Source organism: Gordonia sp. UBA5067 (genome assembly GCF_002414845.1).
Taxonomy (GTDB): domain Bacteria; phylum Actinomycetota; class Actinomycetes; order Mycobacteriales; family Mycobacteriaceae; genus Gordonia; species Gordonia defluvii.
Genome location: NZ_DIAX01000066.1, coordinates 1 through 56,756 on the forward strand (window position 1 = coordinate 1; position 56,756 = coordinate 56,756).

The 56,756-nt window shown below is 68.4% G+C and carries 56 protein-coding genes (1 of these 56 running past the window's edge); 43 read left to right on the forward strand and 13 right to left on the reverse strand.

Annotation, left to right across the window (positions count from 1 at the left end; genetic code table 11):
- Positions 1–1,286, forward strand: a 1,286-nt coding sequence (locus B4M62_RS11265) for a putative PEP-binding protein (protein WP_290707732.1), incomplete at its 5' end; no start/stop codon positions are given.
- A 14-nt stretch (positions 1,287–1,300) separates the two neighbouring features.
- Here B4M62_RS11265 and B4M62_RS11270 read toward each other — a convergent pair.
- Positions 1,301–2,245 (reverse strand): NAD(P)-dependent alcohol dehydrogenase, encoded by a 945-nt coding sequence (locus B4M62_RS11270; protein WP_290707735.1) that lies wholly within the window; start codon positions 2,243–2,245, stop codon positions 1,301–1,303.
- An 80-nt stretch (positions 2,246–2,325) separates the two neighbouring features.
- Here B4M62_RS11270 and B4M62_RS11275 point away from each other — a divergent pair, with 80 nt between their 5' ends.
- Positions 2,326–2,979, forward strand: coding sequence for a TetR/AcrR family transcriptional regulator C-terminal domain-containing protein (locus tag B4M62_RS11275; protein ID WP_414651830.1), 654 nt, complete (start codon positions 2,326–2,328; stop codon positions 2,977–2,979).
- A 10-nt stretch (positions 2,980–2,989) separates the two neighbouring features.
- Here the strand turns inward: B4M62_RS11275 and B4M62_RS11280 are convergent, their stop codons facing one another.
- From B4M62_RS11280 to B4M62_RS11300, 5 genes are read right to left on the reverse strand one after another with little or no spacing between them, the layout of a single operon-like run.
- Complete coding sequence (locus tag B4M62_RS11280; RefSeq protein ID WP_290707737.1) at positions 2,990–4,219, reverse strand: MFS transporter; 1,230 nt, start codon at positions 4,217–4,219, stop codon at positions 2,990–2,992.
- On the reverse strand, positions 4,216–4,968 hold the full coding sequence (narI, locus tag B4M62_RS11285) for a respiratory nitrate reductase subunit gamma (RefSeq protein WP_290707739.1): 753 nt from the start codon (positions 4,966–4,968) through the stop codon (positions 4,216–4,218). Before narI ends, B4M62_RS11280 begins: the two co-directional genes overlap by 4 nt.
- Positions 4,965–5,678, reverse strand: coding sequence for a nitrate reductase molybdenum cofactor assembly chaperone (gene narJ / locus B4M62_RS11290; RefSeq protein ID WP_290707741.1), 714 nt, complete (start codon positions 5,676–5,678; stop codon positions 4,965–4,967). The genes narI and narJ overlap by 4 nt, the downstream gene beginning before the upstream one ends.
- The gene (gene narH / locus B4M62_RS11295) at positions 5,678–7,333 is read right to left on the reverse strand and encodes a nitrate reductase subunit beta (protein ID WP_290707743.1); all 1,656 of its coding nucleotides are present in this window, start codon (positions 7,331–7,333) and stop codon (positions 5,678–5,680) included. Before narH ends, narJ begins: the two co-directional genes overlap by 1 nt.
- The gene (locus B4M62_RS11300; protein ID WP_290707745.1) at positions 7,333–11,070 is read right to left on the reverse strand and encodes a nitrate reductase subunit alpha; all 3,738 of its coding nucleotides are present in this window, start codon (positions 11,068–11,070) and stop codon (positions 7,333–7,335) included. Before B4M62_RS11300 ends, narH begins: the two co-directional genes overlap by 1 nt.
- A 360-nt stretch (positions 11,071–11,430) precedes the next feature.
- On the opposite strand from B4M62_RS11300, the gene rpsH reads away from it, so the two are divergent.
- From rpsH to map, 9 genes are all read left to right on the forward strand, one after another.
- The gene (rpsH, locus tag B4M62_RS11305) at positions 11,431–11,829 is read left to right on the forward strand and encodes a 30S ribosomal protein S8 (protein ID WP_290707747.1); all 399 of its coding nucleotides are present in this window, start codon (positions 11,431–11,433) and stop codon (positions 11,827–11,829) included.
- A gap of 9 nt (positions 11,830–11,838) precedes the next feature.
- Positions 11,839–12,375, forward strand: coding sequence for a 50S ribosomal protein L6 (gene rplF / locus B4M62_RS11310; RefSeq protein ID WP_290707749.1), 537 nt, complete (start codon positions 11,839–11,841; stop codon positions 12,373–12,375).
- A 3-nt stretch (positions 12,376–12,378) separates the two neighbouring features.
- Positions 12,379–12,789 (forward strand): 50S ribosomal protein L18, encoded by a 411-nt coding sequence (rplR, locus tag B4M62_RS11315; protein WP_290707751.1) that lies wholly within the window; start codon positions 12,379–12,381, stop codon positions 12,787–12,789.
- A gap of 46 nt (positions 12,790–12,835) precedes the next feature.
- Positions 12,836–13,501, forward strand: coding sequence for a 30S ribosomal protein S5 (gene rpsE / locus B4M62_RS11320; protein ID WP_290707753.1), 666 nt, complete (start codon positions 12,836–12,838; stop codon positions 13,499–13,501).
- Positions 13,502–13,527: 26 nt separating this feature from the next.
- A complete protein-coding gene (gene rpmD / locus B4M62_RS11325; RefSeq protein WP_040521523.1) occupies positions 13,528–13,707 on the forward strand; it encodes a 50S ribosomal protein L30 in 180 nt (59 codons plus the stop codon).
- A 3-nt stretch (positions 13,708–13,710) separates the two neighbouring features.
- On the forward strand, positions 13,711–14,151 hold the full coding sequence (rplO, locus tag B4M62_RS11330; protein WP_290707757.1) for a 50S ribosomal protein L15: 441 nt from the start codon (positions 13,711–13,713) through the stop codon (positions 14,149–14,151).
- 183 nt (positions 14,152–14,334) lie between these two features.
- A complete protein-coding gene (gene secY, locus B4M62_RS11335; protein ID WP_290707760.1) occupies positions 14,335–15,666 on the forward strand; it encodes a preprotein translocase subunit SecY in 1,332 nt (443 codons plus the stop codon).
- Complete coding sequence (locus B4M62_RS11340; RefSeq protein ID WP_290707762.1) at positions 15,663–16,205, forward strand: adenylate kinase; 543 nt, start codon at positions 15,663–15,665, stop codon at positions 16,203–16,205. Before secY ends, B4M62_RS11340 begins: the two co-directional genes overlap by 4 nt.
- Before the next feature lie 10 nt (positions 16,206–16,215).
- The gene (gene map / locus B4M62_RS11345) at positions 16,216–17,019 is read left to right on the forward strand and encodes a type I methionyl aminopeptidase (protein ID WP_290707764.1); all 804 of its coding nucleotides are present in this window, start codon (positions 16,216–16,218) and stop codon (positions 17,017–17,019) included.
- Here the strand turns inward: map and dtd are convergent.
- Genes dtd through B4M62_RS11370 form a run of 5 tightly spaced genes read right to left on the reverse strand, consistent with a single transcriptional unit; the run spans position 17,016 to position 20,447 of the window.
- Positions 17,016–17,465, reverse strand: a complete 450-nt coding sequence (gene dtd / locus B4M62_RS11350) for a D-aminoacyl-tRNA deacylase (RefSeq protein WP_290707766.1) — start codon at positions 17,463–17,465, stop codon at positions 17,016–17,018. The genes map and dtd overlap by 4 nt on opposite strands.
- Before the next feature lie 5 nt (positions 17,466–17,470).
- Positions 17,471–18,730, reverse strand: a complete 1,260-nt coding sequence (locus tag B4M62_RS11355) for an alpha/beta hydrolase family protein (RefSeq protein WP_290707769.1) — start codon at positions 18,728–18,730, stop codon at positions 17,471–17,473.
- Positions 18,731–18,763: 33 nt separating this feature from the next.
- Positions 18,764–19,285: a hypothetical protein gene (locus B4M62_RS11360; protein ID WP_290707770.1), complete on the reverse strand. Its 522-nt coding sequence runs from the start codon at positions 19,283–19,285 to the stop codon at positions 18,764–18,766.
- Between the two features lie 4 nt (positions 19,286–19,289).
- Complete coding sequence (locus B4M62_RS11365) at positions 19,290–20,033, reverse strand: SIMPL domain-containing protein (protein WP_290707771.1); 744 nt, start codon at positions 20,031–20,033, stop codon at positions 19,290–19,292.
- A 3-nt stretch (positions 20,034–20,036) separates the two neighbouring features.
- Positions 20,037–20,447, reverse strand: coding sequence for a phage holin family protein (locus tag B4M62_RS11370; RefSeq protein ID WP_290707773.1), 411 nt, complete (start codon positions 20,445–20,447; stop codon positions 20,037–20,039).
- A 251-nt stretch (positions 20,448–20,698) separates the two neighbouring features.
- On the opposite strand from B4M62_RS11370, the gene B4M62_RS11375 reads away from it, so the two are divergent.
- The 18 genes from B4M62_RS11375 to truA all read left to right on the forward strand — a co-directional run bounded on the left by B4M62_RS11375 (position 20,699) and on the right by truA (position 43,658).
- A complete protein-coding gene (locus B4M62_RS11375) occupies positions 20,699–21,187 on the forward strand; it encodes a hypothetical protein (protein WP_290707775.1) in 489 nt (162 codons plus the stop codon).
- Between the two features lie 20 nt (positions 21,188–21,207).
- Positions 21,208–24,012: a VWA domain-containing protein gene (locus tag B4M62_RS11380; protein WP_290707777.1), complete on the forward strand. Its 2,805-nt coding sequence runs from the start codon at positions 21,208–21,210 to the stop codon at positions 24,010–24,012.
- A 40-nt stretch (positions 24,013–24,052) separates the two neighbouring features.
- On the forward strand, positions 24,053–27,772 hold the full coding sequence (locus B4M62_RS11385) for a tubulin-like doman-containing protein (RefSeq protein WP_290707779.1): 3,720 nt from the start codon (positions 24,053–24,055) through the stop codon (positions 27,770–27,772).
- Positions 27,772–30,453, forward strand: coding sequence for a hypothetical protein (locus B4M62_RS11390; protein WP_290707781.1), 2,682 nt, complete (start codon positions 27,772–27,774; stop codon positions 30,451–30,453). Before B4M62_RS11385 ends, B4M62_RS11390 begins: the two co-directional genes overlap by 1 nt.
- A gap of 4 nt (positions 30,454–30,457) precedes the next feature.
- Entirely contained in the window at positions 30,458–32,797 is a 2,340-nt protein-coding gene (locus B4M62_RS11395) for a hypothetical protein (RefSeq protein WP_290707783.1), read from the forward strand.
- Between the two features lie 4 nt (positions 32,798–32,801).
- A complete protein-coding gene (locus B4M62_RS11400; protein WP_290707785.1) occupies positions 32,802–35,636 on the forward strand; it encodes a hypothetical protein in 2,835 nt (944 codons plus the stop codon).
- Positions 35,636–36,616, forward strand: a complete 981-nt coding sequence (locus B4M62_RS11405; protein ID WP_290707787.1) for a hypothetical protein — start codon at positions 35,636–35,638, stop codon at positions 36,614–36,616. The genes B4M62_RS11400 and B4M62_RS11405 overlap by 1 nt, the downstream gene beginning before the upstream one ends.
- Entirely contained in the window at positions 36,613–37,761 is a 1,149-nt protein-coding gene (locus B4M62_RS11410) for a hypothetical protein (protein WP_290707791.1), read from the forward strand. The genes B4M62_RS11405 and B4M62_RS11410 overlap by 4 nt, the downstream gene beginning before the upstream one ends.
- Complete coding sequence (locus B4M62_RS11415; protein ID WP_290707793.1) at positions 37,761–38,363, forward strand: hypothetical protein; 603 nt, start codon at positions 37,761–37,763, stop codon at positions 38,361–38,363. The genes B4M62_RS11410 and B4M62_RS11415 overlap by 1 nt, the downstream gene beginning before the upstream one ends.
- Positions 38,364–38,371: 8 nt before the next feature.
- Positions 38,372–38,878, forward strand: coding sequence for a TerD family protein (locus tag B4M62_RS11420; protein WP_290712962.1), 507 nt, complete (start codon positions 38,372–38,374; stop codon positions 38,876–38,878).
- A gap of 118 nt (positions 38,879–38,996) precedes the next feature.
- Positions 38,997–39,218: a translation initiation factor IF-1 gene (infA, locus tag B4M62_RS11425; RefSeq protein WP_003418601.1), complete on the forward strand. Its 222-nt coding sequence runs from the start codon at positions 38,997–38,999 to the stop codon at positions 39,216–39,218.
- 95 nt (positions 39,219–39,313) lie between these two features.
- Positions 39,314–39,427, forward strand: a complete 114-nt coding sequence (gene rpmJ, locus B4M62_RS11430; RefSeq protein ID WP_005207978.1) for a 50S ribosomal protein L36 — start codon at positions 39,314–39,316, stop codon at positions 39,425–39,427.
- 191 nt (positions 39,428–39,618) lie between these two features.
- Complete coding sequence (gene rpsM, locus B4M62_RS11435; RefSeq protein WP_290712799.1) at positions 39,619–39,987, forward strand: 30S ribosomal protein S13; 369 nt, start codon at positions 39,619–39,621, stop codon at positions 39,985–39,987.
- Positions 39,987–40,394: a 30S ribosomal protein S11 gene (gene rpsK / locus B4M62_RS11440; protein WP_161928745.1), complete on the forward strand. Its 408-nt coding sequence runs from the start codon at positions 39,987–39,989 to the stop codon at positions 40,392–40,394. Before rpsM ends, rpsK begins: the two co-directional genes overlap by 1 nt.
- A gap of 22 nt (positions 40,395–40,416) precedes the next feature.
- A complete protein-coding gene (gene rpsD / locus B4M62_RS11445; RefSeq protein WP_290712807.1) occupies positions 40,417–41,022 on the forward strand; it encodes a 30S ribosomal protein S4 in 606 nt (201 codons plus the stop codon).
- Positions 41,023–41,107: 85 nt separating this feature from the next.
- Entirely contained in the window at positions 41,108–42,157 is a 1,050-nt protein-coding gene (locus tag B4M62_RS11450; protein ID WP_290712810.1) for a DNA-directed RNA polymerase subunit alpha, read from the forward strand.
- A gap of 58 nt (positions 42,158–42,215) precedes the next feature.
- Complete coding sequence (rplQ, locus tag B4M62_RS11455) at positions 42,216–42,734, forward strand: 50S ribosomal protein L17 (RefSeq protein WP_290712813.1); 519 nt, start codon at positions 42,216–42,218, stop codon at positions 42,732–42,734.
- An 18-nt stretch (positions 42,735–42,752) separates the two neighbouring features.
- Positions 42,753–43,658 (forward strand): tRNA pseudouridine(38-40) synthase TruA, encoded by a 906-nt coding sequence (truA, locus tag B4M62_RS11460; protein ID WP_290712965.1) that lies wholly within the window; start codon positions 42,753–42,755, stop codon positions 43,656–43,658.
- On the opposite strand, the gene B4M62_RS11465 is transcribed toward truA, so the two are convergent.
- Positions 43,562–44,662 carry an alpha/beta fold hydrolase gene (locus B4M62_RS11465; RefSeq protein WP_290712816.1) on the reverse strand — a complete coding sequence of 367 codons (1,101 nt, stop codon included), beginning with the start codon at positions 44,660–44,662 and terminating at the stop codon, positions 43,562–43,564. The genes truA and B4M62_RS11465 overlap by 97 nt on opposite strands.
- A gap of 195 nt (positions 44,663–44,857) precedes the next feature.
- On the opposite strand from B4M62_RS11465, the gene B4M62_RS11470 reads away from it, so the two are divergent.
- From B4M62_RS11470 to B4M62_RS11525, 12 genes are all read left to right on the forward strand, one after another.
- The gene (locus tag B4M62_RS11470; protein WP_290712819.1) at positions 44,858–45,196 is read left to right on the forward strand and encodes a hypothetical protein; all 339 of its coding nucleotides are present in this window, start codon (positions 44,858–44,860) and stop codon (positions 45,194–45,196) included.
- Complete coding sequence (locus tag B4M62_RS11475; protein WP_290712822.1) at positions 45,169–45,519, forward strand: YbaB/EbfC family nucleoid-associated protein; 351 nt, start codon at positions 45,169–45,171, stop codon at positions 45,517–45,519. The genes B4M62_RS11470 and B4M62_RS11475 overlap by 28 nt, the downstream gene beginning before the upstream one ends.
- A gap of 15 nt (positions 45,520–45,534) precedes the next feature.
- The gene (locus B4M62_RS11480) at positions 45,535–45,837 is read left to right on the forward strand and encodes a hypothetical protein (RefSeq protein ID WP_290712825.1); all 303 of its coding nucleotides are present in this window, start codon (positions 45,535–45,537) and stop codon (positions 45,835–45,837) included.
- Entirely contained in the window at positions 45,834–47,240 is a 1,407-nt protein-coding gene (locus tag B4M62_RS11485) for a hypothetical protein (protein ID WP_290712828.1), read from the forward strand. Before B4M62_RS11480 ends, B4M62_RS11485 begins: the two co-directional genes overlap by 4 nt.
- A complete protein-coding gene (locus B4M62_RS11490; RefSeq protein WP_290712831.1) occupies positions 47,237–47,533 on the forward strand; it encodes a PE domain-containing protein in 297 nt (98 codons plus the stop codon). The genes B4M62_RS11485 and B4M62_RS11490 overlap by 4 nt, the downstream gene beginning before the upstream one ends.
- A 7-nt stretch (positions 47,534–47,540) precedes the next feature.
- Positions 47,541–48,509 carry a PPE domain-containing protein gene (locus B4M62_RS11495; protein WP_290712834.1) on the forward strand — a complete coding sequence of 323 codons (969 nt, stop codon included), beginning with the start codon at positions 47,541–47,543 and terminating at the stop codon, positions 48,507–48,509.
- Positions 48,510–48,538: 29 nt separating this feature from the next.
- Positions 48,539–48,847, forward strand: a complete 309-nt coding sequence (locus B4M62_RS11500; protein WP_290712837.1) for a WXG100 family type VII secretion target — start codon at positions 48,539–48,541, stop codon at positions 48,845–48,847.
- A 30-nt stretch (positions 48,848–48,877) separates the two neighbouring features.
- Positions 48,878–49,171, forward strand: a complete 294-nt coding sequence (locus tag B4M62_RS11505) for a WXG100 family type VII secretion target (RefSeq protein ID WP_290712840.1) — start codon at positions 48,878–48,880, stop codon at positions 49,169–49,171.
- A gap of 129 nt (positions 49,172–49,300) precedes the next feature.
- Positions 49,301–50,257 carry a cation diffusion facilitator family transporter gene (locus tag B4M62_RS11510; protein ID WP_290712843.1) on the forward strand — a complete coding sequence of 319 codons (957 nt, stop codon included), beginning with the start codon at positions 49,301–49,303 and terminating at the stop codon, positions 50,255–50,257.
- Positions 50,254–51,780 carry an APC family permease gene (locus tag B4M62_RS11515; RefSeq protein ID WP_290712846.1) on the forward strand — a complete coding sequence of 509 codons (1,527 nt, stop codon included), beginning with the start codon at positions 50,254–50,256 and terminating at the stop codon, positions 51,778–51,780. Before B4M62_RS11510 ends, B4M62_RS11515 begins: the two co-directional genes overlap by 4 nt.
- Positions 51,781–51,840: 60 nt before the next feature.
- Positions 51,841–53,334, forward strand: coding sequence for an adenosylhomocysteinase (ahcY, locus tag B4M62_RS11520; RefSeq protein ID WP_290712850.1), 1,494 nt, complete (start codon positions 51,841–51,843; stop codon positions 53,332–53,334).
- A 14-nt stretch (positions 53,335–53,348) separates the two neighbouring features.
- Complete coding sequence (locus B4M62_RS11525; protein ID WP_290712853.1) at positions 53,349–53,741, forward strand: VOC family protein; 393 nt, start codon at positions 53,349–53,351, stop codon at positions 53,739–53,741.
- A 56-nt stretch (positions 53,742–53,797) separates the two neighbouring features.
- Here B4M62_RS11525 and B4M62_RS11530 read toward each other — a convergent pair whose 3' ends face one another.
- Positions 53,798–54,439 (reverse strand): dTMP kinase, encoded by a 642-nt coding sequence (locus tag B4M62_RS11530; protein ID WP_290712855.1) that lies wholly within the window; start codon positions 54,437–54,439, stop codon positions 53,798–53,800.
- Positions 54,440–54,535: 96 nt separating this feature from the next.
- Here B4M62_RS11530 and mtrA point away from each other — a divergent pair, with 96 nt between their 5' ends.
- Entirely contained in the window at positions 54,536–55,222 is a 687-nt protein-coding gene (gene mtrA, locus B4M62_RS11535; RefSeq protein WP_290712858.1) for an MtrAB system response regulator MtrA, read from the forward strand.
- Positions 55,219–56,756 carry the 5' portion of an MtrAB system histidine kinase MtrB gene (gene mtrB / locus B4M62_RS11540; RefSeq protein WP_414651831.1) on the forward strand. 130 nt of this gene lie beyond the right edge of the window, so 1,538 of the gene's 1,668 nt are visible here — the first part of the coding sequence; it begins with the start codon at positions 55,219–55,221; its stop codon lies beyond the right edge, outside the window. Before mtrA ends, mtrB begins: the two co-directional genes overlap by 4 nt.

Below are 56,756 nucleotides of genomic sequence, written 5' to 3' on the forward strand. Positions count from 1 at the left end.
CCCGCGGCGAGGTCCTCGTCACCGGGCTCGGCGCCAGTCCCGGCGTCGCGTCGGGCCAGGTGCGCATCCTGCACGAGGTCGCCGACGCCGGTGCCCTGCGCGACGGCGACATCCTCGTCGCCCCCATGACCAGGCCCGACTGGTTGCCCGTGTTGCGCCGGGCATCGGCAATCGTCACCGACGGCGGCGGGATCACCTGTCATGCGGCGATCGTCGGCCGGGAACTGGGCAAGCCCGTGGTCGTCGGGGCGCGCGGCGCCACCAGCACGCTGGTGGAGGGAGCTGCGGTGACGGTGGATGGCAGCACCGGCACGATCACGGCGGGCACCAGCACCGTCGCACCGCCACCACCAGCGGCGGCGCCCACCGCGGCGGCCGGTCGGGAGATCACCGCCACCCGCGTCTACGTCAACCTGGCCACCCCCGACGCGGCCACGGCGGTCGCCGCCGGTGACGTCGACGGCGTCGGCCTGCTGCGCGCCGAGTTCATGATCACCACGGCGCTGGACGGTCTACACCCGGCGAAGCTGCTGGCGCAGGGCCGGCGCGACGAATATGTGGCGAAGATGGCTGACGGCGTGGCGGCGATCGCCGCGGCCTTCGGTGACCGGCCGGTCGTCTACCGGGCCATCGATCTGCGGTCCAACGAGTTCGCCGCCCTCGACGGCGGGGAGGTCGAACCAGACGAGGACAATCCGATGATCGGCTACCGCGGGTGCTTCCGCTACGTCCGCGAGCCCGAGCTGTTCCGGCTCGACCTCGACGTCCTGCACACCGTCCGCGCCCAGCACCCCAACGTGCACCTGATGATTCCGTTCGTGCGCACCAAATGGGAGTTGGCGCAATGCCTCGCGCTCCTCGACGAGCATCCGCTGGGCGCAGATTCGGCGATGAAGCGCTGGATCATGGCCGAGGTGCCGTCGGCGGCGTACTGGATCCCCGAGTATGCGCGCCTCGGCATCGACGGGGTGTCCATCGGCAGCAACGATCTCACCCAGTTGGTGTTGGGGGTCGACCGTGACTCAGAGACGTGCAAGGACCTGTTCAACACCATGGATCCCGCCGTCCTCGACACCATCGACACGATCATCGACCGGGCTACCGCAGCGGGACTGACGACGTCGCTGTGCGGGCAGGCGGTGTCGATCTATCCCGAACTCGCCGAGCACCTGGTCCGGCGCGGCATCACCTCGGTATCGGTGACGCCCGACGTTGCCGAACGCACGCGGCACAACGTCGCCGTCGCCGAGAAGGCGATCTTGCTCGACGCGGCGCGGCGCGGCTGACCGGTTCCGGCGCGTCAGCAGCGTACGACGAGGTTGCCGACTTTGTGCCCGGTGTCGACGCGGCGATGGGCCTGCTGAATGTCGTCGAGATCCATGACCTCGTCGACGATGACGCGGAGGTCACGGCTGGCGACGAGGCTGAGGAGGTAGGCGAAGGCTTCGGCGCGTTCGGGGGCGACGCCCGCCTTGACGTTGCCGCGTGCGACCAGGTTGTCGCCGAGGCTGGCGACGGCGAGTAGAGCGGTGCCGTTCTCGGTCAGCAGGCGACGTGCAGTGCGCCGGTCGAGACTGCCGACGTTGTCGAGGACGACATCGAAGCGCCGGCCGATGCCGGCGAGCGGGGTGCGGGTGTAGTCGATGACGTCGTCCGCGCCGAGAGCTTCGACGAGTTCGGCGTTGCGGCCGCTGGTCACCGCGGTGACGGTGGCACCCAGGTGCTTGGCGAGCTGAACCGCATTGGTGCCGATCGCGCCGGACGCACCGTTGACAAGAACCGTCGATCCGGGGCCGGTGCCGGCGACGCGGAGGAAATGTAGCGCCGCAGACCCGCCGAAGAGCAGTCCCGCTGCCTGGTCGTGGCTGACCGTGGCCGGCTTGGGGGCGAGTTTCGTGGCCGGCGCGACGACGTATTGCGCGTGGCAGCCCATCGATATCCCGGTCATGCCGCAGACCTCCTCGCCCACGGCGAAGCCGGTGACCTTGGCGCCGAGGGCCTCGATCGTTCCTGAGAAGACGCCCCCGAGGACGGTTCGGCGGGGACCGCGGAACCCTAAGGCCAACCGGGACAACGTCCCGAAGCCGTCGGGGAAGTTCGCGCCGCGGATCCGGGCGTCGCCGGAGGTGACCGCGGTGGCGGCGACCCGGACGAGGACCGATTTCGCGGCGACGCGCGGGAGGGGGAGGTCGCGTATCTGCACGACTTCGGGTGGTCCGTACTTCTCGACGACGGCTGCGCGCATGACCTTCTCCTTACAGGTGTAAGTCTTTGGTTGAATGCTAACCTTACACCTGTAAGTCCGCAATGGGGAGGATGAGAGGAGTGTCCGTGAACCGTGCCCGGCTGACCCGCGCGAGGGTCGTCGACGCGGCGGTCGCCGTCGCCGACTCGGGCGGGCTGACGGGGGTCAGTATGCGGACCGTCGGCCGTGAACTCGGTGTGGAGGCGATGTCGCTCTACCATCACGTGGCCGACAAGGGTGCACTGCTCGATGCGATGGTTGATTGGATTTTCACCCGGATCGATGTGCCCGCCGCGGGGGACGGCTGGCGTGCGGGCATGGTGCGGTGCGCCGATTCGGCGCGCGCAGTCCTCACGGAGCACCCCTGGGCCCTGGGTCTTATCGAGTCGCGACGGACCCCTGGCCCGGCCACGCTGCGCCACCACGACGCCATTCTTGGATGCTTGCGCCGCAATGGCTTTCCTATCGACCTCGCCTCGCACACGTTCTCGGCGATCGACTCCTATGTCTACGGCTTCGTGCTTACCGAAATGAACCTCCCCTTCAGTGACGGCGCCGACGAGTTCGTCGGCGAGTTCACCGAAGCGCTGCCGATGGATGAATACCCGCACCTCGGCGAGTTGGCCGCAGTGATCATGGCCAGCGGCTATCGATACGCCGACGAGTTCGGATACGGACTCGGCTTGATCCTCGACTCGATCGAGCACCGGTTGGGAAGGGCTGCCCGGGAGTGATCGCCAGAAGTCATTGCGCGGAAGCTGTCCGGCGGATGCCGAAGATCGTGAACAGACAGGCAGCTGTCGCGGCGATCACCAGCATGGTCAGCCCGATGGTGTACGACCTGGTGGCCTCGTTGTACGTGGCACCCATCAACAGCGGTGGAAAGAAGCCGCCCAGACCGCCGGCGGCGCCGACGAGGCCGGTGACGGCCCCCACGCGGGCGGGCGGGGAGGCCACCGCCACCCAGGCGAATACGGAGCCGGCTCCCATTCCCATCATCACGGCCATCAGAATGAAGTCGACTCCGGCCAGCCAGGGCATCACCGGCTTCGTGATCATCCACACCGCCAGCACTGCTGCACCGCCACACGAGATGGCGGTGATGACTCGCGGTCCGAAGCGGTCCGACAGGACACCACCCATCGGCCGGGCGATGACCGCGGCCAGGGCAAAGCCCGCGGTGCGGGCCCCGGCCGACTTCAGGTCGGTCATCTCGTACACGTCGTTGAGATACGTCGGCAGATAGGTGGAGAAGGCGACGAAACCGCCGAAGGCCGCCGCATAGAGCACCGCCATCTGCCAGGTGATCGGCAACGTGACGGCATCGCGGAGTTTTGGCAGTGCGGGCTCGGTATTCGGCGACCAGGAGGGGGCATCACGCATCCACAGCCAGCAGATGACCGCCACCACGACGAGCGCAACGGCGATAATGATGTGCGCCGGGAAGTAGCCGAACCACTCCTTAAACCGCGGGGTGAAAAACGCCGAGAGCGCGGTGCCACCCATACCGGCACCGAAGACCCCGGTCGCGAAACCGCGGCGGCTCGCCTCATACCAGTTGTTCAGAAACGGGATGCCCGCTGCAAAGCTGGTACCCGCGATGCCGAGGAAGAACCCGGCGACGATCATCAGCGGGTACGACTTCGCCTGACCCGCGATCGCGACCAAGATGACGAACGGCACCGACAACAGCAGCAGTGCGGTGAACATCACGCGTCCGCCGAACCGTGGTGTCAGCACGCCGACGACGATCCGGCCCAGCGAACCGACGAGGATCGGCACGGCGATAAGGATCGACTTCTGCGACGAGGTCAGATCCATCTCACCGTGCCCGGCATAGAAGACGCCGAGCGGCGCGATGAGGTTCCATGCCCAGAACGTGATCGCGAAGGCCAGGGTGGCCAGCGCCAGGTTCTTCTTCTGAGCCGTGCGCACCGCCGAAACCGGTTCGAACGAGGTGGTGTCCATGGTCATGAGCGCTCTCGATCTGATGTGCCGATGGGTGCCCAGGCGTCGGCAGTCTTGCCGGCGCCCGGTGTTGTCTTCGCGTCGCGACTGCGGTAGACGATGTAGGGGCGGAACAGGTAGTGCAACGGCGCGGTGAAGATGTGCACCAGTCGGGTGAACGGCACCAGGATGAACATCAGCATGCCGATGACCACGTGCACGTGGAAGCGCAGCGGAGCCGCCTCCATTGCGCCGATGTCGGGCTGGAGGAAGAAGATCGAGCGGAACCAGGGGGCGACGGTCTCGCGGTAGTTCACCCCGGGGCCGTGTGGATCGATCAGGCCGACAATCGTGAGGTAGGTGCCGGCCACCAGTGCCGAGACCAAGACCAGGTACATGAGCTTGTCGTTGGCGGTGGTCGCCGAGAACACCGGCCCGACGGTTCGCCGGCGATAGACCAGGATCGCGACGCCGATCAGCGTCGCCACGGCCGCAATCATGCCGCCGCCCGCGGCGACCCAGTGATAGGTCGTTTCGCTGATTCCGACGGCGCTGGTCCACGACTCCGGAATGATCAGGCCCATCGCATGGCCGGCGATCACCATCAAGATGCCATAGTGGAACAACGGGGATCCGATGCGCAGCAGCCGTGACTCGTAGACTTCCGACGACCTCGTCGTCCAGCCGAACTTGTCATAGCGGTAGCGCCAGATCGTTCCACCGATCACCGCGATGAGCGTCAAGTACGGAAGGACGCCCCACAAGACGATATTCATCGTCGCCCGCCTTTCCCCGCAGCCAATGGTGCGGTCATCTCCGCCGTCGTGAACAGCGGCATCAACCGGGGATCGCCGCTCTCAAGGCCGACCTGCTCGACGGTCTCGGACCCGGCGCGCATGGCCAGCGCACTCGCCTTGTCCGCGGGCGACTCCCCGGGCAGCGTCGCGCACAACGCAACCAGCACGTCGGCATAGGCCGAGTCCTTCTCGGCCAGTGCCAACCGGATGAGTTCGAGGGACGGGCGGTGCTCGATCAGTAGTTCACGACCGTTCCGCGGGTCCACCCGCGCGGCGAACTCCAGCACCATCGGCAGGTAGTCGGTCAACTCGCCGTGGGTGTCCACGAGGAATCCGGCGTCGCGGTAGCGACGCTTGATCGACGCGAGCGCCGCCCCGCGCCGCCGGGTGTCACCGTCGGACCAATAGGTCAGATACAGCGTCTGACGCCGGGAAAGGTCGAAGACGTCGACGTACTCGCGGCGCAGCTCCGCCGGATCGGACGACGCGACGTGGTTGACGAACTGTGCGAGCGCACGGTTGACCGGCGACGACGGCTGCTCGGCCAGTGCGGCGCGCAACAGGTCGATACGGGCGAGCACGCCGTCGTCGGGGTACTGCAGGCACCACGAGGCGACCTGGTAGGCGACGCGGTGATCGGCGTCCCCGCGGCCTTCTCGCGTGGCGGCGGACGCGAACGGGTTGCGCATCAGCGATCCTCGGGGAACATGCCGCCGGGGCTGCCGTTGCCGTCCCAGTTCAACAGATTCACCCGACCCCGCAGCGCCTCGGCGTCGGCCGCACGATCACTGGTCTGCCGCTGCCGCAGCGCCTGGAAGGTTTCCACCGACACCGGTGTCGGACGTCCGCTCGCCTCGCCGAACGGCCCGGACTCGTACATCCCCGGTCCGTCCTCGAAGTCCAATGAGCAGGCCATCTCCTCCAACTGGTGACCTTGTTCGACATGGGCGGTCGGGATGACGTAGCGGTCGGCGTACTTCGCGATGGCCATGAGGTGATACATCTCGACCATCGATTCCTCGTCCATCCCCACCGACGCAGGGATCAGCGGATTGGGTTCCCGGCCCAGCGCCACATCGCGCATATACGACCGCATGCCGGCGAGCTTGCGCAGCACCTGCGTGACGATGTCGGTGTCCCCGGCGGTGAAGAGCTCCGCCAAGTATTCGACCGGGATGCGCAGCGTGTCGATCGCGCCGAAGAGGTTCTGGTGGCTCTCGCCGTCGTGGCCCTGCTCGGTGAGCAGATCGACGATCGGCGACAGCGGCGGCACGTACCAAACCATCGGCATTGTGCGGTACTCCGGATGCAGTGGCAGTGCCACCCGGTACTTCTTCGCCAGCGCATAGACGGGGGAGCGGCGGGCGGCGTCGAGCCAGTCGTCGGGAATGCCCTCGGCGCGGGCCGCGGCGATCACTTCTGGATCGGCCGGGTCGAGCATCAAGTCGAGCTGCGCCTCGTAGAGGTCCTTCTCGTCGGGGACCGACGCCGCCTCGGTCACCCGGTCGGCGTCATACAGGAACAGTCCGATGTAGCGGAGCCGCCCGACACAGGTTTCTGAGCAGACCGTCGGCTGGCCGACCTCGACGCGTGGGTAGCAGAACGTGCACTTCTCTGCTTTGCCGGTCCGGTGGTTGTAGTAGATCTTCTTGTACGGACAGCCCGTGATGCACTGTCGCCACCCGCGACAGCGGTCTTGGTCGACGAGAACGATCCCGTCCTCGGCGCGCTTGTAGATCGCGCCCGACGGGCACGACGCCATGCACGACGGATTGAGGCAGTGCTCACAGATCCGCGGCAGGTAGAACATGAATGTCTGCTCGAAGGACAACTTGATCTGTGCGCTGGACTCGGCGGCGAGCTTCTGCAGTACCGGGTCCTGTTCGGCGGTTGCCGCGCTGCCGCCCAGATCATCGTCCCAGTTCGCCGACCACGAGATCTTCATGTCCTCGCCGGTGATCAGCGACTTGGGCCGCGCCACCGGGATGTCGTCGCCCAGCGGGGCGCTGATGAGGTTCTCATAGTCATAGGTCCACGGCTCGTAGTAGTCGCTGAGCGTGGGCTGGACGGGGCTGAAGAAGATCGTGGCGAGCTTCTGCACGCGGCCGCCGGTTCGCAGCCGCAACCGGCCGTAGCGGTTGAGCTTCCACCCGCCCCGCCAGGCGTCCTGGTCCTCATAGCGCCGTGGATATCCCTGGCCGGGGCGGGTCTCCACGTTGTTGAACCACACATACTCGGTGCCGGCACGGTTGGTCCACGCTTGCTTGCACGTCACCGAACACGTGTGGCATCCGATGCATTTGTCGAGGTTCATCACCATCGCGATCTGTGCCATGACTCGCATCAGTACGTCACCTCCTGGCTGCGCCGGCGAATCGTCGAGACGATGTCGCGCTGGTTGCCCGTCGGGCCCAGATAGTTGAAGGCATAGGAGAGCTGCGCGTAGCCGCCGATGAGGTGCGACGGTTTGACCAGCAGACGGGTCACCGAGTTGTGGATGCCGCCGCGCTTACCGGTGGCCTCGGACTTCGGGACGTCGATGGTCCGCTCCTGGGCGTGGTGGACGTAGGTGACCCCGGTCGGGATCCGATGGCTGACGATCGCACGCCCGACGAACACGCCGTTGGCGTTGACGCACTCAATCCACTCGTTGTCCTCGACCCCGATCGCGGCCGCGTCCTCCGGCGACAGCCACGCCGTCGGCCCGCCCCGCGACAGCGACAGCATGAACAGGTTGTCCTGGTACTCGGAGTGGATCGACCACTTGTTGTGCGGGGTCAGGTACCGGACCGCGATCTCCATCTCGCCGGTCGGGCCGAGTTTGGGTTCGCCGAACAGTCGGTGCATGTCTAGGGGCGGCCGGTAGAGGGGCAGTGCTTCGCCGATGTCGAGCATCCAATCGTGATCGAGGTAGAAGTGCATTCGGCCGGTGAGGGTGTGGAACGGCTTCTCCCGCTCGACGTTCATGGTGAACGGGGCATACCGCCGGCCGCCGGTCTCCGAGCCCGACCATTCGGGCGAGGTGATCACCGGTTGCGGTGAGTCCTGCGTGTCGGCGAAGGTGATTCGCTTCTCCTCCGACCCCGCCGCCAGGTCGACGAAGCGCTTCCCGGTGCGCTTCTCCAACTGCTCGAAACCGCCGACGGCGAGTTCGCCGTTGGTCGTGCCAGAGAACATCAGGATCGCCTCGGCGAGCTTCGCGTCGGTGTCGATCGCCGGGCGGCCTTCGGCGGGGCTGACCGGGGCCCCGGCCGGCCCCATCATCACCCCGTTCTTCGCCGCCAGCTTCGCCATCTGGGATCCGACGTCGAAGGTGACGTTCTTGACGGTGAATCCCAACTTGTCGGCAAGCGGGCCGACCGAGGCCAGCTTGTCCGCGATGGCGGTGTAGTCGCGTTCGACGACGACGAACTGCGGCAGGTTCTTGCCCGGCACGCCGGGCTTGCCCGAGTCGAGCCAGTCGTCGACGATGCCGTGCGGATTGGCGGTCTCGCCGGGGGTGTCGTGCTGGTTGGGGGTCGCCACCAGATCCCGCACCGTGCCCAGATGGGTCTGGGCCTGCCGGGACAGTTCGCGGGCCAGGTGGTGGAACAGGTCGAAGTCGCTCTTGGCCTCCCACGGCGGGTCGATGGCCGGCGAGAAGGCGTGCACGAACGGGTGCATATCGGTCGAGGACAGGTCGTACTTCTCATACCAGGTGGCCGCGGGCAACACGATGTCGCTCATCAGCGTCGTCGACGTCATCCGGAAGTCGGCCGATAGCAGCAGGTCGAGCTTGCCCTCGGGCGCTTCGTCGTGCCACGCCACCTCGCGCGGATGCGGGGTGTCGGGGTTCTCCACGCCCAGCACGTTGTGGTCGGTGCCGAGGAGGTGGCGCAAGAAGTACTCGTCACCCTTGGCTGAGGAGCCCAGGAGATTCGAGCGCCACAGCACCAGGGTCCGCGGCCAGTTCTCCGGCGCGTCGACGTCGTTGATCGACGGGGTCAGCGAGCCCTCGTGCAACTGCTGCGCCACCCAGGCGCCCGTGGATGGCGCCGCACCCGCGTCGACGGCGGCCTGGGCGTCGTCGGCCACCTGCAGCGGGTTGGTGGAGAACTGCGGATAGAACGGCATCCAGCCGAGCCGCGAGGACTGGGCGATCGCGTCGGCGGTGTGCGGATGGTCCAAGACGCCGCGGGACAGCGGCGAGGTCAGCGCGGTGGTGGAATAGCCGTCGTTGCGCCACTGGTCGGTGTGCATGTACCAATACGACGTTCCCGGCTGCGTGCGCGGCGGGCGGGACCAGTCCAGCGCATTGGCCAGCGAGATCCAGCCGGTGATCGGGCGGCACTTCTCCTGTCCGACGTAGTGGGCCCAGCCGCCGCCGTTGCGGCCCATGCTGCCCGTCAGGTTGAGCAGGGCCAGAATTGCGCGATAGGTGGCGTCGCCGTGGAACCACTGGCAGATGCCGGCGCCCATGATGATCATCGAACGGCCCTGGGAGTCAACGGCATTGGTGGCGAACTCGCGGGCGATACGGATGGCCGCCTCAGCCGGCACGCTGGTGATCTCCTCCTGCCACGCCGGGGTGTACGGGGTTGCCGCGTCGTCATAGCCCGACGCCCAGTCGCCGGGCAGGCCGTCGCGGCCGACACCGTACTGCGCGAGCATCAGATCGAAGACAGTGGTCACCAGTCGCCCGTGCATTCGCCGCGCCGGGACGCCGCGGCGCAGGACCGTGCCGCTCCCGTCCGGGGCGTCGAAGGCGGCGACGCTGATGGCGACCGGCTCTGCTGCCGGGTCGTCGTAGAGGCTCAAGCGCGGGGTGACCCCGGCCAGATCCAGGTTCCAGCGGCCCTCCCCGGACTCGGCGTAGCGAAAGCCCATCGAACCGTTGGGTGCGACGACGGTGTCGGTGGCATCGTCGATGAGCACGGTCTTCCACGCGTCTTCGTCGGCCGGCGCCTCGACCAGCCCGACCTGATCGGCGGTCACGAACTTGCCCGGGATCAGGGTGGTCGCACCCTCGTACTCATGCTCGTCGAGTTCGACGAGGAACGGCAGATCCGTGTACTTGCCGACGAAATCGGTGAAGAACCCGGTGGAGCGCTCGATGAAGAACTCGCGCAGGATCACGTGGCCCATCGCCATCGCGAGCGCGCCGTCGGTGCCGGCCTGGGCGGGCAACCATTCGTCGGCAAACTTGGTGTTGTCGGCGTAGTCGGGGGAGACGGTGACCACTTTGGTGCCGCGGTAGCGGACCTCGGCCATCCAGTGGGCGTCCGGTGTGCGGGTGACCGGGACGTTTGAACCCCACATCATCAGGTAGGTCGCATCCCACCAGTCGCCTGACTCCGGCACGTCGGTCTGATCGCCGAACACCTGCGGGCTGGCCACCGGAAGATCGGCATACCAATCGTAGAACGAGGTCATGACCCCGCCGATGAGCTGAATGAAGCGGGTGCCGACGCAGTGGCTGACCATGGACATCGCCGGAATCGGCGAGAAGCCGGCGCACCGGTCCGGCCCGTAGGTCTTGATGGTGTGCACGTGCGCGGCCGCCGCCATCTCGATGGCTTCCTCCCAACTGACCCGGATGAGGCCACCCTTCCCGCGCGCGCGCTGGTAGGAGCGGCGGCGCAGCGGATCGCCGGTCACATCGGCCCAGGCCAGAACCGGGTCGCCGAGTTTGGCCTTCGCCGCGCGATACATCTCGACCAGCACGGCGCGGGCATAGGGATGACGGACGCGGGTGGGGGAGTAGGTGTACCAGGAGAAGGCGGCGCCGCGCGGGCAGCCGCGCGGCTCATACTCGGGGCGGTCGGGGCCGACCGAGGGGTAGTCCGTCTCCTGGGTCTCCCAGGTGATGATCCCGTCCTTGACATACACCTTCCACGAACACGAACCGGTGCAGTTGACCCCGTGCGTCGAGCGGACGATCTTGTCGTGACTCCACCGGTCGCGGTAGAAGATGTCGCCGGCGCGCCCGCCCTTGCGGAACACGGCGCGGCCGTCGTCGGATTCGTCCCACCGGGAGAAGAACTTCCCGATGTTGAGGAGGTTTTGCGCTGCTTGTCCCTGAACCTGGGCTGGTCGGCTCATAACGAGCACGGTAGTTCGGGAAACGGTGCCCCGATAGACGAACGCGGGAAGTTCAGACGTAGGTCCCCGGGTGGTAACCGGTCTGGGTGGCAACTGATCCGGGTGGTAGCCGGCCTGGGCCCCGACGCGATTTGGGTCTGGGCAGGAGAGTCTCTACACTGAAGCGGTTGCCCGGGGTGAACTGTGCCCCCTGGGAGCCACAACTTCATACCTCTCCGGTGCCGGCGATAAGCCAATGGCACCGGATGGGAAGAGCCTTGCACAACACTCACTTCGTGGCAGGCCCACCGGTACCGACCTGGCGCAATCCAGTTTCGGCCGTTGTATGGGAACCGCTACGAGAAAGGTTGACGGTCAACCATGACCATGACTGATCCGATCGCAGACTTCTTGACACGTCTGCGCAACGCCAACTCGGCGTACCACGACGAGGTGACCCTGCCGTCGTCGACGATCAAAGCGAACATCGCTGCGATCCTCAAGGAACAGGGCTACATCACCGATTACCGCGTCGAAGACGCCGAGGTCGGCAAGAAGCTCGTCGTCAGCCTCAAGTACGGCCCGAGCCGGGAGCGCAGCATTGCTGGTCTGCGCCGCGTCTCGAAGCCCGGCCTGCGGGTTTACGCGAAATCAACCAATCTGCCCAAGGTGCTGGGCGGCCTCGGCGTGGCGATCATCTCCACGTCGTCGGGCCTGCTCACCGACCGTCAAGCAGCCAACACGGGCGTGGGCGGCGAAGTCCTCGCCTACGTCTGGTAGGGGCACAACATGTCGCGAATCGGTAAGAACCCCATCGACATCCCCGCCGGCGTCGACGTCACGATCGACGGCCAGGACGTGAAGGTCAAAGGCCCCAAGGGCGAATTGGCCATCACGATCAGCGAGCCGATCACGGCCGCCGTGCAGGAGAAGCAGATCGTCGTCACCCGGCCCAATGACGAGCGCCGCAGCCGTGCCCTGCACGGCCTGTCGCGCAGCCTGATCAACAACCTGATGGTCGGCGTCACCGCCGGCTACACCCGCAAGCTGGAGATCTTCGGCGTCGGCTACCGCGTAGCCGCCAAGGGCCGTGACCTCGAGTTCGCCCTCGGCTACAGCCACCCCGTGCCGATCGAGGCTCCCGAAGGCATCACCTTCGCCGTGGAGTCGCCGACGAAGTTCTCGGTCACGGGCATCGACAAGCAGCAAGTCGGCCAGATCTCGGCGAACATCCGCCGCCTGCGGCGTCCGGACCCCTACAAGGGCAAGGGCATCCGCTTTGAAGGCGAGCAGGTCCGCCGCAAGGTCGGAAAGACGGGTAAGTAAGCCATGAGTGAAACAGCAACTGTCAACACCGCCGGGCGCAAGCCCGCCGGCAAGGATGCGTCGACCCGTCGTCGCACCGCCACCAACCGCCGCCACTTCCGCCTCCGGAAGAAGGTGTCGGGCACCCCGGAGCGTCCGCGCCTCGCGGTGAAGCGCAGCAGCCGGCACATCCACGTCCAGCTCATCGACGATCTGGCCGGCAACACGCTGGCCGCCGCCTCGTCGATCGAGGCCGACGTTCGTGCCACCGGCGGCGACAAGTCGGCGCAGGCGGCCAAGGTCGGCGAGTTGATCGCCGGGCGCGCCAAGGCTGCCGGCATCGACAGCGTCGTCTTCGATCACGGTGGGCACGGCTACCACGGCCGGATCGCCGCGCTCGCCGACGCCGCCCGTGCGGGAGGCCTGAAGTTCTAATGACCAACTACTCGATGTGCCTGATCAACAACGGAGGGACCCTCTGATGCCCGGACGTCAGCGTGACGGCGGGAACGGACCCGCCGGCAACAACACCAACAGCAACAGCAACGAGCGCGGCGGCGGCCGCGGCGGCCGCGGCGATCGTCGCGACAGCCGTGGGGGCGGGCGCGAGCGCGAGGAGCGCAACCACCTCGAGCGCGTCGTCACCATCAACCGCGTGTCCAAGGTCGTCAAGGGCGGCCGCCGGTTCAGCTTCACCGCACTCGTGGTGGTCGGCGACGGTCAGGGCATGGTCGGTGTCGGCTACGGCAAGGCCAAGGAAGTCCCGGCCGCGATCCAGAAGGGCGTCGAAGAGGCTCGTAAGAACTTCTTCCGCGTCCCGATGATCGGTGGCACGGTCACCCACCCGGTTCAGGGTGAGGCCGCTGCGGGCGTCGTCATGCTCCGCCCGGCCAGCCCCGGTACCGGTGTTATCGCCGGTGGCGCGGTGCGTGCCGTACTCGAGTGTGCCGGTGTGACCGACGTGCTGGCCAAGAGCCTCGGCTCGGACAACGCCATCAACGTCGTGCACGCCACCGTCGCCGCACTGAAGATGCTGCAGCGTCCTGAAGAGGTCGCCGCCCGTCGCGGTCTGCCGGTCGAGGACGTCGCTCCTGCCGGTATGCTGCGCGCCCGTGCCGTCGCCGCGGCGACGACCAAGGGAGCGTGAGCGCCGTGGCCAAGAAGGAGACTGATATGGGTCAGCTGAAGATCACTCAGATCAAGAGCACCATCGGTACCAAGAGCAACCAGCGTGACAGCCTGCGCACCCTTGGCCTCAAGGGCATCCGCAAGTCCGTCACCCGCGAGGACAACCCGCAGACGCGGGGCCTGATCAATGTCGTTCGGCACCTCGTGACTGTCGAAGAGGTTTAAGAAATGACGATCAAACTCCACCACCTTCGCCCCGCACCGGGCGCGAAGACCGAGAAGACCCGCGTGGGTCGCGGTGAGGGCTCGAAGGGCAAGACCGCCGGGCGCGGCACCAAGGGCACCAAGGCCCGTAAGACCGTGCCGGCCGGTTTCGAGGGCGGCCAGATGCCGATCCACATGCGGCTGCCGAAGCTCAAGGGCTTCACCAACCGCAACCGGGTCGAGTACCAGGTTGTCAACGTCGGCGATCTCGCCGAGCTGTTCCCCTCGGGCGGCACTGTGGGCGTCGAGGACCTCGTCGCCAAAGGTGCGGTCCGCCGGAACCAGTTGGTCAAGGTGCTCGGCAACGGCGAACTGTCGGTGAAGCTCGACATCACCGCCAACAAGTTCTCCGGGTCGGCGAAGGAAAAGATCGCCGCCGCCGGCGGTAGCACCACCGAGCTCTAACAGCCGTCTGCCAGTTGGCCGGTGCAGCGCTCGACGTGTTGCACCGGCCATCTGGCCAGCAGGCATCGGCCCGCTCGCTGCGCTCCTGTTAGAGTTTGCAGCGTTGCTGTCCGGCAAAGCTGTCCGTGCCAAGCCCCAATCGCCAGGCCCTGAACCGAAGTGGTCGCCACTAGGAGGAATTTAGTGTTCTCCCCCCTCGTCGCCGTGTTCCGCACGCCGGACCTGAGGAAGAAGATTCTCTTCGTCCTCGGAATTCTTGTGCTGTACCGGTTCGGTGCGACCCTGCCGTCGCCGGGTGTGGACTTCAAGGTCGTCCAACAGTGTCTCGACCCGGCGAACCAGGACACGGCCCAGCAGCAGATCTACTCGCTGATCAACATGTTCTCCGGTGGCGCGCTCCTGCAGCTGTCGGTGTTCGCGATCGGCATCATGCCCTACATCACGGCGAGCATCATCGTGCAGCTGCTGACCGTCGTCATTCCCCGCTTTGAGGAACTCCGCAAAGAGGGGCAGGCCGGCCAGGCGAAGATGACGCAGTACACGCGCTATTTGACCGTGGCGCTGGCACTGCTCCAGGCGACCGGCATCGTGGCGCTCGCCGCCAACGGCAATCTGCTGCGCGGCCAAGCGAACTGCGATGCGCAAAACATCATCCGCGACCAGTCGATCCTCGGACTGTCGATCATCGTGATCGTGATGATCGCCGGCGCCATGGTCGTCATGTGGTTCGGCGAGCTGATCACCGAGCGCGGCATCGGCAACGGCATGTCGCTGTTGATCAGCGCCGGCATCGTGGCCCGCATTCCCGCCGAGGGACGGATGATCCTCAACGACCGCGGCCCGGTGGCCTTCGCACTCGTTATCGTCGCCGGCCTCATCATCGTCGGTGGCGTGGTGTTCATCGAGATGGGCCAGCGCCGCATTCCGGTCCAGTACGCCAAACGGATGGTCGGCCGCAAGATGTACGGTGGTTCGTCGACCTACCTGCCGCTCAAGGTCAACCAGGCCGGTGTTATCCCCGTCATCTTCGCGTCGTCGCTGCTGTACCTGCCGATGCTGATCAGCAACTTGACGCGGGGGGACGGCACGCCGAAGGGCTGGCAGACGTTCATCGACCAGCACCTGGTGAACCCCAGCGACCCGGTCTACATCGTCACGTACTTCGTGATGATCATCTTCTTCACGTACTTCTACGTGGCGGTGACGTTCAACCCGCAGGAGCGCGCCGACGACATGAAGAAGTACGGTGGCTTCATTCCCGGGATTCGTCCTGGCCAGCCGACCGCCGACTACCTCGGCTACGTCTTGTCGCGGATCACGCTGCCCGGCTCGATTTACCTCGGTTTGATCGCAATTCTGCCTAACCTGTTCATGCAGGTCGGTCAGGCCGGCGGGGTGCAGAACCTCCCGTTCGGCGGTACGGCACTGCTGATCATGGTCGTGGTCGCCCTCGACACCGTCAAGCAGGTCAACAGCCAGTTGATGCAGCGCAAGTACGAAGGGTTCCTCAATTGAGACTCATCATTCTCGGCCCTCCCGGGGCCGGTAAGGGCACTCAGGCCGAACTGCTCTCCGAGGCATTGGGCGTCCCGCACATCTCGACCGGCGATCTGTTCCGCGCGAACATCTCGCAGGGCACGGCGATCGGCGTTGAGGCCAAGCGTTATCTCGACGCCGGGGACCTGGTTCCCTCCGAGGTGACCGTCGACATGGTGCGTGCCCGCATCGCCGAGCCCGACGCCGCCCGCGGATTCATCCTCGACGGCTTCCCGCGCTCGATCGAACAGGCCGAAGCGCTCCGGGAGATGGGCGTGGCCCTGGACGCGGTGCTCTCCTTCGAGGTGGACCCCGACGTCGTCGTGGAGCGCATGCTGGCCCGCGGCCGCGCCGACGATAGTGAGGACGTCATCCGCAACCGCCTCGCGGTGTATGCGAGCGAGACGGCACCGCTGCTGGAGTTCTACGGCTCGGACGTCACGTCGATCAATGCGGTCGGCGAAGTGGCCGGCGTGCACGGCCGCGTGATGGACGCACTCGGCGTCGACGGCAAGTAGGCGGGCGGCGATGGGCTTGTTCGGTCGGCGCGGGGTGGTGCCGTTTCGGTCGGCCGGCGAACTCGATGCGATGGCCGCCGCCGGTGCTGTGGTCGGTGCGACGCTGGTCGCCGTGCGCCAGGCGTCAAAGGCTGGTGTGTCCACCCTCGAACTCGACGAGATTGCTGAGGCCGTCATCCGCGACGCCGGCGCCGTGCCCTCGTTCAAGGGATACCACGGCTTTCCCGGGTCGATCTGCAGCTCGGTCAATGCAGTTGTCGTGCACGGCATTCCGAGCAAAGACATCATCCTGGCCGAGGGCGACCTGGTATCCATCGACTGCGGGGCGATCCTCGACGGCTGGCACGGCGACTCGGCCTGGACCTACGGTGTCGGCGAGTTGTCGCGGGACGACGAGGAGCTGAGCGAAGCGACCCGCCTGTCGTTGGTGGCGGGAATCGCCGCCATGGTCGAAGGCGCGCGGCTGACCGACATTTCGCACGCGATCGAGCGGGGCACGGTCGCGGCGCGCGCGAAGTTCGGGCGGCACTTCGGCATCGTCGCCGGATACGGCGGCCACGGCATCGGGCGCGAAATGCACCTGGAGCCGTTCCTGGCCAACGAGGGCGACCCGGGCCAAGGCCCGCGGCTCGTCGTCGGATCCACCCTCGCGGTCGAACCGATGCTCACCCTGGGCACCGAGGAGACCACTATCGAGGACGATGACTGGACGGTCGTCACCGACGACGGCAGCCGGGCCGCGCACTGGGAGCACACCGTCGCGGTGACCGAGGACGGCCCGCGGATTCTCACGCAGCGACCGGGTAGCGCCTAAACCTCGAGCAGGATCGTGACCGGCCCGTCGTTCACCAGCTCGACCGCCATGTGTGCGCCGAAGCGGCCGGTGGCCACCGTTGCGCCCAAGGTGCGCAGGTGCGCCGCGGCCGCGTCGACGACCGGTTCGGCGACGGCGGCCGGCGCCGCGGCATGCCACGATGGCCGCCGGCCTTTGTCGGTATTCGCATACAGGGTGAACTGGCTGATGACGAGGATCGGGGCGGCCAGATCGGCAGCGCCGACCTGTGCGCCATCCGCACCATCGAGAATGCGCAGCCGCCACACCTTCTCGGCGAGGGCCCGGGCCTGCGCCTCGGTGTCGGAGTGGGTGACGCCGACGAGCAGGACCAGCCCCTGGCGCCCGGCGGCAAGGTCGAGTTCGCCCACGACCTCGTCGTCGACGAGCACCCGCGCCGCACGGACCCGCTGAACCACTGCGCGCATGCCGGTCAGCCCGCCAGTGCCGGGCCGGATCTCGTGGGGCTGGATCCCGTCGGGCCCGATCCCACCGTGGCGTCGAGCCAGTCGAGGGCGGTGCGGTTGTAGCGCGAACGGTTGAGCATCTCGCAGTGCATGCCGGCGCCCTGCGCGGCGGTGAACCGGACCAGGGTGGCGCGGTCGCCGAGTTCGGCGACGAACCGGTCCGCATCCTTGGACAGGAAGTCGTTCTCCGCAGCGGTGACGAGGGTGGGGCAGGAGATCTCGCGCCCGATGCCGGCCAGGGTGTACCGCAGCGTCGCGGCGAGGAAGTCGCGCAGATTGTCTACGCCGTTCACCCAGAATCCGCGTTTGACGATCGACCAGTTGAGTTTGGGATTGGCGGTGATCACGGCCATCATCTCCGCGAGGGCCGCGTCGGCGATCGTCTCGGGATGGGCGGCCTGGTGCGCCGAGACGCCCATCGCCGTCGCCAGCGCTGTCATCGTCGCACCGACATCCCATTGACCCGGGTCGGCGACCACCGCGGCGAGCCGGTGTTCCCCGGCGGCACCGCGCGGCGCGAGGTAGCCGCCGAGGCTCCACCCGCTCAGCACGATGGATTGGGCGTCGACGATCGCACAGCTCGCTGCCCAGTCCGTGACCTGGGTGATGACGTGTTCCCAGTCCGGGCGCATCGGCATCCGGTGGTGGATGAGCATCTCACCCTGGCCGGGGCCGTCGAAGAGTAAGCAGTGGTAGCCGCGCCGGCCGGCGGCGACCGCCGATGCGAAGTACATATCGGTGACGGTGGCGTCGTAGCCGTTGGTGAAGATGATGAGCGGACGCTTCGTCCCGGCGCAGCCCGGCGCCGGGACGAGGTAGCCGGGCAGCGACGTCTGGTCGTACGGGATCCGCACCGGGGCACCTGGGCTGTCGCCGAGCGCCAAGCCACGACTCAGCTCGGCGGCCTGCTGGTCAAATGCATGGACGAGACGCGGATCGACCGGGGTCCCGTAGATCGGGTGGTAGGACGACGCGTAGTAGACCGCCGCGCGCAGGTGCAGTTCTCGAGCGGAGTCGAGATATCCGGCGGCTTCGGCGCTCGCCGCGTCGGTGGCCAGTCGTGCGGCCATGTCGGTGAACGCGGTGTAGAAGGTGTCGGCGTTGCCGTCGCCGACAGCGGCGGCAATGGCGGCCAGTTCACCGAAGTCGCTACCGCCATAGGGGGCGTAGGCGAGCGGCCACACGCCGAAGTCGTCGAGGAAAGGGTCGGTGAACAGTATTGTCATGACACTCCTCGACAAGGGGGTAGCGGCGGGGGTTTAGCGGCGGACCTCGACCAGTGCGATCCACCCGAACGCGACACCGGTGACGATCGCGATGATGGACGCGGCGGCAATCCAATTGAGCCCGTGCGCATTTCCGGTGACGAGGACCCCGCCGCCAACGGTGAACAGCACTGGTGGCGCAAGGTGCATCGCGACCTTGCCAGGCCACCACAACCGCAAGGGTGACGGCCGCTGTGGATCCAACGCAACGTTACTCCTGGCCCGGTAGATCCGACGTACCGCGAGTAGTGCGATCCACAGCGTTGCGAGCCCGCCGGCGAGCAGCTCGACACCCAAGAGGACGAGGGACTGGTCGGGGATGAGGGCAAGGCAGGAGGCGGCAACGGCGAGAGTCAGCGCACCAATCGACGCACCGGCCCGTGCGGGAATTGGTGATGCGAGAAGAGTGCCGTCCAAGTTCACCGACATCGCGACGATGATCAGACCAGCCAGCGCCGCGCTGGCCCCGGCCACTGCGACGTTGAAGTTCGCCCACGGTTCCAGCAGGGGATGCATTGGATCAGGTCAGTGCGAACTTGACGGTGACCGAGTAGGTCAGCGTCTGCTGACCCGGTTCGATGGGCACCGGCGCGGCAGCCATGGCTTCGGGGGCGCGCCGGAGCGTCGGACCGGGCGAGTCGACGGTGTTGGTTTCGGTGATGACCAGTGCTTTGCCGAGCTTGTCGCCGGCCAGCCGGGCATACTGATCGGCGCGGGCCCGGGCGTCGGCGAACGCCGCATCGCGTGCGTTGCGCATCAGCGCCGAATCGTCGTCGATCGCGAAGCTCACGCCCGACAAGCGCGTGCTGTTGCCGCCGGCGGTCACGGCGTCACCGAGCACCTTCGACGCCTTGCCGAGGTCGCGCACCTTGATGGACACGGTGTTGGTGGCCTCATATCCGCTGATGGTCGAGGTGCCGCCCGCCGCGCCGGGCGAGGAGTACCGCGGATTGATCGACACCTGCTGGGTCTGGATGTCTTTGCGGTCCACGCCCGCCGAGACGGCGGCGTCGGTGATCTTGCTGATCGTCGCCGATGAGTCGTTGATGGCGGCGGACACGTCGGCGGCTTGCGTCTCGACGCCGATGGTGGCGCTCAGCGTGTCGGGCACGCCGGTGACCTTGCCGCTTCCGACGACGGTGACCGAGCGGGCCTGGTCCACCGGGGTCGACCCGGCCGAGCAGCCCGCGAGCAGCGCTGCGGCGGCGCCGAGGGCGGCGACGACGGCGGTGACGCGCAGGACGGTCGGTGTCTGAACCACCACGCGCTACCGGGTGACCGAGTCGGCGAGGCGATCGGTGATCGCCGTGACCACGATGCCGACCAGGGAGACGATGATCGCGGCCCAGATCGCCGACCACCAGAAGCTCTCGACGATGAGACCCCAATGGGTGACATGCCGGGTGAACCAGGACACCAGCCACAGCATGAGTGCGTTGACCACGACGTGGAACAGGCCGAGGGTGAGGATGTAGAAGGGGATCGACAAGATCTGGACGACCGGCTTGATCAATGCGTTGATGACACCGAAGATCACCGCGACGAGCAGGACGATGCCGACCTGCTGCCACCGCTGGCCGGCCTCGCCCCACACGAAGTACATGCTGTCGGGAACCAGGAGGGTCGCCAGCCACAGGGTCAGACCGGTGGTCGCGGTGCGCCAGAGAAAAGGGATCATGGCCCGATCCTGCCAGAATCCGGACGCATCGGTGGCGCAAATCCGGTGGCCACCGGGCGACGCGGCGGATCCGCTCATTCGTCCGGGTCACCCAGATGTCCGGCCCATGTGAAAGCATGTCAACCGTGTCATCGTTCAATCCGTTTGGCCCGGGCAACGATCCGAGGCAGTCGCCGCCGCCCGGGCCGATGCCGGGGGGTTCGCCCAACAGCGGTGGCCGGCCGGGCAATCCGGGGGCCTACCAACAGCCCGTGCCCCCGCCGCAGCACGGACAGTCCGGGCCGGGCGATCGGCGACAATGGTCGCCCCCGGCGGCCGGACAACCGCAGAGCCCGGGCCGACACGAGGTTGGCGGGCAGTTCGGTGCCGGCGCCGGCCAATACGGTCCCGCAGCGACCGGGTTCAATGATCCGCAGGTCCCGGCCGTCGCCAGTTCGATCACCATGTCCGCCCCGCCGAACGGGCTCCTGATTGTCGCCGCGGCGTGTGCCGGCGCCGGCGGCCTGATCGGCGCCCTCGGATGGGGCCGGTGGTGGTCCCTGTTGGGGTGGCTCTTGGCAGGGCCGATCGCCATCTGGCTGGTGGCCAGGTTTGTCGCGGTCGACACCGAGCGGAAGACGGCGACGGTATATTCGCGACCCGGTTCGACGGGCGTGTTGTGGGCGGTGGCGATCGTGCTGACCGTCCTCGGGATCGCGGTGACCGCCCTGGCCGTCGGGTTCTGGATCGGGCGGTTGTGATGGCCGGGGGAGGAGTTGTCGTGGTGCGGTCAACCGTGGCGCGCTGGTGTGCCGCGCTCGCACTGGCGGTGCTGTTCGCGCCACTTGGGCTACTCGTCGGTGCGGCGGCCCACGCCGAGCCCGCCGACGCCGCCGTCTCGAGGTTCGCCTCGTGTGTGGCCGGCCAGAAGAGCGGACAGGTGTTGTTCCTCATCGACGAGTCGCTGAGCCTGCAGAAGTCCGACCCGAAGGCGGCCCGGGTCGCCGCGGCGAAAGAGCTGGCCCGCCAATTGCAGCTGGCCTCCGATCGCGACGCGGCCCAGCTCGACGTATCGATCGCCGCCTTCTCCGACAGCTACCGGGTGATCACCGACTGGACCGCCCTGGGCAACGATTCCATGGGTGCGGTCACCGACGGACTCGCCAAGCTCGAGACCAGCAATACCGGCCGCGACACCGACTATGCGACCGCGCTGACCAGCGCGGCCGCCTCGCTGGCCGCCAAGCGCAAGCCCAACGCGGCGCCCGGTTGCCAGATGATCGTGTGGTTCACCGACGGCGCCCTCGATTTCGACTACCAGAACCGCGGCCAGGTCGACAAAGAGTTCGCACCCGGCCAGCAGCTCAACAGCCCGGCCGACCGCGATGCGATGAAGAAGGCCGCCGAATCGAGCATCTGCCGCCCGGGTGGTGTCGCCGACCAACTGCGCTCGTCGGGAGTGATCACCGTCGCGATCGGTCTGGACGCCCAGTCTCGTGCCGCCGACTTCAACCTTCTGCAGGCCATCGCCACCGGCGCGGCACCCGGCGGGCGGACCTGCGGAACGGTCACCGAACCAGTGCCCGGCGCGTTCTACCGGGTGACCGACATGGATGGTCTCCTGCGCGCGTTCGCCCTGATCGGCGGCGGGGCCGGCATCGAAACGAAGCGTGGCGCATGTGCGCGCAACCGCGTGTGCGAGGACGCCAAGCACCGGTTCGTCCTCGACAAGTCGGTGTCGAGCGTCAGCATCTTCGCCGATGCGACCACCCCCGGTCTCACCCCGGTCATCGTCGCCCCCGACGGCAGCGAGCATCGCCTGGATGCCGGTAAACCCGGCAAAATCGATGTGGGCGGTGCGGCCATCACCTATTCATCGCCGAGCGACAAATCGGTGTCGATCGAGATGTCGAGTACCGACGCCGCGAAATGGCGCGGCGTGTGGGCGCTGGTCTTCGTCTCGCCCGAAGCTTCGGTCAGCGCGCAAACCCAGTCGAATATCCGCATCTACGGCGACCTCGCGCCGGCCTGGCCCGGCAACGGCAACACCAAGCTGCGCAGCGGTGACAAAGCGGCGCCCTTCTTCTTCGTGGTCACGAACAAGAAAGGCCAGACGGTTGCCGTGGAGGATCTGCCGGGCACCGTTTCCTTCAGCGCAGAGCTGGTGACTCGCGCCGGTAGGACGATTCCGGTCGCCGCGGATGTGCCGAAGAACAAGCTGACGCAGAAGCGGACGGCTGATCTTGCGGGGGTGGCGCCGGGCGCGGCGACGCTGCACATGACGCTCGCGGTTACCACGGCGCCGGCGCGCGACGCGAAGGGCAAACTCGTTGCCGGCACCCCCCTCGTTCCCAAGGGCGTAGACCTGCCGGTGACGATCAACCCGCCGGCCGGCTATCCGCAGGTGCCCGCGCGCGTCGACTTCGGTACTGTGACCGGCGCCGGCGAGGCCTCGGCACCGCTACCGGTGGACGGTTCGGGCTGCGTGTGGGTCGCCCCGCAGGGGGCGACGAAGGTACAGGCGGCACCGAGCGGCGCCGATGGGCTCACGGTCACCTCGACCGCCACGAGCCGCGAGAACTGCGTCAAGTCGGCCGGCGATGGCACGACGACGTCGCTTCCGCTGACCCTGCACGTGCCGAACCAGGCGCGGGGCACCGCGAGCGGCACGGTGACCGTGATGGTCGCCAAAGCCGACGGAGCGGGCCAACCGCAGGCGATGGACGTGCAGTTCAGTGCGATCCTCGCCAAGAAGCAGGACACGGCCAACACTATTCTGGGCGTCTTGGCGGCACTGCTCCTCGGTCCCCTCGTGCCGCTCGGTCTGGCTTACCTCGCGAAGTGGTGGACCGCTCGCATTCCCGCGCGTTCGCTGCGTGCCGAGGCCATCGCGGTAACCGTCAGCGGGTCGTCGATCCTGCGTGCGGGGGAGCCCTTCGCCTTCCGCGACAACGACTTCGTCCGGATGGTGCCCGGCACGGCGAGACCGTCGCGCCACCTCGACCTGGGGCCGGGGGGAGTGCTCGACACCCGAGTGGGCCGATCACCGTTCGGCACTGGTTTCGTCGTGGCCAGTGCGCCGGGAATGGTCGGTGCCGCCGGGAAGACCGGGGACACCTTCGGTCCGGCGCCGGACGCGAAGCTGCCGCTGAACGTTCACAACCGGTGGTTTGTCCTGCACAACCCGAGCGGCAGTCCGGACCAGGCGACCGTGGTGGTGCTCGTCGGCGACGACGCCGGCCGCGCCACGGTGGAGCGGTTCGCCGAGGAGATCACCGAGTCCCTGGGCGCCGTGCTCGCCACGCTGCGCCAGCAGGCCGGGGCCGCGGCGGCCACCTCGGATCCGGCCGACCCGTTCGGCGGCGCAGGCGGCTACGGCGGCCGGGCCGACCCGTTCTCAGCCGGACCCCCGGCACCCGGCCCGGGCTCGTTCGGCCCCCCGCGGCACACCGGTCCGGCCCCCCGCGGTCCGGCCCCCAGTTCTCCGGGGCACGGCGGACCACCCCCGGGTGGTCCAGCAGCGGGTGGTCCAGCACCCGGCTGGGCAGGACCCCCGCCCAGGGACTACAACCCGTTCCAAAACTGAGTGTCGAATCGATCGATTCCGTGAAGAGGATTGAACACAGATGAAGCGTTTTCTGGTGGTCGGCTGCGGTGGTTCCGGTGGAGCCGCCCTGGCGTACATGATGGATCAGCTGGAGTCCGATCTCCGGTCCCACGGCATCAACAAGCTGCCCGCCGGCTGGCAATTCGTCCACCTGGACGTGCCGACTTCGCCGTCGCCGGTCGCCGGCGTCGGCACGGTGCCCGACCACGGTGGCCAATACGTGGGCACCGGCCCGGAAAGCGACGGGTACAAGATCCTCGACAACGCGCTGTCGCAGCGGCTGGCGGCGAACAACGCGCTCGACACCATCGCCACCTGGGCCCCGCGTGAACCCGAGCAGGTCTACACCCCCCTGTCAACGGGTGCCGGGCAGTATCGCGCACTCGGCCGAATGATCACCCTGAGTCGCGTCGACACCGTGCGCAAGGCACTGCAGCGGTCGTGGGACACCCTGTTCGCCAATTCGACCGACTCGGAGATGCGGTCGTTGCGGATCCCCGGCGCGGGTAAGTACAACTCGAACGACCAGCCGATCGTGCTCGTCGTCTCATCGATGGCCGGGGGTGCGGGCGCTTCGATGGCGCTCGACATCTGCCGCACCCTCACGCTCGTGCAGGGTGTCGACCCGCGCCTGATGGGCGTTTTCATGGTGACTCCCGACATCTTCGAATCGCTCGACGATTCTGCCGTCACCGGCACCCGGGCCAATGCGCTGGCAATGCTCGGGGAGATCGTTGCCAGTCAGACCGGATCGGCGCGCGAGACCGATGTCGACCTGCTGCGGGCCCTCGGCCACGAGAACGGCGAGGGTGAGCGGATCCCGTTCGCCCGAGTCTTCCCGGTCGGGCGCTACGTGGGCGCCCAGCGGACCGTCTTCGGCGACGGAACACCCGGCGCGGTGTACCGCGGACTCGGTCGCGGGCTGGCCGGACTAGTCCTGTCGGGGACCGCCACCCAGCAGTTCATCGAATGGGACCTGACCAACCAGGCCGGCGACCAGGGCTCGCTGGAGTTCCTCGGCTGGGGCAACAAGCAGTGGAACAACATCCCGTGGGGATCATTCGGCTATGCCAGCCTATCCATGGGCCGTGACCGCTACGCCGAGTACTCGGCGCAGCGGTTGGCGCGCAGCAGCGTCGACAAGCTGCTGCACGGCCACGTCCAGCCGGGCAACGACAGCTCCGACGAGGAGCAGGTCAACGCAATCCTGGATAACCAGTGGAGCAACATCTGCCACTCGCTGGGCCTGCCCGACGTGGTTGACGGATCGGCGAACGTGGTGGCGCCGTGGCTCACCCACACCGTCTTGCCGGGAGACCAGGTGGCGGCGCAGGCGCGCGGGGTGGTCAACTCCTATGTGCGGCCGATGATCGACCAGACCCCCGGCATCAACGGCGAGCAGTGGGCCGCGCGCGTCTCGCAGGTGCTCGTCGAGCAGCGCCACAGCCTCGCCGAAGGAGCCAACGGCGCCGCCTATCACGACGCCTTCGTCTGGCATCAGAACTTCGTCGCCCACCTCGAACAGGCCGCCACCCGCGCGCTGGCCACGCAGGGCCTGCCGTACGCGACGGGGCTGGTCAAGCGGGTCGCCCGGCTGCTCGAGGACGTGCTGATGCCGTCCTTGCACGACCTGTCGAAGTACGGGCCCGCCGATATCGCCGACCTGCCGGGTGAGACCAAGGCGACGCTGGCGGCGCTGTCGGGCACGATCACCAATCCGGCGGCCATCGCCGACGAGGTGTTCGCCGGGTCGGGGCGCACCGTCGAGCGCCAGGTCTACGCCGCGCTGGCCCATCACGTCGCCAACGCGAGCGGGGCGATGATCACCGAGGTCGTCGACCCGCTGATCGATGCCCTCAACGAGGCGCAGACGCTGCTGCGCCAGGCGGCCGGCGCGAACCGGCAGCAGGTCGGCCTGGCTCAGTTGCAGACCGACGAATACGCCGCCTGGCCCGCCGACACCGACGAACTCGTGGCCGAACGGTTCTCCGAGGCGGACAACGAAGTGATGCTGACCCGGTCGGCAGAGTTCAAGCAGCGCTACGAGATCGACCTGCCCGCATCGGTCGGCGCCACCAGCACCGACCCGCGACTGCTCGGCGAGGGAATCTCGCGCGCCGCCGGTCACGTCGTCACCGGGTACTGGCACACCCTCGACGGCAGCAGGTCGCCAGCCGAGGAGCAGGCGGTGGTCGAGCGCACCACGACGTGGGTGTCGCGGGCCTTCCCACGCCATCCGGAGACCGGTGACGGCCTGATCGCGCAGCGCGCCAGCTACGACGTCCACCTGCGCCCGGCCGAGTTGCTGAGCCGGGCCCGGCGCTTCGTGGCGCGCAGCGGTGAGTCGTTCCACCGGTTCTGCTCGGTGTCGCTGCGCGAGTACGTGGAGGGGGCGGATGCTCCAGAATCCGAGCGCTTCGCGCGTCGCACCGATCTGGAGTTGCGCTTCATCGAGGCCGTCAACCTGGCCCGGCCGCTGGCCAGTGTCAACGAGAACGCGATGCAAGCCATCCACGGCGTCGCGGAAATGGTCTATCGCTACAAGTTTTCGGCGATACCGTTCCTCGGGCTGCCCGTCGCCGAGGATCTGAAGACCAGCCTGGGCGCGACGGCGCGGGTGGACAAGAAGAGTGCCGACGCGGTCGGCAATGCGCTCACCGACGAGGCGCGGATCAAGCGCATCGACATCTTCGGCTCCTACCCGAACTATTCGCCGCTGGCCTATGAGGCCGTGATCGAGCCGGCAGCGCGCCAGTGGCTGGCGTCGTCCCCCGGGCAGCGCAAGGCGTTCTGGACGATGCGCCGGGCCCGGCCGCTGGAGGCGAGCCTGCCGATGCACGAGAACGAGCGCCGGACGATGGTGGCCGGGTGGGTCCTGGGCCAGGCGATCGGCTTCATCCAGGTACCGCCGCCGCCGTTCGCCGACGCGGTGCATGTCTGGGATACGGACTCGCGCCGGTGGTTGGCGTTCCCGAATCCGCTGTTGACGCCACAGTCGGAGTTCCTCGCCGACTACGACTGGCTCCCCGCGGTGCTGGAGTCGGTGCTCTTGGCGATCGCGCAGAGCCACAAGCCGCCGGCGATGTCGTCGATGGCGCCCTACCGCGCGCTTCGGCACATCTATGACGCCGGTGCGGAGAACCCGTCGTCCGGACTGGACCAGCGCCAGCTCGCTGCGACCGTCAACATGGCCAATTGGTTGCGCACCGGGGAGTCCGGGACGGGGGTCGCCTCGGCCATTCCCGATTCCGGTCCGGGGATGCCGATTCGCGATCGAGCCGAGAAACTGCGGGCCTACTTCGCCTACCAGCACGAATTCGTATCGAAGAACTACATGGAGCCGGGGCAGGGCGCGACGCCGGGACATGCCGGCGCCGAGGGGACCGGGGTCTTCGCCCGGATCACCGTGCGGCAGCAGGCGTCGAAGACGCCCATCTATCGGGATATCGCACCGGACGTCTTCTGGGCGACCGGCGAGTTGCTGGGTTTGCTGGAGGCCGCGGTCGTGCTGGCCGAACAGGGATCGCCGGCGCCGGCGCCGGCGCCGCACTTCCAGTCCGGGGAGACCTTCGCGGTTCCATCCATGGACCCCGCGGCGGCTATCGCGGCTGATCCGCTTGTTCCAGGCCCCGGGTTCGATCCGCCCGGTGCGCCCGGTGCGCCCGGTGCGCCCGGTGCGTTCGGCGGGGCGAATCCGTTCGGTGGGCCGGAGTCGCCGCGGCAGCCCGGCGGATTCTGATGTCGGCGCTGACCGTCTTCATGGCGCCGCGTGACGCGGCGAGCAGCATCCTGTCGGGGTTGACCGACCTGTCCGCGGCCGGCCTGGTCGACGACTTCCTCTGGGTTGCCGAGCCCTCGGCGCAGACCCCGCTGACGGCGGTGCTCGTGGTGTCGCGCGGGCGGGCCCACGACGTCGCCCTGCCCGAACTGGTCGCCGGTCGCCGGACCTCCCGGCTGCGGGTGTGTTCGGTGGTGCCGGCGTTGCCCGGTCAGCGGCGGCTCACGGTGGCCGACGAGACCGCCGTCGCCAGCCAGTTGATCAGCGCGACCGGCGCCGGCGCGGTGACGAGGATTCGCGCGCTCGTGGCGCGCGCCCCGGCGGTGTCGGGGTCGGCCGCCGAACTGGCGGTGCCGGGGTGGCACAACATCCTGATCTCGCCCGAGGATGCGCGTGGACCCGGCTTCGGGCGGGTGCCGCTGACCGCCGGTGCGTCGGCCCACGACCTCGGGCGGCACGGCGCGCCGGTGATCGCCGGTCTTGCCGGATTGTGGAGCGGCGTGGACCATGCGCCGCTGGACGGGCTGCCGGTGGTCCCGGGCGAGTCGGTCCGGCTGGCGCGCTCGTTCTACCGCAAACTTCGCACCGACGAAGTCGAGGCCGCGTTGAGTGCCGCACTGCTGAGCAATGACGGGGTCCTGCCGCTCCCCAGCGACCAGCGCTCGCCGATCGTGTATGTCGCGGACGTGGCGACCGCCACCTCGACGATGGCCGATGTCTTCTGGCGCAAGTACGCCGGGGTGCTGCGCGGTCCGCGAATGTCCTACGGGGCGAACCCGCCGACCCAGATCAGGGCGCTGGCCGTTCTGGCGATGTTCGTCAACTTCGTCTGGGCTTCGATTCGCAACGCGCCGGCGGAGTGGTACCGCAGCGTCGTCGGCAGCGTGTCGGCAAAGATCGCCGTCGGTGCCGAGCAGGCTGCGTTCCAAGGCCAGCCTGCGGCCTACCAGGTCGTCGTCAACGGCCGCACATCGTCGGGCCGGATGGCGGGATGGGCTGAGATCGGGGCCGCCTCGAGCGCACTGTCGGGTGCCCTGTTCGATCCATCCGGGCAGATGGCCGACGCCGATTCTGATCTATCGCAGGTGTGGCAGGACTATTCGCGTGCGGCCCTGACGCTGGCCGACGCGGGCACCCGCAGCCGGGATCTCCCGCCGATCCAGGTCGGTTCGGCCCGGGCCATCGTCAAGTACGCCAGCGATGTGGTGCCCGGGCCGTCCGCGGCCTTCCGTGCGATTCCGGGTCCGGTGTCGGCCGCCGTCGAGGTGGACGGCGTCGACGCCACCGATGTGCTCGGCATCGTCGACCTGTCCAACCGGCTGACCGAGTTGGAGTCCAGTCCCGATCACGGCGTCGGCGCCCGGTCGACCCTCACCGAGCTCGGTGCCTGGCGCCGCACCGCCGGCCGCAGTTTCGGGGTGGCCGCTGGCCAGCGCCTCGGCGACGCCTTCTACGCCGCCTACAACGAGGTGCAGCACCTGCTGCACCAGGTCAACTCCGCGGTCGCCCCACCGCCCGAACCGGACCAGCGGAACAAATCGCTCGGCCGCGCCGTCCAGGCGACGGTGATCGCCATCCTGCTCGTCATCGCGCTGTTCAGCTACCTCACGGTGGAACAGGGGCTGGCGTGGTGGGTGTCGCTGATCGTCGTCGTCGCGCTGCTGCTCATCGGGCTCGGCGCGTGCCTGTGGGGGTTCATCCAGTCGCAGCGGGCCATCTTCGCGCTCCTGCACCACCGCCGGGCGGCGATCGACAGGCTGGAAGTGGACCGGCAGAACCTGCGCGCCGCGCTGCGCGACGTTCGCCGACTGTCGCAGGCGTATGGGCAGTTCCTGTCGTGGAACAGGGCGCTCGGGGCCTATCTCGAGTCGCCCCTGGGTAAGCAGTCCGGTACCCCGGCCGGTTCGCTGCCACTCACGTGGGGGCTGCCAATGTCGACCGGGCTCGGCGCGGCACGGCCAAGCACCCCCGACGTCGACGAGTCGGTGAACTATCTGCGCCGCGACCTGTTCCGGCCGGGATGGCTGACCCAGTCGTGGGACGCCATGATCGTCACCTCGATCCCCCCGCGGCTCGGCTCCCGCGAGGCCGGGGCGCAGGCATCACCGGTGTGGCTCGACCATGGCAAGGACACCGGCACTGCGCTGGATCGCTGGTCGAGCGATGTCTTCGCCGGCGTGGTCGGCTCAACCGGCGCCGACGCGGTCTGGGGACAGGCACTGGAAGCGCTCGGCGGACCACTCGGGTCGCTGGTGCCACGCCTGGTCAGCACCGTCGCCGTCGCCGGTGGTGCCGAGTTGCCGCGCGAGGAGTTCCTCGCCGGGATAGATCGCGACGCGCCACCGGCCGGCTCGTTCGACCATGCATTGCTCACCGACGTCGCCGTGACCAACGGGGGGGCCACGGTCCGTGTCGACGTGCGGCACCGCGTCCGCGCCGGACTGGGGATCGTGTGTGTCGCCTCGCAACTGTCGGAGGCTGTCACGCTCGACTACCTGCGCCTCGAGGGCACCGCCACCGGCCCGGCCGCACTCCAGTGGGAGGTGCCCGCCGCGCCGGTTTCGCCGATCAATCCGAGTGACCCCGCGGGTCAGTCGCTGAAACCCGATCCGTTCCGTGCGCCGGAGATGGGGCAGGGCTGAATCGATGACGACGAGTCAGGACTTGGTGGCCGCACTGGTGCAATGGGCCACGGGTGCGGCTGCCGACGGCGGGGCGGTTCCCCCGGATCGGGAACTCGAGGCGATCGCCCGCCGTCCCGATTCCTGGCGCACCGATATCGCGGCCTCGCCGGCGGCCCAGTACTGGGGAGCGACCATCGACCACGTGCTCGGCCAAGTCCGACTCGGTGTCCTTCCGATGATCGCCGTCGCCCATGTGCCTGCCGGCCTCGCCCCAACCGGACCGCCACCGCAGCGGCCCGAGGCGCCGGGCGGCCCCGGACGGCACGCGGAGTCGACCGGCTCGGCTCGCCCCGGTGCCGCCACCGACCCGGTGGAGGAGTTGACGGCTGCGCTGATCGCGTGGCGCGGCAGCAAGATCGCCGAGGGGGCACCGGGGGCCGAGACGATCAAGGACCTCACGCTGCGGAACCTCGCCAAACGGGCACCGGTCAGCGCTGAGCAGCTCCGCAAGAAGCTGCCCGGTGCAGGTGCGCTGGTCGACGAGTTGGCGACCGTGTTCGGGCGGTTCGGCGGCGACGATGCGCCGGTGCTCCCGCCGGTTGATCCGCAACCCGTGCGAGCCGCGGTCGCCCCGGAGGTGCCGCCGGTCGCGCGATCAATAGTCGTCGATCCCGACCTGCTGGCGCTGACGCATGCCGACTTTCCCGAATTCGCCTTCGACAAGCCCGGCCGGGACCCGGGCGCGATCAGTATCGCCACCACTCCCGACGGCGTCCGACTGAGTTGGGACGCCTGTTCGGATGGGGCGCGGGTGATCTACCGCGTCGTCTCCGGGGACGAGCCGATACCGCCGTACAAGCCCGAAGCGGGGGAGTCGCTGGCCGTCACGACGGGGACCTCCGCAGAGGACACCCGGTTTCTCACATCGGCCGTGCGCCACTACCAGGTGTGGGTGCAGGCCGGCGTGGACGAGGCGTCGGCGCGCGCCGCGCAACCGGTGAAATGGGCGGTGGGCGAGGACATCAGCCCGGTCGAGGATATGCGCCTGACCGAGGACGAGGGGCGCGTGGTCGGCGAGTGGTCGGTGTTCGCCGGTACGCAGGCGGTCCGCGTGTTCCGCATCCCGCTCGACGAGGGCGGTCCGATCACCACCGACCCGAGATACCAGATAGCGCTCACCGAGCCGAACCTGACCGGGTTCGTCGACGCCGATGCGCCACGCGGCCGCCGCTACCTCTACCGCGCGCAGGCCGAGGTGCCGGTGGGGAACCAACTGCGACTGTCCCGCCCCGCGCAGCAGGAGATCCTGGTCTCGGTCAAACTCACGTCGATCGCCGATCTGGCCGTCGCGATCAGTGCGAACAATTCGCAGTTCGACCTGTCCTGGACCACCCCGGAGGGTGGGCAGGACGTGCGCATCTTCCGGTTCCAGCAACCGCCGCCCGCTGGCTTGGAGCGCGAGGACCTCGCGGTCGACGCACTGTCCCCGCAAGGGTTCAACGACGCAACGCGCGTCCGGCATCCGGTGAAGGCCGGTACCGACCCGTCGCGGTCACAGATGTCGGGGGTGCCGTGGCCGAGCGGGTGGGACCGGGCCTACCTGACACCGGTCACCATGGCGTCGGGCAAGGCACGGATCGGGATGACGCGCGTCCTGGCGCGACCGCTGTCCGCTGTTGTCGAACCGCGCATTGTTGAGCGTTTTCATTGCGAGATGATCACCTTCGGTTGGCCCCGCGGCGCCGCCGCGGTGCGGGCCTACATCGGTCAGCCTGGAGTCCCATCCGAGCAGCTGTGCCATGGCCGCCCGTTCGGCGAGGTCAGCGCCGAGCAATACCAGCGCGACGGTGCGCTCATCCTGGCGCGGCCACTGACCCTCAAGGGGTGTCAGGTGGCGCTGGTCGCGGTCTCGTACTCGGCCGGTCGAGAAATCACCGGTGAACCGGTGGGCATCACCTATCCGGGGCTGGCCCGGATCGCCTACAACCTCGAGCCGCAGCCCGCCGCCCCCGGCCGGCACGTGGTTCGGCTGGTGCTGCACAGCGAGTCGTCGGTGATCGATCTGCCGCCCCTGGTGCTGGTGCACCGCCCCGACCGGCTGCCGCTCGACGCGGCCGACGGACGGGCCTGGCGGTTCTACTCCGACAGCGGCCAGCAGGTGCCACACTGCCAGATCGGCGGCGAACTCCTGGCGGGCCTGCGCTCGACCGAGTGGGTGGCCGACCTGACAGGCGTCACCGGCTACGTGCGGCTCTTCATCCACGACGGTACCCGGCGCAACGGACGTCCGATTGCCATCCTCGACCCGCCGATGGCGAACCTGCGACTGCTGCCGCCGGGACCGCCGCAGGGCGAACGGTGAGGCAATGGCCGATCTGACCAAGCGCTCGACCACCGCTGGTCGTGCGATGCCACCGAATACCGCTCCCGCACCCGCCCGGTTCATCGCCGCAGATCGGTGTGGGCAGCTGACCTACACGTCGTTCGACGACGGTGCGCTCACTGGGCGCGGCACTCTCGGCGGGCCGATGGCGGGCCAGCGCAGCCACGGTGGCGGGTGGCAGGTCAAACAGATCGCCGGCGAGATCGACCCGGCCCACGTCGAGGAACTCATCGCGCGCATCGTCACCCGGTTCGACCTCGAGCCCGCGTTGCCGGCGTTCCCGACGCCCGATCAAATCGCGAACCGGCCGGCGCGGCTGTGCTTCGCGGCCGACGACGATGGCGGCGGGCGCGGTGCGTACTGGCACACCGTCGATGCCGGGCGCGACGGCACCGGCCGCCCGGGCAACGTGTTCGCCCATGTGCTGACCCAGGGGCCGGGCGGGACGGGACTGTGTCCGATCGAACTGTGGCGGTGGGCGGGATGGCTGATCCCGTACGGCCCAGAGGCGGTCAAAGCCGCAGTCCTGCCTGCTGGTCCGCCGGCCCTGGTGGGCAACCTCGCACTGTCGGTGCAGTCCACCGTGGCGTTCCTGCTCGACCCGGTGCGCGACCGTACCGGCGTCGTGCGGGTGCTGCTCGACGCGGTGTCGGCGCGACTGTCCGGGCAGACGCGCGGCCCCGTCGTGCTGGCCGTCGACGACCATGACCGCGCGGCCGCCTGGATCGCTGCGGTCAGCCACTTCCTCACCCCTGCCGGCGCGAACCGGCTGTGCTGGAGTACGCACGAGGCGCCCGAATCGGTCGCGGCCGGAGCCGCGGCCGGGCTGCACCTCGTGGGCGTGCCCCGCGCGCGCAGCGCACAACTGGCCGGGCACCCCGGGGTCACCGCGGTCATCGACGAGAACGAAGAGCCCTACCTTGGGGATCCCGAATCGGCGCACCGGTTGGCGGCCGGCACGGTGGCGGTGACCGCGCTGTCCGTCCTCGCGGAAGCGGTGCTCGCCGATCACTCCATCGCGCTGCGGGTTCTCGCGCGGCGCGACGCCGTGGCCGCCGACTTCGAAGGCTCAAGGCAGGTGGCGGCAGCGCAATCACCAGGGCCACTCGCACCCGAATGGCCGATTGCCGTCGCCGTGCTGGAGGAACCGCAGCTGATCGAATTCCACCCGGACGCGGCAGCGGTCGTCGTCGACGAGGCGCCGGCGCACCTCGCTGCGGTGGACTGGGCGGCGGACCTGGTCGCGACGGTGCTCCGCAGGCACCCGCCGGCCCCCGACGAGGCGCTGCGCCGACTGGGCAGCGCTGCTCGCCGTGGCCGCGGAACCGAACTGCTCGCCGCATACGTGCTGCGCGGCGCCCTGGCCGACCCCGCCTGGCTGGACCGGTGCGATCTGGCGGCGGTGCCGGCGGTCGGCACGGCACGATTGGGTTCTCTGCGTGCGGAAATCGGGTCCCGGTTCGACGCGTTGGGCACCGAAGATCCGGTGACCGCCACCCGGGCGGCGCTGCGCCTGGCCGAGATGATCGAACGCCTCGCCGCTCCTGACGACGACCTTGCCGCCGTGCGCGACGAGGTGGCCGCGACAACATCGCGGGCCGGATTTGCCGCCGTCGGCACGCTGGGGTGGGAGGATGCGCTCGACGCCGGACAAATCTCGGAGGCGGTGCTCGCACGATACGTGCGACCGGTGTTCGCCCATCGGCCGGCGGGACAACTGGCGCAGTTGCCGGCCGAGACGGCCCTCTGGCTCTACGGTGCGGCCGACGGGCTCCGCTATGCGCGACCGGCGCCGGGCACCGCTGATGACGACTACCTGTTCGGCTTCACGACGCTCGCCGTGCTGGCGGCGCCCGAACTGGACATCCCGGCTGACGCGCGGGCGCACTACGCGGCCGAGGCCATCCGGGGCGCGCTGCGCACGCCGCGTCTCGATGATGCGCAGTGCCGTGACCTCGTCGCCGAGATCGTGGTCCAGCAGCGCCCCGCGGCGGCGGATTTGCTCGAGTTCGCGACCGCGGGCGCCCGCGTGCCGCCGCAGATCCTGGATTCGCTGGTGTTCAACGGCGAGGTGGACGATGAAAGCCTGCGGGCCGTGCTGGCGGCGGCCGAGGCGGCTCCACCGGAGCTGGTGGCGGCCGCATGGTTGCGGCTGGTTCGGCGCACCGGGGCCGTACCGGACCGGGACCGCTGGTGTGCGAGTGTGGCGGTCCTGGCGAACCTGGCGCCGGGCGTGCCGCAACCCGGGCCGGTCCCGGCGGACACCTGGGTGGCCCGGGCCGTGGACGAACTCGTGGTCATGACTGCGGCCGGATTCGTGGTCGGCCAGAGTGTCGGAGCGCATTGGGCCGATCCCGGGTCCGGATTCTGCACTGCGCTGCGTGCGCGGATGACGGGCGCGGCGGGCGGCGCCGAGCTGTACCCGCTGGTCGTCGGCGAACTGGCGCGCGCCGAACGGGCCTGGATCCTCGACACCGCGTGGCTGGTCGGGGACGCGGTGACAGTCGCAATGGGCCTGCCCGGTGCCGGAGCGGGTCCGCTGGACGGGTTCGGCTCGCCGGCAGAGCCCGAGCACGGCCGGCCGGTGCCCTGGTCGCAGTCGCTGATCGAGGCGCGTGCGGCCACCGGGGACTATCGTGGACCGACCGACGTGATCGGCCTGCGCGACGCGGCGTGGCTGGTTGTGCGGGGGCTGGGTGCGGCGTCCGCCGAGCAATTCTTCGCCGAATACCGGAGTGTGGCCGCCGATTGGCTGGTGCGCACCGGGGTAGCGGCACAAGCCAATGGTCCGGCTGCAGGACTGGGAGGACTGGGATAATGGCAACCTACGTATTAGACGGGAAGTCGGCGGCGACGCTGGCCCGCCGGCCGCTGGCGGCCCGGCTCGCGGTGTCGGGCGCACCCAACGCCAATGGGGTGCGACTGGTCGCCCGGACACCCGACGGCGTTCCCAGCGACGCGGTGGTGGAAACCGCGCCGACGATGCTGATCATCCCGCATGTCACCGAGGAGATCGTGCTCGGCGCCGTGCCGCAGGGCCGCGAGTTGTTCGCTCCGGGGACCACTGTCCACATGTCGATCGGCCCGGATACAAATGCCGAGTTCGACGCCGATGTCGCGCAACTGACACCGCGCGATGTGTCCGGTCTGGGGTTCATCAAGCTTGCCAGCGTGGCGCCCGGTGCCGCCGACACCATCACCGTCACCACGTGGTTGACCCGCCCCGACTCGAAGCTGCCCCCGGTGGCCGAGGCTGCCCGCGTCGCGGCGCGCGGCGTGCTCAACGCCGATCAGGTCCATGAGTCCCGTGCGCTGCCGGTGCGGCTGCTGGTCGATGCGTCTGCGTCGATGGCACCGTTGTTCGCTGGTGGCCTGGTGGCCGCGGCCGCCGACCTGGTCGCCGGCCTGGCCGAAGTCGTCTCCGGCACATCGGAGGTGGCGGTCGGCCTGGTCGGCCCGGCCGCGGCGCCACCGGTTCCCACCGCGACCAACGGCGTCGGCGCCGCCCTGTCGGCCGCCCCGGCCGGTGGATACGGCCTCAGCGGTGGCCCGGCGGTGGTTGCGGCGCCGGGCACCCTCACCGTGCTGGTCACCGATGCGCCGCCGGCCGACGCGCCGACCGCGGACCAGGTGGTGCTGATTCTGAGCGGCGCCCGGCCGGCCGGCGCCGCGTTTCGCGGCTCGGTCCTGGCGCTGACGGACAACCCGGTGCAGGCGTTGATCGCCCATCCCGATGTCGTGGCGCGGGTGGTCGCCGATCTGCTGGCGCCCTTCGCGCTGGCCGGGGGTGCGCGTTGACCAAGTGCCCGCGCTGCTTCTCCATGCTCGGCACCGACGACGCCGTCGCCTGGGTGGACCGCGATCCGGCGCAGGTCGTCGTCGACCCGGTTGCCTCGGCCTACGCCGGGCGCGAGGTGCGGATGGGTGTGGTGACCCTCGCGCGCCGGCACGAGTGGGCGGGCGAATGGCCGCCCACCCCCGACCCCCCGTGTGACCCGGTCTGTCCCACCTGCCATTTCGTCTTGCCGCAGCACTGGTACCACGGCAACGCCATCTGCCTCACCATGGCCGGTGCCCGCGCCACCGGGAAGACCGTCTACATCGCGGTCCTGATCAAGCAGCTGCAACGGTTCGCGGCTCGGCTCGACCGGGAGGTGTTCCCCGCCAACGACGAGACGGTGCGCCGCTTCCGCGACGAGTACGAGAAGCCGCTGTTCGAGGATCGCGGAATCCTGCAGCCGACGCCGCGCGCCTCTTTGCACGGCAGCTACCAGCATGATCCGCTCATCTTCAATCTCGGCGAGTGGGGCCGCAAGCGTCAGTACCTGGTGATCCGCGACGTCGCCGGGGAAGACCTCGAGGCAGCCGACGTCGGCGGCCTCTCCTGGGAGTTCTTCTCGCGCGCGGACGCCGTCCTGTTTCTCTTCGACCCGTTGTGCGTCGGCGAGATCGCCAACCAGCTGCGCGACCTGGTGCCCCCGCCGTCGAGTCTCGGCGGCGATCCGCGCCACGTCCTGCACACCATGACGAACCTGATCGGCAACGGCTCGCCGAAACTGGCCGTGATCCTGTCGAAGTTCGATGCGCTGCAAGCGCTGAGTGTCGTCGAGGCCAGCGCGTGGGGCGCGATGATGGCACAACCCGGCGCGGCATACAACCGCGACCCGAGTCTGTTCGCGCGCACCTACGACGAGAACGACGGCCAGGCCCTGCACGAGGAGGTGCGCAGCCTGCTCACCCGGCTCGACGCGGGCCCGGCGCTGACGACGATGGTGAACCCGGTGACCGGGCGGCAGTATGAGCATCGCTTCTTCGCGGTCTCGGCACTCGGGGCCTCGCCCGAGGGAGACAAGCTCAGCGATCGTGGTATCTCGCCGTTCCGGGTGACCGATCCGGTGCGGTGGGTCCTGGCCGGCAGCAACGTGATGGTGGAGGGCGCGTGATGACCAATCCTGGCTTCCGGGGCCCCGATCCGTTCGCGTCCGGTCCGCCGCGACCGGGTGGGCGGACCGGGTTTCCGGCCCAGCCCGGCTCTCCGCCGGCGCCGATGCGGCCCGAGCCGATGCCGACGCCACCGGTGCCGGCCGGGGCGCGCCCGAGCGCGCCGCCGGTGACGGTGTGGCTGGCCCTGGCCTGCGTCGCCGCCGCCGCCGGGTTGTGCGCCGCGCAGGCGGCTCTGGGAGTCCGCGCCGCCCGGCATTCATCGGCCGACGACGCCCAGGTCCACTATCTGGGCCGCGAAGTCGCCGACCTGTCGACGACGGCCATTGTGGTCACCGTCCTCATCGCCGTCGTCTTCGCGCTGGCCTATCTCGGCTTCGGTTATGCGGTGTGGCGCGGCGAGTCCTGGCCCGCACCACTGGGAACCGTGCTCGCCGGATTGTCGCTGTTCGGACTGATGGGCGGGACGGTGATCATTGCCCTCGTCGTCGTCGGCGTGGTAGCCGTCGGCTTCCTCTGGTTGCCGCCGTCCCGCCGGTATGCGCGCCGCGGGCCCGACTCCGCTGCCGGACCAGCCCCGTTCGATCCGTGGGGAGGCCGGTGATCGTGGGGGTGCGCAGAGGGCTACACAAGGTGAGTATCGGCGTCAGCTGGGACCTGGCGCCCAGCACGGCGCAACTCGACCTCGACATCGCCGCGTTCGTGCTTCCCGCCGGCGGCATTGTCGATTCCGATCACGACTTCGTCTTCTTCAATAACCTCAGCGCGTGCGGCGGGGCGATCAAGCTCAACGTCGATTCCGCGGTGTTCCACGGCTGGAAGGAGGAGATGACGGTGGACACTGCGGCGCTGCCAGACCGGATCGAGCGGGTTGTCATCGCGATCTGCTCCTACGGCGGTGAGGCACTGTTCCGGGACTTCCCGGCCGGTCGGGTCGAACTGTGGGATTCCGATGCCGGCCAACTGGCTCGATACGATCTCGCCGCGGGCTTCCCCGAGGATTCGGCGATGGTCTATGCCGACCTGCGCCGCGACGGCGACCGGTGGATCCTCGTGGCCCGCGGCGAACGATTCGACGACTTGGCGTCGATCGCCCGATCGATGGGCGTCAAGGTCTAGCGCGGCCCAACCGCCCGAATTGGATTGGGTGCGGCCCGTCGCGTAAGATGGACCGTCGGTGCGCGTGTCGTGTGCCGACTACTACCACCAGGCCTAATCGGCCGGGAGCGCGGAGGACATGGCGAAGAAGGACGGTGCCATCGAGGTCGAGGGTCGCGTGGTCGAGCCCCTGCCCAATGCGATGTTTCGCATTGAGCTGGAGAACGGACACAAGGTTCTCGCCCACATCAGCGGGAAGATGCGGCAGCACTACATCCGCATCCTGCCCGAGGATCGGGTGGTCGTCGAACTCTCGCCCTATGACCTCAGCCGTGGACGGATCGTCTACCGGTACAAGTAGGACTTCCCGGCGGTCGCAGAACTGCCGTCGGGAAACATCAGCGGGTTGCGCGGGGTTTCGCGCCGCCCGCGGACAAGAAAACAGGAGAAGCTGACGTGAAGGTCCAGCCGAGCGTCAAGCCGATCTGTGAGAAGTGCAAGGTGATCCGCCGCAACGGCCGGGTCATGGTGATCTGCGAAAACCTGCGCCACAAGCAGCGCCAGGGCTGATCAGCGCCCTTCCACCGGTCGCTTGGCCGAACAGTGACAACTGAATATCGAGACAACTGAATACTCTGACGAACTTCCAGCACCAGCGGGCACATCCGAGTACCCGCCCACCCCCGGTTCAGAGGCCGGGGCCCGACAGCGAGCGGGACGGACTGGGAGCAGACCTCTGAAAATGAGAAGGAATTGAACACATGGCACGTGTTGCCGGTGTCGATCTCCCCCGCGAGAAGCGGCTGGAGATCGCACTTACCTACATCTACGGGGTGGGTCGCACCACTTCCAAGGAGATCCTTGCGGGAACCGGCCTGTCGCCGGACCTGCGTGCAAAGGACCTGACCGACGCTGATGTCGCCAAACTGCGCGAGTACATCGAAGCGTCGGTGAAGGTCGAGGGTGACCTGCGCCGCGAGGTGCAGGCCGACATCCGTCGCAAGATCGAGATCAGCTGCTACCAGGGTCTGCGTCACCGTCGCGGCCTTCCGGTCCACGGTCAGCGCACCAAGACCAATGCCCGCACGCGCAAGGGCCCGAAGAAGACCATCGCCGGGAAGAAGAAGTAATGCCTCCTAAGTCACGTAGCGCTGGCCCCAAGAAGGGCACCCGCCGTCGCGAGAAGAAGAACGTTCCGCACGGCCATGCGCATATCAAGTCAACGTTCAACAACACGATCGTTTCGATCTGTGACCCCAGCGGCAATGTGATCAGCTGGGCGTCGTCGGGACATGTGGGCTTCAAGGGCTCGCGCAAGAGCACGCCGTTCGCCGCGCAGCTCGCCGCCGAGAACGCCGCCCGCAAGGCCCAGGAACACGGCGTCAAGAAGGTCGACGTCTTCGTCAAGGGCCCGGGTTCGGGTCGCGAGACGGCGATCCGTTCGCTGCAGGCCGCCGGACTCGAAGTCGGCACGATCTCCGATGTCACCCCCCAGCCGCACAACGGCTGCCGTCCGCCCAAGCGGCGCCGGGTTTAGCGGGAAAGGTTAGGACAAGAAAATGGCTCGTTATACCGGACCCGCAACTAAGAAGTCCCGCCGTCTGCGCGTCGACCTCGTCGGCGACGACAAGGCGTTTGAGCGTCGTCCCTACCCGCCCGGGCAGCATGGCCGTGCGCGGATCAAGGAGACCGAATACCTGTTGCAGCTGCAGGAGAAGCAGAAGGCCCGCTTCACCTACGGCGTAATGGAAAAGCAGTTCCGCCGCTACTATGAGGAGGCGAATCGCCGCACGGGTAAGACCGGTGACGAGTTGCTGAAGCTCCTTGAGACCCGGCTGGACAACGTGGTCTACCGCGCCGGGCTTGCCCGCACGCGCCGGCAGTCCCGTCAAATGGTCAGCCACGGCCACTTCACCGTCAACGGTGTGAAGGTCGATGTGCCCAGCTACCGCGTTGGTCAGTACGACATCATCGATGTCCGGCCGAAGTCGCTGGCCACCGTGCCCTTCCAGATCGCCAAGGAGATCCAGGGCGACCGGCCGGTGCCGGCGTGGCTGCAGGTCGTTCCGTCGACCCTGCGCATCCTCGTGCACAGTGTTCCCGAGCGCTCGCAGATCGTGGTGCCGCTCACCGAGCAGCTGATCGTCGAGTACTACTCGAAGTAGGCTTCCCCCGCCGTTCAGCAACCAGCTGTCCGGTCCACTTCTAGGCCGTCAAATAGTGGTCGGCCACAAGGAGAGAATCACACCAATGCTCATCTCACAGCGACCGACGTTGTCCGAAGAGGTCATCGCCGAGAACCGGTCGAAGTTCGTCATCGAACCGCTCGAGCCGGGCTTCGGTTACACCTTGGGCAACTCGTTGCGCCGCACGCTGCTCTCGTCCATCCCGGGCGCGGCAGTCACCAGTGTGCGCATCGACGGTGTCCTGCACGAGTTCACCACCGTGGCCGGCGTCAAGGAAGACGTCACCGAGATCATCATGAACCTCAAGGGTCTGGTGGTGTCCTCCGAGGAGGACGAGCCGGTCACCATGTACGTCCGTAAGCAGGGACCGGGTGACGTCACCGGCGCTGACATCGTGCCGCCGGCCGGTGTCATCGTGCATAATCCTGACCTGCACATCGCAACCCTCAACGACAAGGGCAAGCTCGAGATCGAGCTCGTCGTCGAGCGGGGCCGCGGCTACGTGCCGGCCGTGCAGAACAAGGCCAGCGGCGCCGAGATCGGCCGGATCCCGGTCGACTCGATCTACTCGCCGGTCCTCAAGGTGACCTACAAGGTCGAGGCGACCCGTGTCGAGCAGCGCACCGACTTCGATCGCCTGGTGCTCGACGTGGAGACTAAGAACTCGATCACCCCGCGCGACGCTCTGGCGTCGGCGGGTAAGACGCTGGTCGAGCTCTTCGGCCTGGCGCGCGAGCTCAACGTCGAAGCCGAGGGCATCGAGATCGGCCCATCGCCGATCGAGGCCGACCACATGGCATCGTTCAACCTCCCCATCGAGGATTTGGAGCTGACCGTGCGCAGCTACAACTGCCTCAAGCGTGAGGGCGTGCACACCGTCGGCGAGTTGGTCGCGCGGACCGAGTCCGATCTGCTGGACATCCGCAACTTCGGCCAGAAGTCGATTGACGAGGTCAAGGTGAAGCTGCACGCGATGGCGCTGTCCCTCAAGGACAGCCCGGCCAGCTTCGATCCGTCGCAGGTGGCGGGCTATGACCCGGCCACCGGTACGTGGTCCGATGATGCCGGCCTCGATGATGCCGGTGAGGATTTCGCTGAGACCGAGCAGCTGTAAGCGGCTCTACCAAACCCTGACCCACTCGTGAGAGTCGGTCACCTCTGAGGAGAAGACAATGCCCAAGCCCACCAAGGGTGCCCGCCTCGGCGGGTCGGCCAGCCACCAGAAGGCGATCCTGGCGAACCTCGCCACGTCGCTGTTTGAGCACGGCCGGATCACCACCACCGAGTCCAAGGCCAAGCGCCTGCGGCCGTACGCCGAGAAGCTCATCACCCATGCGAAGGCCGGCTCGCTCGCCGACCGTCGCCAGGTGCTGAAGGTCATCCGCGACAAGGACATCGTGCATGCCCTGTTCGCCGAGATCGGCCCGTCCTTCGCCGAGCGTCCGGGCGGCTATACACGCATCATCAAGACGCTGCCGCGCAAGGGTGACAATGCCCCGATGGCCGTGATCGAACTGGTTCGTGAGTCGACCGTCGCCACCGAGGCCAACCGCGCGAACCGCGTGGCCGCGTCGAAGAAGCCCGACGAGGCTGCTGAGGCGAAGGCCGACGAGGCTGCTGAGGCGAAGGCCGACGAGGCTGCTGAGGCGAAGGCCGACGAGGCTGCTGAGGCGAAGGCCGACGAGGACTAGTCGCCAGTCGATCAGCGGATCGTCGTGACCGATTCGACAACGGCAGACCCCGCCACCGATGCCGGTGGCGGGGTTTGCCGTCTGCGCTTGGTGGCCGGCTACGACGGCACCGACTTCAGTGGCTGGGCAATTCAACCGGGCCGCCGGACGGTGGCCGGCGTGCTCACCGAGGCGCTGGGCACGGTGCTCCGTGAGCCGGTGCGCCTGACTGTGGCGGGCCGGACCGACGCCGGAGTCCACGCCACCGGCCAGGTCGCGCATTTCGAGGTCGCGCGGCCCGCGCTGGACACGCGGTCGATCCACGGTGATCCGTCGACCCTGGTACGGCGGTTGGCCAAGATGCTGCCCGACGACGTGCGAGTCAAGCACATCGACGAGGTGCCGGCCGATTTCGACGCCCGGTTCTCGGCGCTCCGCCGCCACTACGAATACCGGCTCGCCGATGCCGATTGGGGTCCTGAACCGGTCGTCGCGCGGACCACGGCGAGTTGGCCGCGCCCGCTGGACGTCGAGCGGCTGAACGCCGCGTCGGCGCGGCTGATCGGGTTGAACGACTTCGCGGCGTTCTGCCGCTTCCGTCCGGGTTCGACGACCATTCGGCACCTGCAGGCCTTCGACTGGTGCCGCGACGACGACGGGCTGCTGCGCGGCCGGGTCACCGCCGACGCGTTCTGCTGGTCGATGGTGCGCTCGTTGGTGGGGGCCGTCGCCACCGTGGGCGAGGGACGCCGGGAGGTGGGCTGGTGCGCCGCACTGCTGGGCGATCGGGTCCGCAGCGCGCAGGTGCCGGTCGCCCAGGCGCGCGGGCTGTGCCTGGTAGGGGTCGACTACCCCGCGCCGTCGCAGTGGGCTGCGCGCAACGAGACGACTCGGGGCCTGCGCGACTTCCCGGAGGTAGGTCGATCGGGCTGCTGTGGCGGCTGATCGGCCGCGGTCCTGGTCCTGCCAGGGCCGGCGCCCTTGAGCAGGGTGGTGCGCCAGGCCCGCCGGTCAAAAGCGCTGGAGCTCGTCGATCTGATGAAGCCGTCGACGAGTCGGGCGAAGCGGTCGGGTTCATCGCGAAACGGGAAGTGCCCACATCCGGCGAAAGTCTCGAGGGTGGCCCCGGCCATCGCCGTCCGAGCGATCTCGGCGTGCCGATACGGGATCACCGTGTCGTCGGTGCCCCACACGATGAGAACCCCGATGGCAGACGTGAGATAGCTGCGATCAAGCATCGACACATGCTGGCCGCGCCAATCGACGACCGAGCGCAGCGTGCGCCCGAAGGCGGCCCGGGCGTCGGGGGCGCTCAGGTCACGAAGGATCCGGATGAGCTCGGACCGGTCCCGCAGGTGCCGATTGGGTGACAGACTCTCGGCCGGACCGAGTAGCGACGGTGCGGCGGCAAGGAGGCGGGCCAGCGCGTCGAGTCCGGCCACCGCGCCGGGCAGCCGCAGCAGCGCCAGTGCTTGGCCGGCGCCGGGCAGTGTGGCCAGGCGCAAGGCGGGCGACACGTCTCGCGTGACACCACCGGCCGAAACCAGCACCAGGCGCGACACCAGCGCGGGGTATTGGTAGCAGACCTGCATGGCCACACCGCCGCCGAGCGAATGGCCGACGATGGTTACCCGTTCGTGGCCGAGGACGCACAGCAGGTCGCGCACCCCGTTGGCAAAGGCGGCGACGGAATAGTCTGCGCGCGGTTTGTCGGAGAATCCGTGGCCGAGCAGATCGGGGGCAATGACCGTGTACTCGGCGGCGAGCCGCCTCATGATGGGCTCCCAGGTCGATGAGTTGTCGCCGATGCCGTGGACCAGGACGACGACCGGGCCACTGCCCGCGATGCGGTAGGCACGTCGATAGCCGTGAATCGTGCGGTAGCGCAACCGGATCCGCGGTTGATCGGTAACGGGGGCCGGGCGGGCATGGATGACGTCGATCGTCATGGCGGGCTCCTAGTTTCGACGTGGTCGGTTGAGTCAACCGCATGCGACGGCGCTTCACACGGTCGGTAGCGCCGAAGTAGCACGGTGTTTACGGCGGGAAACATTGGGCCAACCCCGCGGGGGTGGGGGAACCGTTTCGGGCTCCGGTGCGTCTAATCCCATACGCGGCGAAACGCGCCGCCCGGGGGAGGGGCAATGGAAACCGGAACGCTGGACTGGGTTGATTCGCGGTACACGACGAGATCGCGATCGGGGGCGATCACCGTCACGACGACCGCGCAGGGACTGCCCGTGGCGGTGCGCCTGACGGATTCGGCGATGGGGTTGGGGGCCGACACGCTCGCCGCACGCATCCTCGCACTCTGTGGGGAGGGCCGGATCGCTGCCGGCGTCGCGCTGCGGGAGGCGGTCGCCGCCCAAGGCGTCGGCGACGAGGTGCTCGACATGATGGGCCTGGCCACCGCCGAAGATCTCGCCCGCGCCCAGTCGGCCGACGACGCGCGGGCGTGCGCGCCGCACTCCTGGCTGCGGTGACCATGGCGAACCCCGAGTTGGAGGAGATGCTGGTCCGCGCGTACTCGGCGATCGGCGCGATGGCCGACCTGTCCGATGCCTATGGCGCGATCCGCGGTGAGAGCAGTGATGCGCGTCGACTGGTGACCGCCCGGACCGACGGATCTGGTGCGCTCGTCGGCATGGAGATCGACGGCGCTGCGATGCGCCTCGCCCCCAGAGAGCTGGGCGACCTCATCACCGCCACGGCCATGATCGCGGCGCAGCGGGCGTACGCACAGCGGGCGGCGCTGACCGATGAATTCAATCGGGACTTCGCCGAACTCGCCGGCCACAACGAGTGACAGGGAGAAACAGAGATGAGTTCTTTGATGATGGTCGGGGAGGCCGTCGACGGACTGGCCGCCACCTCGGCGACGATGGGAACCGCGCTGGCCGCCGCCGGTGGTGTCAACGCGGCTGCGAACACAACCGCGATGGTCGCGGTCTTCGGTCTGGTCGGCCAGGAGTTTGTCGCGGCCTTCGCCGGTGCGCAGGCCGCCCACCTGGCGGCCGTCGGCAGTCTCGCGGCGGTGCACGCCGGTACGGCGGCCGCGATGCTTGCCGGCTCAGCCGCGTTTGCCGCCGCCGATGCGACCGGAGCGGCCACGGTGTCGCGATGAGTGGTCTTCCGATGAGTGGTGTCGAGGCGTCGGCGAGTGTCGTGCCGGCGTCGGCGAACCTCACCGTCGACGGTGCGCTGCGGGCGGTGGGACTCGGCCCGGCGCTGGACACCCCGATCGCCGAGGTCCTGCGCTCCCTGCGACTGCCGCCGCTCCCGGCGTTGCCGCCCGTGCCACCGCTGCCCGGCCTGCCGCCGCTTCCGGTGCTGGACCTGGGTGCGCTGCTGAAGCCGCTGACCGACCTGCTGGGCGCCTTCGGCACCGGGGACCTCGCGGGCGCGGGGGACCTGGGAAAAGTCTTCTCCGGCCTGTCGGAGCTGCTGGATCTCACGATCTCGGGGACCACCTCGGTCCTCAAGGCCGTCGACACCGTGTGGGCCGGCACCGCGGCAACCACTGCCGCGACAAAGATGGGCCGGACGGCGGCTGAGACGGGTGTCGTGTCGCAGCAGGGGGCCGCCATGTCTGTCGATATCGGTGCGGCGGGAACCATCGTCGCGGGTGGGCTGGCGGCGCTGCAGGCGGTCATCGCCAAGACGGTGGGACTCCTCAGCGCGGCGATGGTATTCATCTGGACCCCGCCGGGGCAGGCGGCTGCGCTGGCGGCGATCAGCGCCGGTATCGCCGAAGGGGCCGCAGTCGTCGCCGCGACGAAGGCCCAGCTGCTGGCGCCGACCGCCACGATGGTCGCCCACGGTGCGCCGGTGCCGATCAGCGGTGCACCGGCGGGTGCCCTCTCCCCGTTCGCCATCGCCGCGTCCGCGCTCGAGGCCGCAGCGGTTCCACTCAAGACGGCCACGGGCGTGCTCGGCTCGGCCCTGGCGGCCGCATCGAGCAGCAATACCGGCTCGGCGAAGACGACCCCGAGCGTCGACAACCGGGACGGGCGACGCGACGCGACCCCGGAACCATGCTGCCCGGCCGACGCGCACAAGGTCGGTGCGGCCGGCGTCGGCGGCGCACATACCCGGGGCCTGGGCGGCGCGGGCCAGGGCGGGGGAGCCCGCGTCGGCGGCCTGGGTGACGCCGGCAACCGTGAGGTCACCGCGCGATATGCGGCGCGCACCGCCGGTCTCGGCGGAACCGAACCTGCCGGAGCGGTGGCCGCGTCCACGCCGGCGCCGAGTCAGGCCGGAGTGCTCGGATCCGGTGGCACGGTCGCACCGATGGCCGGGGTGGGGGCGATGGGCGGTGCCCACGCGGTCGGGCGGGTGATCGGCGGATCTCCCGTCGTGCTCAAGTCCCCGGACGCCGTCGCCGAGTGCGAGCGGGCCTGCGCCCCGGCGGTGTTCGGCGACGACGGCCGGCCATCGGCCCATGGACCCGACGACACCGGCTTGGGTCCGGTAGATGACGCGGCGGCGGCACGGCTCGCCGCACTGAGAGAGGAATTGTTGTCATGACATCGAATCTGCGCGCAAACCCCGATGGGCTGGCCGGCGTCGGCGCCGCGCTCAACCGGATTGCCGACCGGCTGGCCCACATCGTCGACGAGGCGACGGTTCGCACGCCGCTGGCGGCCGGCAACGACGAGGTGAGTCGCCGGGTGGCGGCGAAGCTGGTGTGCGCGGCTAGCGATATCGAGGCCGACCTGACCGGCGGGGCACGTGCGCTGCGCGAGTTCGCCGCCATAGTCCAGGCGCAGGCGGATGCGCTTAGCGCGGCCGACGCGACGGCACTGACCCCGCTGGAGTGAGCCCATCATGACCACGAGAGTCGGCTTCACCGGCGTCGACTGGGCGACCCGGCGTCCCGATCAGCTGCGCACCGATCTGATGGCTGGTCCTGGGGCGGCGCCGCTGTGGCACTGTGCGCAGTCCTGGGCCGACCTTGCCGGCGACCTCGACGCACTGGTCACCGCGACGCGGCGGTCCATTCAGGACTTGCAGGCGGAGTGGGACTCGACGGGAGCGGCAGCCGCGCGCCGCGCAGTGGCCGGCGTGCCGGGGTGGCTCGACGCCCTGGCACATCGGGCTCGACAGCAGAGCGAACTGGTCCGCGGTGCCGCCGGCGCCGCCGAAACCGCCCGACTCGCGATGCCCGCCGCCTCGGCGATCGACGATGCGCGGGCCCGGCTGAGCACTGTCGCCGCGGCTATGACCGGCGGTATTGCTGCGGCCCAGCGGGCCGGGGCAGAGCTGGCCGTCACCACCGCGCGCGTGATGGCCGACTATGAGCGCGACTGTACCCCGGTCGTGACGGCGCCACCGCGATCCGATCGGGTCCCAGTGCTCGTGCGAGACACGAGCGGATCCTCGGCCGCGAGAGTCGAGTCGTCGAAATGTGGCTCGTCGTCGGCGGGCGCGATACCGGCGGGCTTGGCCGCGATGCCGCCCCGGGTGCTGGGGACGTTCCGGACCGTCGGGCTCGGGAACCGGGGAACCCGATGGTCCGCCGCGGCGCGCACCACCGACGTCGACCGGCCGGCGCAGCCCGGTGTTGCGCCGCGCCGCGACGCGCCGCCCGGCCCCGTCGGCCCGATCGCGGGCGCGCCAACGGTGGCAGCCGGGCGCACCGCGCCCACCGCCGCATCGATCTCCGCCGGGGCGGTCGAGGCATCACCGCCGAGCACGGCCGCGGCAGAGCCGCTGACCTGGGTGCAGCTCGCGACCGGAGACCAGGTGCGGGTTGCCGACCCCACCGCTACGAACTCGGCACACACACCCGTGTGAGCCGACCCGAAGAATGAAGGGGGAACACCATGCCCGGATCAGGGCTCAACCTCGACGTCGCCGCCTCGATGGCATCGGCCAAGTCGGTGGCCGGAATCGTCGACGAGATGCAGCAGGTCATCCGCGCCATCCAGACGGCGTCGCAGAACGCGGCCACCACCTGGAAGGGGCGTGCGTCGGGCGCCTACGACACGACACACGCAGACTGGAACGCGAGCGCAACCAAGCTGAACCTGGCCCTCGAGGACATCAAGGCCAAGCTCACCTCCTCCTTCGCCGGGTACGGCGATGAGGACGACTCGGGCGCCACCACGATCGCCGGTTCACTGGCCGTCTGATCCCAACCGCAGAAGTAAGGAGCAACCAAAATGAGTGTCATTCAATACGATTTCGCCGCCCTCGACACGCTCACCGGGGATCTGAACAGGAACTTCGCCCGCCTCGAACAATTGTCGGGTCAGTTACGCACCCAAGTCAACGCCCTCGCATCGCAGTGGCAATCGGTACAAGGCGCACAGGCGTATGGGGAAGCGCAACAACACTGGGACCGGGTGTTCGACGAGTCGCGGGGCCGGTTGAACAATCTGAGCAACGCCGTGTCGAAGGCGTCGTCGACGATGGGCAACACCGACCTGCGGGTGGGGCGCACTTTCGCTGTGTAATTGCCGGGGGGCCGTCGTCGTCCACTCGGGCGGCGGCGGGTCCCGCGCGGCATTGCGCCGTCGCCCGATGGGTCGACGGAGCGGCAGGTAGTCTTTGCGAATCATCCGCTCGCAACACGAGGTGACACGTTGTCGACTGAAGGATCCAAGAAGGCGATCATCGCCGCATTGACGGCAAACGCCGGTATCGCCGCGGCAAAATTTGTCGGCTGGGCGGTCACCGGTTCGTCGTCAATGCTCGCCGAGGGTGTGCACTCAGTCGCCGATACCTCCAACCAGGCGCTATTGCTCCTCGGACAGAAGCGGGCGGGCAAGGAAGCAGACAAGCTCCATCCGTTCGGCTACGGACGTGCTCGTTACTTCTACTCGTTCATCGTTGCCCTGGTGCTGTTCACCCTTGGCTCGTTGTTCGCTTTGTACGAGGGCTATCAAAAGATCAGGCATGCCCACGATCATGAGCTGAGCTCGCCGGTCATCGCAGTGGTGATCCTCGTATTCGCAATCGCACTGGAGAGCTACAGCTTCCGCACCGCGGTCCGCGAATCGAAGCCGCTGAAGGGCCGCGCCAGCTGGTGGCGGTTCATCCGTACCTCCCGCACACCAGAACTCCCCGTCGTGCTCCTGGAGGACGCCGGCGCATTGGTCGGCCTCCTGCTGGCGCTCATCGGCGTCGGCCTGACCTGGCTTACCGGAAATGGGTTGTGGGACGGCCTCGGCACAGTCGGGATCGGCCTGTTGCTCGGTATCATTGCCATTGTCCTGATCATCGAGATGAAGAGCCTGCTACTCGGCGAAGGGGCCACCCCGGATGAGGAACGCGCCATTGTCGCGGCGATCGACGCGGAGCCCAACGTGCAGCGGGTCATCCATCTGAAGACGCAGTACCTCGGGCCGGAAGAACTGCTGGTCGGCGTGAAGGTCGCGATTCCCGGAACCAAGCACGCGTCGACGATCGCGCGCACCATCGACTCGGCTGAGGCGGCGATTCGCCAGGCGGTGCCGCACGCCCGGGTCATCTATATCGAGCCCGACATCGACCGCGGCACCGACGCCGACGGTGATGCCGACGAAGGCAGGCAGCGATGAGAAATTCGTTCACACGGACCAAATCCATCGAGCAGTCGATGGCCGACACCGACGATCCCGACACCAGGCTGCGCCGCGACCTCAGCGCCTGGGACCTGACCGTCTTCGGGGTCGCGGTCGTGATCGGTGCCGGAATCTTCACCCTGACCGCGCGGACCGCGGGCAACGTCGCCGGGCCGTCGGTGTCCATCGCCTTCGTCGTCGCCGCCGTCACCTGTGGCCTGGCCGCGCTGTGCTACGCGGAGTTCGCCTCAACCGTGCCGGTCGCCGGCAGTGCCTACACGTTCTCCTATGCGACATTCGGGGAATTCGTGGCCTGGATCATCGGGTGGGACCTGATCCTCGAACTCGCCCTCGCCAGTTCGGTCGTGGCCAAGGGCTGGTCGCTCTACCTGGGCAAGGTGCTCGGTTCCGACGGGGCCGCCGTCGTTCGCGTGGGCTCGATCGACGTCGACTGGGGGGCGGTGGTCCTCATTGCCGTGCTGACAACGCTCCTGGCCCTGGGGACGAAGCTGTCGTCCCGGGTGTCGCTGGTGATCACCGCCATCAAAGTCGGTGTCGTCCTGTTGGTGATCGTTGTCGGCCTGTTCTACATCTCGCCGAAGAACTACCACCCGTTCGTCCCGCCCGCGACGACGGGCTCGCACGGGGAGGGCATTCATCAGACGGTGTTCTCGTGGATGACCGGAGCGACGGGGAGCAGCTTCGGCTGGTACGGCCTGCTGGCCGCTGCGTCGCTGGTTTTCTTCGCGTTCATCGGGTTCGATGTGATCGCCACCACCGCGGAGGAGACCAAGAACCCGGCGCGCGACATGCCGCGCGGCATCCTCGGTTCGCTGGCGATTGTCACGGTCCTCTACGTCGGTGTCTCCATCGTGCTCAGCGGCATGGTCCCGTACACCGACCTCGCCGATAAGCGCGGGCCGAACAACGAGCTCGTCCAATCGACCTTGTCGACCGCATTCAAGGCGCACGGGGTCACCTGGGCCGAGTGGGTGATCAACCTCGGCGCCCTGGCCGGTTTGACGACCGTGGTGATGGTCCTGCTCCTCGGGCAGACCCGTATCGGGTTCGCGATGGCCCGTGACGGCCTCTTCCCGCCGAGCCTGGCCAAGACCGGGACGCGCGGCACGCCCGTGCGCATGACCATCATCGTCGGAGTGGTCGCGGCCCTGCTGGCCGCCTTCTTCGACATGTTCGCGCTGGAGCAGATGGTGAATATCGGCACCCTCTTCGCGTTCGTGCTGGTGTGCATCGGCGTGATCATCCTGCGCAAGACGCGGCCAGACCTGCCGCGTGGATTCCGGGTTCCACTGGTCCCGTTCACACCGATCATCGCCGTGATCGCCTGCGGCTGGCTGATGCTCAACCTGTCACTCGAGACCTGGCTGCGTTTCGTCATCTGGATGGCGGTGGGACTGGTGGTCTATGTCGCTTACGGCCGCAAGCATTCGGTGTTGGCGCGGCGCGAGCGCGGGGAGCTGCCCGCGTGGAACGACAAGCAGTCCGACACGATAGCCTGATCGGGACTTACCGCACCGCCCGGCCACGTTCGGCCCGGGAGGAACCGATTAGGGGAGTAAATGAGCCTCGTGTCCAAGGCCACGCCGACCGCTGACCGCCGCAATGGAATCGACTTCAAGGTCGCCGACCTGGGGGACGCGGCATTCGGCCGTACCGAGATCAGGCTCGCGGAGCACGAGATGCCCGGGCTGATGGAGTTGCGCAGCGAATATGCCGGCGTGCAGCCGCTGCGGGGGGCGCGGATTTCCGGCTCGCTGCACATGACGATCCAGACCGCGGTGTTGATCGAGACCCTCGTCGCCCTCGGCGCCGAGGTGCGCTGGGCGTCCTGCAACATCTTCTCCACCCAGGACCATGCGGCGGCGGCCGTCGTCATCGGTCCGAACGGCACCGTCGACGAGCCGACGGGTGTCCCGGTGTTCGCCTGGAAGGGCGAGACACTCGAGGAGTACTGGTGGTGCGCAGAGCAGATGCTGACCTGGCCGGCTGGCGCGGACGGCAATCCGGCGCCGGCCAACATGATCCTCGACGACGGCGGGGACGCGACGATGCTCGTCCTCCGCGGCGCCGAGTTCGAGAAGGCCGGGGTCGTCCCGCCTGCCAGCGACGATCACTCTGCCGAGTACAAAGTCTTCCTCGACCTGCTGCGCGCCGGCTTCGAACAGGACAAGGACAAGTGGACGACGATCGCCGAGTCCATCCGCGGCGTCACCGAGGAGACCACGACCGGGGTCCTTCGTCTCTACCAATTCGCCGCGGCCGGTGACCTGTCCTTCCCGGCGATCAACGTCAACGACTCGGTCACGAAGAGCAAATTCGACAACAAATACGGCACCCGGCATTCGCTGATCGACGGCATCAACCGCGGCACAGATGTACTCATCGGCGGCAAGAAGGTGCTGATTTGCGGTTACGGCGATGTCGGCAAGGGGTGTGCGGAATCCCTCGCCGGACAGGGCGCCCGGGTGCAGGTCACCGAGATCGACCCGATCAACGCGTTGCAGGCCCTCATGGACGGCTTCGACGTGGTGACCGTCGACGAGGCCATCAGCGCGGCGGACATCGTGATCACCGCGACCGGCAACCTTGGGATCATCACCTTCGAGCACATGGCGAAGATGAAGAACCAGGCGATCCTGGGCAACATCGGCCACTTCGACAATGAGATCGACATGGCGGGACTGGAGTCCGCGCCGGGGCTGACCCGAATCGTGGTCAAGCCGCAGGTCGATCAGTGGGTCTTTCCCGACGGTCACAGCATCATCGTGCTGAGCGAGGGCCGCCTGCTGAACCTGGGCAATGCTACCGGTCACCCGTCGTTTGTGATGAGCAACAGCTTCTCCAACCAGGTCATCGCGCAGATCGAGCTGTGGACCAAGAACGACGAATACGACAACGAGGTCTACCGACTGCCCAAGCATCTCGACGAGAAGGTGGCGCGGATCCATGTCGAGGCGCTCGGCGGATCCTTGACGAAGCTGTCCAAGGAGCAGGCGGAGTACATCGGCGTCGATGTCGAAGGACCCTACAAGCCCGAGCACTACCGCTACTAGGCCCCGGAGCCGGCATGGTCGAGATCCTGAGCAGCCGCCTGCTGCTGCGGCCCGCCGACTACCAGAAGACCCTGGCCTTCTACCGGGATGCGTTGGGGCTGGCGGTCTACCGCGAGTACCCCGGCGGGACGGTCTTCTTCGCGGGGCAGGGGCTGATCGAGATCGCGGGCCATCGTTCGCCGGTGGCGCCGGCGCCAGCCGGGCGGCCGGCGGCCGACATCTGGTTGCAGGTGCGCGATATCGCTACTGCGCGGGCACAAGTGGAGGCTGCCGGAGTTCGGATCGCCCGTGACGCACGGACCGAGCCGTGGGGCCTGATCGAGATGTGGCTGACCGATCCCGACGGGGTGCCGGTCGTCCTCGTGGAAGTGCCCGCCGGGCATCCGCTGCGCAGCGATCAGCGCTGACGACGTTCAGCACCGAGCGGGTTCAGTGCTGAGAAGGTGTCAGCACCGAGGCGGTGTCAGCGGAGCAGATCTTGTGCCAGGTCCGGCTCCGGTGCGCCGGACAGTATTCGCCACGGCGAAACCCACTGTGCCGCGGCCAGGCCGCGGTAGGCCTCGTCCACGCGTTCCTGAAGTGTCGAGTCGCGCTCGTAGCGGTCCCGGTCGCGACTCGCGTCGCCGGCCGCCCGGGACACCGCTCGCTGGGCGGCGAGGGCTACCGGCACGCCGAGGAACAGCTGATGATCGGGAACCGGTAGGCCGAACCGGTCGAATTCCAGGGCGCGCACCCATTCGGTCGCCGCCACCGCCTCGCGCACCGAGTTGTCGGCGAGGCGGGCGGCGGTGTAAGCGGCGTTCGACGCCGCGTACCGGTCGGCGATGACCACGTCGTAGTCGTCGATCAGCTCGCGAAGTCGCCGCGCACAATCGCGGCGATCGAGGGCGAAGAGCAGGGCCATTGCGTAGGCACTCTGCGACAGGTCGCCATGTCCGCCGCGCAGGGCCTCGGCGGTGAGATCGGCGTGGATCGACTCGCCATAGCGCGGGAAGGCGACTGTCGCCACCCGGACGCCGCCGGTCTCCCATTGCCGGCGCAGCCCCTCGACGAGGGTGCGCTTACCTGCTCCGTCGATTCCCTCGACGGCGATGAACGTGGCCACGGTCTGGATCCTAGACGCGCCACCGCAGGCCAGCGATTCGTGCGGTCGTCGGGTTCGGCGCGTCGGTACCGGCCAACAGGTCACGGAAGTGTCACTATGGACCGCATGAAGCCACGTGTCCTGGTCGTCGACGACGACGCCGCGCTTGCGGAGATGCTGACCATCGTGCTTCGCGGTGAGGGCTTCGAGCCATTCCACGTCGCCGACGGGACCCAGGCGCTTACCGCGGTGCGCGAAGTTCGACCCGATCTGGTGCTGCTAGATCTGATGCTGCCGGGAATGAACGGAATCGACGTCTGCCGCGTGCTGCGGCAGGACTCCGGCGTGCCGATCGTCATGCTGACGGCCAAGACCGACACCGTCGACGTGGTACTGGGGCTCGAGTCCGGCGCCGACGACTACATGGTCAAGCCGTTCAAGCCGAAAGAACTGATCGCACGCATCCGGGCCCGGCTGCGTCGAACCGACGACGAACCCGCCGAGATGCTGTCCATCGGTCCGGTGGAGATCGACGTGCCGGCGCACAAGGTGACGCGTGACGGGGCGCAGATCTCGTTGACGCCGCTCGAATTCGATCTGCTCGTGGCGCTGGCCCGCAAGCCCCGCCAGGTGTTCACCCGCGATGTGTTGCTGGAGCAGGTGTGGGGTTACCGCCACCCGGCTGATACGCGACTGGTGAACGTGCACGTGCAGCGCCTGCGCGCCAAGGTGGAGACTGATCCGGAGAACCCCGAGATCGTCCTGACCGTGAGGGGTGTCGGCTACAAAGCCGGGCCGCCGTGACCGAGCGTTCCGGGCGGGGGCGAGCCCCCCGTCCGCGCCGCCCCAACAGTGCGACCGCCAGACTGCGCCGAACCCTGACCCGGATCGGCAACAGTTTTGGCGGCGTGTGGCGGCGCTCCCTACAACTGCGCGTTATCGTGTCGACACTCGTCCTCTCGCTCGTCGTCTTGGTGGTCTTGGGCTTCGTCCTCATGTCGCAGATCACCAACAGCCTGTTGGACGCGAAGCTGGTCGCCGCCGGCGAGGAGATTGATCGCGCCCGCGTCGTCGTCGAGCGCGACCTGGCGAGTCCCGACCCGAGCACTCCGGTGATCACCCGGCTGCGCCAGACGCGGGCCCTGTTGACCGAACGCGACACCGGCGAATCCGGTACCGGTTCGCGCGCGGTGGGCGCATTCGACACTGTGCTGCTGGTGCGCGGCCCGGGCAGCGGCGGCGCCGTCACCGGCGTCGGGCCGGTCGGCGCGATACCGGCGAACCTGCGGACGATGGTGCAGAGCGGACAGGTTGCCTACCAGTATTCGACCGTGGAGACGACCGACGGCGCGAACACAGCGGCCCTGCTGGTCGGTAGCCCGACCAATGCGGCGATCCCCGGCCTCGAGATCTACCTGGTGTTTCCGTTGACGGCTGAAGAGGACACGGTGAAACTCGTCTTCCGAACGCTCTTCACCGGCGGCGTGGTCCTGCTCGGCCTGCTGACGGCCATCGCATGGCTGGTGTCGCGGCAGGTGGTGCTGCCGGTGCGCTCGGCGGCGCGGGTCGCCGTTCGGTTCGCCGCCGGCCAGCTGTCCGAGCGGATGCCGGTGCGCGGCGAAGACGATATGGCCCGGCTGGCGGTGGCCTTCAACGATATGGCCGAGAGCCTGCAGCGCCAGATCGCGCACCTCGAAGAATTCGGCGGTCTGCAACGACAGTTCACCTCGGATGTGTCGCACGAGCTGCGCACACCGTTGACGACGGTGCGGATGGCATCGGATCTGCTCTACGACGGCCGCGACGATCTTGACCCGGTGCGCAAGCGGTCGGTCGAACTCCTCGACAAGGAGCTCGACCGGTTCGAGACGCTCCTCAACGAGCTCCTCGAGATCTCCCGCCATGACGCGGGGATGGCCGAGCTCGCGGCTGAGCACATGTCGATGTCCATCCCGATCGACGGGGCACTGCAGACCGTGCGCCACCTCGCCGACGAAACCGGGACCGAGCTTGTTGTCGACCTCCCCGAGGAGCCGGTCATCGCGGAGATCGATCCCCGCCGCGTGGAACGGATTCTGCGCAACCTGCTGGCCAACGCCATCGATCATTCCGAGCAGCGTCCCGTCACGCTCACGATGCGAACCGACGGCGATGCGGTGGCGGTGACCGTTCGCGACCGTGGCGTCGGATTGCGCCCTGGAGAGGAGAAGTTGGTGTTCAACCGATTCTGGCGCTCGGACCCGTCGAGGTACCGCCGCTCCGGCGGCACCGGCCTCGGCTTGGCGATCAGCGTGGAGGACGCCAATCTGCACTCGGGGCGGCTGGAGGCGTGGGGCGA

Coding starts and splice junctions, on each gene's coding strand:
- B4M62_RS11270 (WP_290707735.1), bottom strand. CDS start 2,245: ATGCGCGCAGCCGTCGTCGAGAAGTACGGACCACCCGAAGTCGTGCAG.
- B4M62_RS11280 (WP_290707737.1), bottom strand. CDS start 4,219: ATGACCATGGACACCACCTCGTTCGAACCGGTTTCGGCGGTGCGCACG.
- narI (WP_290707739.1), bottom strand. CDS start 4,968: ATGAATATCGTCTTGTGGGGCGTCCTTCCGTACTTGACGCTCATCGCG.
- narJ (WP_290707741.1), bottom strand. CDS start 5,678: ATGCGCAACCCGTTCGCGTCCGCCGCCACGCGAGAAGGCCGCGGGGAC.
- narH (WP_290707743.1), bottom strand. CDS start 7,333: ATGCGAGTCATGGCACAGATCGCGATGGTGATGAACCTCGACAAATGC.
- B4M62_RS11300 (WP_290707745.1), bottom strand. CDS start 11,070: ATGAGCCGACCAGCCCAGGTTCAGGGACAAGCAGCGCAAAACCTCCTC.
- rpsH (WP_290707747.1), top strand. CDS start 11,431: ATGACCATGACTGATCCGATCGCAGACTTCTTGACACGTCTGCGCAAC.
- rplF (WP_290707749.1), top strand. CDS start 11,839: ATGTCGCGAATCGGTAAGAACCCCATCGACATCCCCGCCGGCGTCGAC.
- rplR (WP_290707751.1), top strand. CDS start 12,379: ATGAGTGAAACAGCAACTGTCAACACCGCCGGGCGCAAGCCCGCCGGC.
- rpsE (WP_290707753.1), top strand. CDS start 12,836: ATGCCCGGACGTCAGCGTGACGGCGGGAACGGACCCGCCGGCAACAAC.
- rpmD (WP_040521523.1), top strand. CDS start 13,528: ATGGGTCAGCTGAAGATCACTCAGATCAAGAGCACCATCGGTACCAAG.
- rplO (WP_290707757.1), top strand. CDS start 13,711: ATGACGATCAAACTCCACCACCTTCGCCCCGCACCGGGCGCGAAGACC.
- map (WP_290707764.1), top strand. CDS start 16,216: ATGGGCTTGTTCGGTCGGCGCGGGGTGGTGCCGTTTCGGTCGGCCGGC.
- dtd (WP_290707766.1), bottom strand. CDS start 17,465: ATGCGCGCAGTGGTTCAGCGGGTCCGTGCGGCGCGGGTGCTCGTCGAC.
- B4M62_RS11355 (WP_290707769.1), bottom strand. CDS start 18,730: ATGACAATACTGTTCACCGACCCTTTCCTCGACGACTTCGGCGTGTGG.
- B4M62_RS11360 (WP_290707770.1), bottom strand. CDS start 19,285: ATGCATCCCCTGCTGGAACCGTGGGCGAACTTCAACGTCGCAGTGGCC.
- B4M62_RS11370 (WP_290707773.1), bottom strand. CDS start 20,447: ATGATCCCTTTTCTCTGGCGCACCGCGACCACCGGTCTGACCCTGTGG.
- B4M62_RS11385 (WP_290707779.1), top strand. CDS start 24,053: ATGAAGCGTTTTCTGGTGGTCGGCTGCGGTGGTTCCGGTGGAGCCGCC.
- B4M62_RS11390 (WP_290707781.1), top strand. CDS start 27,772: ATGTCGGCGCTGACCGTCTTCATGGCGCCGCGTGACGCGGCGAGCAGC.
- B4M62_RS11395 (WP_290707783.1), top strand. CDS start 30,458: ATGACGACGAGTCAGGACTTGGTGGCCGCACTGGTGCAATGGGCCACG.
- B4M62_RS11400 (WP_290707785.1), top strand. CDS start 32,802: ATGGCCGATCTGACCAAGCGCTCGACCACCGCTGGTCGTGCGATGCCA.
- B4M62_RS11405 (WP_290707787.1), top strand. CDS start 35,636: ATGGCAACCTACGTATTAGACGGGAAGTCGGCGGCGACGCTGGCCCGC.
- B4M62_RS11415 (WP_290707793.1), top strand. CDS start 37,761: ATGACCAATCCTGGCTTCCGGGGCCCCGATCCGTTCGCGTCCGGTCCG.
- infA (WP_003418601.1), top strand. CDS start 38,997: ATGGCGAAGAAGGACGGTGCCATCGAGGTCGAGGGTCGCGTGGTCGAG.
- rpsM (WP_290712799.1), top strand. CDS start 39,619: ATGGCACGTGTTGCCGGTGTCGATCTCCCCCGCGAGAAGCGGCTGGAG.
- rpsK (WP_161928745.1), top strand. CDS start 39,987: ATGCCTCCTAAGTCACGTAGCGCTGGCCCCAAGAAGGGCACCCGCCGT.
- rpsD (WP_290712807.1), top strand. CDS start 40,417: ATGGCTCGTTATACCGGACCCGCAACTAAGAAGTCCCGCCGTCTGCGC.
- B4M62_RS11450 (WP_290712810.1), top strand. CDS start 41,108: ATGCTCATCTCACAGCGACCGACGTTGTCCGAAGAGGTCATCGCCGAG.
- rplQ (WP_290712813.1), top strand. CDS start 42,216: ATGCCCAAGCCCACCAAGGGTGCCCGCCTCGGCGGGTCGGCCAGCCAC.
- B4M62_RS11465 (WP_290712816.1), bottom strand. CDS start 44,662: ATGACGATCGACGTCATCCATGCCCGCCCGGCCCCCGTTACCGATCAA.
- B4M62_RS11470 (WP_290712819.1), top strand. CDS start 44,858: ATGGAAACCGGAACGCTGGACTGGGTTGATTCGCGGTACACGACGAGA.
- B4M62_RS11480 (WP_290712825.1), top strand. CDS start 45,535: ATGAGTTCTTTGATGATGGTCGGGGAGGCCGTCGACGGACTGGCCGCC.
- B4M62_RS11485 (WP_290712828.1), top strand. CDS start 45,834: ATGAGTGGTCTTCCGATGAGTGGTGTCGAGGCGTCGGCGAGTGTCGTG.
- B4M62_RS11490 (WP_290712831.1), top strand. CDS start 47,237: ATGACATCGAATCTGCGCGCAAACCCCGATGGGCTGGCCGGCGTCGGC.
- B4M62_RS11495 (WP_290712834.1), top strand. CDS start 47,541: ATGACCACGAGAGTCGGCTTCACCGGCGTCGACTGGGCGACCCGGCGT.
- B4M62_RS11500 (WP_290712837.1), top strand. CDS start 48,539: ATGCCCGGATCAGGGCTCAACCTCGACGTCGCCGCCTCGATGGCATCG.
- B4M62_RS11505 (WP_290712840.1), top strand. CDS start 48,878: ATGAGTGTCATTCAATACGATTTCGCCGCCCTCGACACGCTCACCGGG.
- B4M62_RS11515 (WP_290712846.1), top strand. CDS start 50,254: ATGAGAAATTCGTTCACACGGACCAAATCCATCGAGCAGTCGATGGCC.
- ahcY (WP_290712850.1), top strand. CDS start 51,841: ATGAGCCTCGTGTCCAAGGCCACGCCGACCGCTGACCGCCGCAATGGA.
- B4M62_RS11525 (WP_290712853.1), top strand. CDS start 53,349: ATGGTCGAGATCCTGAGCAGCCGCCTGCTGCTGCGGCCCGCCGACTAC.
- mtrA (WP_290712858.1), top strand. CDS start 54,536: ATGGACCGCATGAAGCCACGTGTCCTGGTCGTCGACGACGACGCCGCG.